The sequence below is a fragment of the Streptomyces sp. A012304 genome, assembly GCF_026008495.1.
Lineage (GTDB): Bacteria > Actinomycetota > Actinomycetes > Streptomycetales > Streptomycetaceae > Streptomyces.
The window spans coordinates 249,676-306,199 of the sequence record NZ_BQUN01000188.1 but is presented as its reverse complement, the minus strand read 5'-3'; the positions used below and the strand labels follow the sequence as shown (position 1 = coordinate 306,199).

52 protein-coding genes and 1 pseudogene (1 of these 53 cut by a window edge) are annotated in these 56,524 nt (G+C 71.8%); 19 read left to right on the top strand and 34 right to left on the bottom strand.

Features of this window, described 5'->3' with window-relative positions; all coding sequences use genetic code 11:
* Both ALMP_RS39395 and sigE read right to left on the bottom strand, forming a co-directional pair.
* Nucleotides 1-685, bottom strand: the 5' portion of a protein-coding gene (locus ALMP_RS39395; RefSeq protein WP_264936788.1) for an anti-sigma factor. It extends 245 nt beyond the left edge of the window; the window shows 685 of its 930 coding nt (coding positions 1-685); the start codon lies at nt 683-685; its stop codon lies beyond the left edge, outside the window.
* Nucleotides 682-1,392, bottom strand: a complete 711-nt coding sequence (gene sigE / locus ALMP_RS39390; protein WP_264936832.1) for an RNA polymerase sigma factor SigE — start codon at nt 1,390-1,392, stop codon at nt 682-684. The genes ALMP_RS39395 and sigE overlap by 4 nt, the downstream gene beginning before the upstream one ends.
* Before the next feature lie 235 nt (nt 1,393-1,627).
* Here sigE and ALMP_RS39385 point away from each other — a divergent pair, with 235 nt between their 5' ends.
* A complete protein-coding gene (locus tag ALMP_RS39385) occupies nt 1,628-2,326 on the top strand; it encodes an O-methyltransferase (RefSeq protein ID WP_309299605.1) in 699 nt (232 codons plus the stop codon).
* Between the two features lie 112 nt (nt 2,327-2,438).
* Here the strand turns inward: ALMP_RS39385 and ALMP_RS39380 are convergent, their stop codons facing one another.
* Nucleotides 2,439-2,606, bottom strand: coding sequence for a DUF3117 domain-containing protein (locus ALMP_RS39380; RefSeq protein WP_003966491.1), 168 nt, complete (start codon nt 2,604-2,606; stop codon nt 2,439-2,441).
* A 358-nt stretch (nt 2,607-2,964) separates the two neighbouring features.
* Between ALMP_RS39380 and ALMP_RS39375 the strand changes: the two genes are divergently transcribed.
* Nucleotides 2,965-3,768 carry an enoyl-CoA hydratase/isomerase family protein gene (locus tag ALMP_RS39375; RefSeq protein WP_264936787.1) on the top strand — a complete coding sequence of 268 codons (804 nt, stop codon included), beginning with the start codon at nt 2,965-2,967 and terminating at the stop codon, nt 3,766-3,768.
* 19 nt (nt 3,769-3,787) lie between these two features.
* Here the strand turns inward: ALMP_RS39375 and ALMP_RS39370 are convergent, their stop codons facing one another.
* A complete protein-coding gene (locus ALMP_RS39370; protein WP_309299604.1) occupies nt 3,788-4,372 on the bottom strand; it encodes a DNA-3-methyladenine glycosylase I in 585 nt (194 codons plus the stop codon).
* Nucleotides 4,369-4,725: a DivIVA domain-containing protein gene (locus ALMP_RS39365; RefSeq protein ID WP_264936829.1), complete on the bottom strand. Its 357-nt coding sequence runs from the start codon at nt 4,723-4,725 to the stop codon at nt 4,369-4,371. The genes ALMP_RS39370 and ALMP_RS39365 overlap by 4 nt, the downstream gene beginning before the upstream one ends.
* A gap of 130 nt (nt 4,726-4,855) precedes the next feature.
* Between ALMP_RS39365 and folP the strand changes: the two genes are divergently transcribed.
* The gene (gene folP / locus ALMP_RS39360) at nt 4,856-5,716 is read left to right on the top strand and encodes a dihydropteroate synthase (RefSeq protein ID WP_264936786.1); all 861 of its coding nucleotides are present in this window, start codon (nt 4,856-4,858) and stop codon (nt 5,714-5,716) included.
* A gap of 83 nt (nt 5,717-5,799) precedes the next feature.
* Here folP and ALMP_RS39355 read toward each other — a convergent pair whose 3' ends face one another.
* Together ALMP_RS39355 and dapE are read right to left on the bottom strand one after the other, a co-directional pair.
* Nucleotides 5,800-6,558, bottom strand: a complete 759-nt coding sequence (locus tag ALMP_RS39355) for a TIGR00730 family Rossman fold protein (protein WP_264936785.1) — start codon at nt 6,556-6,558, stop codon at nt 5,800-5,802.
* 107 nt (nt 6,559-6,665) lie between these two features.
* Entirely contained in the window at nt 6,666-7,745 is a 1,080-nt protein-coding gene (dapE, locus tag ALMP_RS39350) for a succinyl-diaminopimelate desuccinylase (RefSeq protein WP_264936784.1), read from the bottom strand.
* A 94-nt stretch (nt 7,746-7,839) separates the two neighbouring features.
* On the opposite strand from dapE, the gene ALMP_RS39345 reads away from it, so the two are divergent.
* Both ALMP_RS39345 and ALMP_RS39340 read left to right on the top strand, forming a co-directional pair.
* Nucleotides 7,840-8,841, top strand: coding sequence for a heavy metal transporter (locus ALMP_RS39345; protein ID WP_264936783.1), 1,002 nt, complete (start codon nt 7,840-7,842; stop codon nt 8,839-8,841).
* A gap of 289 nt (nt 8,842-9,130) precedes the next feature.
* Nucleotides 9,131-9,565, top strand: a complete 435-nt coding sequence (locus ALMP_RS39340) for an ATP-binding protein (protein WP_264936782.1) — start codon at nt 9,131-9,133, stop codon at nt 9,563-9,565.
* A 185-nt stretch (nt 9,566-9,750) separates the two neighbouring features.
* On the opposite strand, the gene ALMP_RS39335 is transcribed toward ALMP_RS39340, so the two are convergent.
* Together ALMP_RS39335 and fdxA are read right to left on the bottom strand one after the other, a co-directional pair.
* Nucleotides 9,751-10,842 carry a bifunctional succinyldiaminopimelate transaminase/glutamate-prephenate aminotransferase gene (locus ALMP_RS39335; protein WP_264936781.1) on the bottom strand — a complete coding sequence of 364 codons (1,092 nt, stop codon included), beginning with the start codon at nt 10,840-10,842 and terminating at the stop codon, nt 9,751-9,753.
* Between the two features lie 134 nt (nt 10,843-10,976).
* Nucleotides 10,977-11,297, bottom strand: a complete 321-nt coding sequence (gene fdxA, locus ALMP_RS39330) for a ferredoxin (protein ID WP_003998156.1) — start codon at nt 11,295-11,297, stop codon at nt 10,977-10,979.
* 141 nt (nt 11,298-11,438) lie between these two features.
* Between fdxA and ALMP_RS39325 the strand changes: the two genes are divergently transcribed.
* Together ALMP_RS39325 and ALMP_RS39320 are read left to right on the top strand one after the other, a co-directional pair.
* Nucleotides 11,439-12,467 (top strand): GNAT family N-acetyltransferase, encoded by a 1,029-nt coding sequence (locus ALMP_RS39325; protein WP_264936780.1) that lies wholly within the window; start codon nt 11,439-11,441, stop codon nt 12,465-12,467.
* A complete protein-coding gene (locus ALMP_RS39320; protein ID WP_264936779.1) occupies nt 12,464-13,297 on the top strand; it encodes a transglutaminase-like domain-containing protein in 834 nt (277 codons plus the stop codon). Before ALMP_RS39325 ends, ALMP_RS39320 begins: the two co-directional genes overlap by 4 nt.
* Nucleotides 13,298-13,304: 7 nt before the next feature.
* On the opposite strand, the gene ALMP_RS39315 is transcribed toward ALMP_RS39320, so the two are convergent.
* The 8 genes from ALMP_RS39315 to ALMP_RS39280 all read right to left on the bottom strand — a co-directional run bounded on the left by ALMP_RS39315 (nt 13,305) and on the right by ALMP_RS39280 (nt 20,991).
* Nucleotides 13,305-13,919: a response regulator transcription factor gene (locus ALMP_RS39315; RefSeq protein ID WP_264936778.1), complete on the bottom strand. Its 615-nt coding sequence runs from the start codon at nt 13,917-13,919 to the stop codon at nt 13,305-13,307.
* Nucleotides 13,916-15,067, bottom strand: coding sequence for a sensor histidine kinase (locus ALMP_RS39310; RefSeq protein WP_264936777.1), 1,152 nt, complete (start codon nt 15,065-15,067; stop codon nt 13,916-13,918). Before ALMP_RS39310 ends, ALMP_RS39315 begins: the two co-directional genes overlap by 4 nt.
* Nucleotides 15,064-15,804 (bottom strand): ABC transporter permease, encoded by a 741-nt coding sequence (locus tag ALMP_RS39305; RefSeq protein WP_264936776.1) that lies wholly within the window; start codon nt 15,802-15,804, stop codon nt 15,064-15,066. Before ALMP_RS39305 ends, ALMP_RS39310 begins: the two co-directional genes overlap by 4 nt.
* Entirely contained in the window at nt 15,801-16,712 is a 912-nt protein-coding gene (locus ALMP_RS39300; RefSeq protein WP_264936775.1) for an ABC transporter ATP-binding protein, read from the bottom strand. The genes ALMP_RS39305 and ALMP_RS39300 overlap by 4 nt, the downstream gene beginning before the upstream one ends.
* Before the next feature lie 181 nt (nt 16,713-16,893).
* Entirely contained in the window at nt 16,894-19,296 is a 2,403-nt protein-coding gene (locus ALMP_RS39295; RefSeq protein ID WP_264936774.1) for a hypothetical protein, read from the bottom strand.
* 154 nt (nt 19,297-19,450) lie between these two features.
* Entirely contained in the window at nt 19,451-19,864 is a 414-nt protein-coding gene (locus ALMP_RS39290) for a DUF6113 family protein (protein ID WP_264936773.1), read from the bottom strand.
* Nucleotides 19,864-20,730 (bottom strand): N-acetyl-1-D-myo-inositol-2-amino-2-deoxy-alpha-D-glucopyranoside deacetylase, encoded by an 867-nt coding sequence (gene mshB / locus ALMP_RS39285; protein WP_264936772.1) that lies wholly within the window; start codon nt 20,728-20,730, stop codon nt 19,864-19,866. Before mshB ends, ALMP_RS39290 begins: the two co-directional genes overlap by 1 nt.
* Nucleotides 20,731-20,796: 66 nt before the next feature.
* Nucleotides 20,797-20,991: a hypothetical protein gene (locus tag ALMP_RS39280; RefSeq protein WP_073498771.1), complete on the bottom strand. Its 195-nt coding sequence runs from the start codon at nt 20,989-20,991 to the stop codon at nt 20,797-20,799.
* A gap of 176 nt (nt 20,992-21,167) precedes the next feature.
* Between ALMP_RS39280 and ALMP_RS39275 the strand changes: the two genes are divergently transcribed.
* The gene (locus tag ALMP_RS39275) at nt 21,168-23,285 is read left to right on the top strand and encodes a prolyl oligopeptidase family serine peptidase (RefSeq protein ID WP_264936771.1); all 2,118 of its coding nucleotides are present in this window, start codon (nt 21,168-21,170) and stop codon (nt 23,283-23,285) included.
* Between the two features lie 152 nt (nt 23,286-23,437).
* On the opposite strand, the gene ALMP_RS39270 is transcribed toward ALMP_RS39275, so the two are convergent.
* The 5 genes from ALMP_RS39270 to ALMP_RS39250 are packed head-to-tail and all read right to left on the bottom strand — an operon-like array spanning nt 23,438 to nt 29,020.
* Entirely contained in the window at nt 23,438-24,508 is a 1,071-nt protein-coding gene (locus ALMP_RS39270; protein WP_264936770.1) for an ABC transporter ATP-binding protein, read from the bottom strand.
* A complete protein-coding gene (locus ALMP_RS39265) occupies nt 24,492-25,475 on the bottom strand; it encodes an ABC transporter ATP-binding protein (protein WP_264936769.1) in 984 nt (327 codons plus the stop codon). Before ALMP_RS39265 ends, ALMP_RS39270 begins: the two co-directional genes overlap by 17 nt.
* Nucleotides 25,476-25,482: 7 nt before the next feature.
* The gene (locus ALMP_RS39260; RefSeq protein WP_264936768.1) at nt 25,483-26,469 is read right to left on the bottom strand and encodes an ABC transporter permease; all 987 of its coding nucleotides are present in this window, start codon (nt 26,467-26,469) and stop codon (nt 25,483-25,485) included.
* Nucleotides 26,462-27,385 (bottom strand): ABC transporter permease, encoded by a 924-nt coding sequence (locus ALMP_RS39255; RefSeq protein WP_264936767.1) that lies wholly within the window; start codon nt 27,383-27,385, stop codon nt 26,462-26,464. The genes ALMP_RS39260 and ALMP_RS39255 overlap by 8 nt, the downstream gene beginning before the upstream one ends.
* Before the next feature lie 6 nt (nt 27,386-27,391).
* Nucleotides 27,392-29,020 carry an ABC transporter substrate-binding protein gene (locus tag ALMP_RS39250; protein WP_264936766.1) on the bottom strand — a complete coding sequence of 543 codons (1,629 nt, stop codon included), beginning with the start codon at nt 29,018-29,020 and terminating at the stop codon, nt 27,392-27,394.
* Nucleotides 29,021-29,600: 580 nt separating this feature from the next.
* Here ALMP_RS39250 and ALMP_RS39245 point away from each other — a divergent pair.
* The 5 genes from ALMP_RS39245 to ALMP_RS39225 all read left to right on the top strand — a co-directional run bounded on the left by ALMP_RS39245 (nt 29,601) and on the right by ALMP_RS39225 (nt 35,718).
* The gene (locus ALMP_RS39245; protein ID WP_264936765.1) at nt 29,601-30,590 is read left to right on the top strand and encodes an ABC transporter permease; all 990 of its coding nucleotides are present in this window, start codon (nt 29,601-29,603) and stop codon (nt 30,588-30,590) included.
* Between the two features lie 83 nt (nt 30,591-30,673).
* On the top strand, nt 30,674-32,440 hold the full coding sequence (locus tag ALMP_RS39240; RefSeq protein ID WP_264936764.1) for an ABC transporter substrate-binding protein: 1,767 nt from the start codon (nt 30,674-30,676) through the stop codon (nt 32,438-32,440).
* A 124-nt stretch (nt 32,441-32,564) separates the two neighbouring features.
* A complete protein-coding gene (locus ALMP_RS39235; RefSeq protein WP_264936763.1) occupies nt 32,565-33,545 on the top strand; it encodes an ABC transporter permease in 981 nt (326 codons plus the stop codon).
* Nucleotides 33,546-33,601: 56 nt separating this feature from the next.
* On the top strand, nt 33,602-34,639 hold the full coding sequence (locus tag ALMP_RS39230) for an ABC transporter ATP-binding protein (protein ID WP_264936762.1): 1,038 nt from the start codon (nt 33,602-33,604) through the stop codon (nt 34,637-34,639).
* 26 nt (nt 34,640-34,665) lie between these two features.
* On the top strand, nt 34,666-35,718 hold the full coding sequence (locus tag ALMP_RS39225; RefSeq protein ID WP_264936761.1) for an ABC transporter ATP-binding protein: 1,053 nt from the start codon (nt 34,666-34,668) through the stop codon (nt 35,716-35,718).
* A gap of 85 nt (nt 35,719-35,803) precedes the next feature.
* Here the strand turns inward: ALMP_RS39225 and ALMP_RS39220 are convergent, their stop codons facing one another.
* Complete coding sequence (locus ALMP_RS39220) at nt 35,804-36,316, bottom strand: DinB family protein (protein ID WP_264936760.1); 513 nt, start codon at nt 36,314-36,316, stop codon at nt 35,804-35,806.
* 100 nt (nt 36,317-36,416) lie between these two features.
* On the opposite strand from ALMP_RS39220, the gene ALMP_RS39215 reads away from it, so the two are divergent.
* Nucleotides 36,417-37,154, top strand: coding sequence for a trans-aconitate 2-methyltransferase (locus tag ALMP_RS39215; RefSeq protein WP_264936759.1), 738 nt, complete (start codon nt 36,417-36,419; stop codon nt 37,152-37,154).
* A 239-nt stretch (nt 37,155-37,393) separates the two neighbouring features.
* On the opposite strand, the gene typA is transcribed toward ALMP_RS39215, so the two are convergent.
* Together typA and ALMP_RS39205 are read right to left on the bottom strand one after the other, a co-directional pair.
* Nucleotides 37,394-39,310, bottom strand: a complete 1,917-nt coding sequence (gene typA / locus ALMP_RS39210) for a translational GTPase TypA (RefSeq protein ID WP_264936758.1) — start codon at nt 39,308-39,310, stop codon at nt 37,394-37,396.
* A gap of 183 nt (nt 39,311-39,493) precedes the next feature.
* Nucleotides 39,494-41,551, bottom strand: a complete 2,058-nt coding sequence (locus ALMP_RS39205) for an ABC transporter family substrate-binding protein (RefSeq protein ID WP_264936757.1) — start codon at nt 41,549-41,551, stop codon at nt 39,494-39,496.
* Between the two features lie 286 nt (nt 41,552-41,837).
* Here ALMP_RS39205 and ALMP_RS39200 point away from each other — a divergent pair, with 286 nt between their 5' ends.
* Genes ALMP_RS39200 through ALMP_RS39185 form a run of 4 tightly spaced genes read left to right on the top strand, consistent with a single transcriptional unit; the run spans nt 41,838 to nt 45,686 of the window.
* Nucleotides 41,838-42,128 (top strand): hypothetical protein, encoded by a 291-nt coding sequence (locus ALMP_RS39200; RefSeq protein ID WP_264936756.1) that lies wholly within the window; start codon nt 41,838-41,840, stop codon nt 42,126-42,128.
* 17 nt (nt 42,129-42,145) lie between these two features.
* Nucleotides 42,146-42,964: a hypothetical protein gene (locus ALMP_RS39195; protein WP_264936755.1), complete on the top strand. Its 819-nt coding sequence runs from the start codon at nt 42,146-42,148 to the stop codon at nt 42,962-42,964.
* 17 nt (nt 42,965-42,981) lie between these two features.
* On the top strand, nt 42,982-44,919 hold the full coding sequence (locus ALMP_RS39190) for a fumarate reductase/succinate dehydrogenase flavoprotein subunit (protein ID WP_264936754.1): 1,938 nt from the start codon (nt 42,982-42,984) through the stop codon (nt 44,917-44,919).
* The gene (locus ALMP_RS39185; protein WP_264936753.1) at nt 44,916-45,686 is read left to right on the top strand and encodes a succinate dehydrogenase/fumarate reductase iron-sulfur subunit; all 771 of its coding nucleotides are present in this window, start codon (nt 44,916-44,918) and stop codon (nt 45,684-45,686) included. The genes ALMP_RS39190 and ALMP_RS39185 overlap by 4 nt, the downstream gene beginning before the upstream one ends.
* A gap of 12 nt (nt 45,687-45,698) precedes the next feature.
* Here ALMP_RS39185 and ALMP_RS39180 read toward each other — a convergent pair whose 3' ends face one another.
* The 3 genes and pseudogenes from ALMP_RS39180 to ALMP_RS39170 all read right to left on the bottom strand — a co-directional run bounded on the left by ALMP_RS39180 (nt 45,699) and on the right by ALMP_RS39170 (nt 48,244).
* Complete coding sequence (locus tag ALMP_RS39180; RefSeq protein ID WP_264936752.1) at nt 45,699-46,028, bottom strand: hypothetical protein; 330 nt, start codon at nt 46,026-46,028, stop codon at nt 45,699-45,701.
* Nucleotides 46,025-47,014: a phosphotransferase family protein gene (locus ALMP_RS39175; protein ID WP_264936751.1), complete on the bottom strand. Its 990-nt coding sequence runs from the start codon at nt 47,012-47,014 to the stop codon at nt 46,025-46,027. Before ALMP_RS39175 ends, ALMP_RS39180 begins: the two co-directional genes overlap by 4 nt.
* Nucleotides 47,002-48,244 (bottom strand): annotated as a pseudogene (locus ALMP_RS39170) (hypothetical protein). The gene ALMP_RS39175 and the pseudogene ALMP_RS39170 overlap by 13 nt, the downstream one beginning before the upstream one ends.
* Nucleotides 48,245-48,346: 102 nt before the next feature.
* Between ALMP_RS39170 and ALMP_RS39165 the strand changes: the two are divergent.
* A complete protein-coding gene (locus ALMP_RS39165) occupies nt 48,347-49,918 on the top strand; it encodes a hypothetical protein (RefSeq protein ID WP_309299601.1) in 1,572 nt (523 codons plus the stop codon).
* A 58-nt stretch (nt 49,919-49,976) separates the two neighbouring features.
* Here ALMP_RS39165 and ALMP_RS39160 read toward each other — a convergent pair whose 3' ends face one another.
* The 6 genes from ALMP_RS39160 to ALMP_RS39135 form a co-directional block, all read right to left on the bottom strand.
* Nucleotides 49,977-52,613 carry a SpoIIE family protein phosphatase gene (locus tag ALMP_RS39160; RefSeq protein ID WP_264936750.1) on the bottom strand — a complete coding sequence of 879 codons (2,637 nt, stop codon included), beginning with the start codon at nt 52,611-52,613 and terminating at the stop codon, nt 49,977-49,979.
* 222 nt (nt 52,614-52,835) lie between these two features.
* Entirely contained in the window at nt 52,836-53,264 is a 429-nt protein-coding gene (locus ALMP_RS39155; RefSeq protein ID WP_264936749.1) for an ATP-binding protein, read from the bottom strand.
* A 215-nt stretch (nt 53,265-53,479) separates the two neighbouring features.
* Complete coding sequence (locus tag ALMP_RS39150) at nt 53,480-53,896, bottom strand: (deoxy)nucleoside triphosphate pyrophosphohydrolase (protein WP_264936748.1); 417 nt, start codon at nt 53,894-53,896, stop codon at nt 53,480-53,482.
* 74 nt (nt 53,897-53,970) lie between these two features.
* Nucleotides 53,971-54,162, bottom strand: coding sequence for an SPOR domain-containing protein (locus ALMP_RS39145; RefSeq protein ID WP_264936747.1), 192 nt, complete (start codon nt 54,160-54,162; stop codon nt 53,971-53,973).
* Between the two features lie 353 nt (nt 54,163-54,515).
* On the bottom strand, nt 54,516-55,268 hold the full coding sequence (locus ALMP_RS39140) for a GntR family transcriptional regulator (RefSeq protein WP_264936746.1): 753 nt from the start codon (nt 55,266-55,268) through the stop codon (nt 54,516-54,518).
* A 147-nt stretch (nt 55,269-55,415) separates the two neighbouring features.
* Nucleotides 55,416-56,524, bottom strand: a 1,109-nt coding sequence (locus ALMP_RS39135) for a DUF4190 domain-containing protein (protein ID WP_264936745.1), incomplete at its 5' end; no start/stop codon positions are given.

Sequence of the window (56,524 nt, the reverse complement as noted above, 5' to 3'; positions counted from 1 at the left end):
TGGGGGCCGCCGGTGTCTCGCCGAGCATCTGGCCGCCCTCGCTGAGCAGGGGCCCGACCGCCCTTCGGCGCTGGTTGTCGGGGACCGTGGCGGAACCGGTGCTCGGGGTGCGGGCCGGAGTCACATTGCTGCCGGAGCCACCGCGGGCGTCCGTGTCGGTCGGCATGCCGGTGTTCACGCCGCCCAGGGCGATCGCGGCCAGCGACACCGCTCCGGCGGCGACGAAGGCGAACCGCAGCCCGCGCGGGCGCTCGCTGTCGCGGCCGAGGGCATGGATACGGAAACCGCGTGGCGAGGAGGGCGTGAGGACGGAGCCGTGCTCGCGGGCGGGGACGTAACCGAACTCGAAGGGTTCGTCGCGCTTCACTCCGAAGATCCCGGACGAGGCCCCGGGTCTCGCGCCGAATCCTCCCCCGAGCGGCGGCATGCCGCCGCTGTCCGGGTCACCTCCCCCGGGCAGCCCCTGGAGTCGGGCCAGGAAACTCTCGGAGGGGGCGGGTGGGGCCACTTCCGCGAAGACGTTCTTCAGCCGGCGCTGCGCGTCGACCTCCGCCTTGCACTTGGAGCAGGTCGCCACATGCGCGAGGACGCGCTCGCGGGTGTCATGACCGAGTTCGCCGTCCACGAGGGCGGAGAGCCGGTCGCCTAGGTGCTGTTCGGCCGGGGTGGGGCGGGATCCACTCACGCGGTTGCGCTCCCTCCCCCCAGAGCGGGCACGCGGGCCACGAAGGAGCGTCGCTCGGCGCGCGCCTCGGGCGAGCGGTGGGCGAGCGCCTTGCGCAGCTGCGAGCGGCCGCGGTGGATGCGCGAGCGGACCGTGCCGAGCTTGACGCCGAGGGTCGCGGCGATCTCCTCGTAGGACAGCCCCTCGATGTCGCACAGGACGACCGCGGCGCGGAACTCGGGCGCGAGGGTGTCGAGGGCCTGCTGAACGTCCGCGTCGAAGTGGGCGTCGTTGAAGACCTGCTGCGGGGTGGGTTCCTTGCTGGCCAGCCGCTCGGCGGCGTCCTCGCCGAGCGCGTCGAAGCGGATGCGCTGCTTGCGGCGGACCATGTCCAGGAAGAGGTTGGTGGTGATGCGGTGCAGCCAGCCCTCAAAGGTGCCCGGCGTGTACGTCGACAGGGAGCGGAAGACACGGACGAAGACCTCCTGCGTGAGGTCCTCCGCGTCGTGCTGGTTGCCGGTGAGGCGGTAGGCGAGCCGGTAGACCCGGCCGCTGTGCATGCTGACGATCTCCTCCCAGGTGGGCGGAGTCCACGCCTGCCCGTCCGCGTCGGTGGAGAAGGTCGCGGTCTGGGTCCGGCCGGCGGTGAGGCCGGCGGCGTGGCTGTGGTCAGCAGTGTCGTTCACGGATTTCGGCCTGCCCGCCGATCCGAGGAAGCGCCGCAGCACTCCTCCGCGATCCACAGGCGCAGCCGCACCTCCCCTGTCGGCTCTGGTGGTGTCCAGTGGAGCCCCTACCATAGCCACCTCGCCCGTTAGCTCCGGATAAGCGGTTTTACGAGAATTTGATCTGTGCTGATACGGCTCATACGGCTGCGTCAGCACTTGCTCGACGCCCCGCCCCTCATCGTGATCCAACTGTGTCCCCCCGTCGTCGTTCCCACCCCTTCAAACGCCCGGTCCCATCTGCGGGTTCCCGTCGGCAACGGATACAGTCACGCCCAGGCAACCATGGGGACAGGAGAGGGTCATTACCGGCAACCGGCAGGCAAGCTGGGCGTTCGCCGACGCCTATGCCGCCGAGGACGACGCGCTGCGCTGGGCCCGCGACCGGGCCCGTGAGGCTGGGCTGCGCTCGGTGTCGCCCAGCACGGGCGCAGCGCTGCGGTTGCTCGCCGCCACCGTGGACGCGAAGGCGGTCGCGGAGATCGGCACCGGAACCGGTGTCTCCGGGATCCACCTGCTGCACGGTATGCGCCCGGACGGTGTCCTGACGACCGTCGACCCGGAGCCGGAGCACCAGCAGTTCGCCCGGCAGGCGTTCCGGGCGTGCGGTTTCGCCAGCAACCGGGCCCGCTTCATCCCGGGCCGCGCGCTCGACGTACTGCCCCGCCTCGCCGACGCGGGGTACGACCTGGTCTTCTGCGACGGTGACCGGCTGGAGTTCCTGGACTATCTCGCTGAATCGTTGCGCCTGCTGCGGCCCGGCGGGCTCGTGGTCTTCGAGGGCGTCTTCGCCAACGGCCGCACCGTGGACTCCGGCCCCCAGCCCACCGAGGTCATAAGGATCCGCGAGCTGCTGCGCGCCGTGCGCGAGAGCCAGGAGCTGGTGCCGTCACTGCTGCCGGTGGGTGACGGGCTGCTCTGCGCGGTGAAGCGGTGACAGGGGTGACAGGGGTGACGTACCGGATGTGAAACGTCCGCAGGCGGTGAAACAGCGGCCCCGGCACCCAAGGGGATGCCGGGGCCGCTGAAAGAGTATGGTCGCTTGCGCGTCAGCCGACGACCTTCTTGAGGGCGTCGCCGAGCGCGTCGGCCTCGTCAGGGGTCAGCTCGACGACGAGTCGACCGCCGCCTTCGAGCGGAACGCGCATGACGATGCCCCGCCCCTCCTTGGTCACCTCGAGCGGGCCATCACCCGTCCGCGGCTTCATGGCCGCCATGCTCGTTCCCCTTCCTGAAACCAGCTCATCGTCAAAGCCGACGGCCCCGCGAGGGCACGCGCGGTCCAGCGTGGGACACGCGACACCGGCATCGAACACATTGCTTCCAGGCCATTATCCCGCATCTCAGGACCCGATGACCAACATCGGTCGGCATCGCTTGGGCAACGCGCGCGAGCAAAACCACTCAATTCGGGGATGTGGCTGCGATACTGCGCATCCGCACGGACTTCCGCCGGCCGGACGGCATGCCGAATTCTTTGACGCAGGTCACACGTCCGGTCAGGTCCGTCGCCGCTGATCTCCGCCATGCTGTCCTTCGGACAACGGCGTACTGACCAGTAGTGAGGGGACCACCATGGCCGACACCGTGCTCTACGAGGTGAGCGACGGTCTCGCGACGATCACCCTGAACCGCCCCGAGGCGATGAACGCGCTGAACATCGCGACCAAGGTCGCCCTGCGGGAGGCGGTGCGCTCGGCGGCGGACGACGGCGCGGTCCGCGCGGTCCTGCTCACCGCCGCCGGGGACCGGGCGTTCTGCGTGGGCCAGGACCTCAAGGAGCACATCGGGCTGCTGGCGAGCGACCGGGAGACCGGCACGGGCCACACCATGAGCACCGTGCGGGAGCACTACAACCCGATCGTGCGGGCCCTGACCGAGATGCCGAAGCCGGTCGTCGCCGGGGTGAACGGCGTGGCCGCCGGCGCCGGTTTCGGGTTCGCGCTGGCCGCCGACTACCGGGTCGTCGCGGACACGGCGGCGTTCAACACCTCGTTCGCCGGGGTGGCGCTGACCGCCGACTCGGGCGTCTCCTGGACCCTGCCGCGCGTGGTGGGCCCCGGCCGGGCCACCGACCTGCTGCTCTTCCCCCGCAGCCTCAAGGCCCAGGAGGCCTACGAGCTGGGCATCGCCAACCGGGTCGTCCCGGCGGACGCGCTGCGCGAGGAGGCCACGAAGGTGGCGCGGGCCCTGGCCGAGGGGCCGACGGTGGCGTACGCGGCGATCAAGGAGGCCGTCGCCTACGGGTTCTCGCACTCCCTCGCCGAGGCGCTGCACAAGGAGGACGAGCTGCAGACCCGGGCGGGGCGGTCGGAGGACCACGCGATCGCGGTCCAGGCCTTCGTGAACAAGGAGAAGCCCAAGTACCTGGGACGGTGACCGCCGGCCGAGGCGGGGCTCAGCCCCGCCTCGCCACACAGCCCTCCAGGTGGTCGTCGACCAGTCCGCACGCCTGCATCAGCGCGTAGGCCGTCGTCGGGCCGACGAAGCGCAGGCCCCGCTTCTTCAGCGCCTTCGACAGGGCCGTCGACTCCGGGGTGACCGCCGGGACGTCGGCGAGGGTCTTCGGGGCGGGACGGCCGACCGGGTCGGGGGCGTGCGACCAGATCAGTTCGTCCAGCTCGCCCGGCGTCCACCCGGCCAGCACGCGCGCGTTGGCGAGGGTCGCGTCGATCTTGGCGCGGTTGCGGATGATGCCGGCGTCGGCGAGGAGTCGTACCCGGTCCTCGTCGGTGAAGTCGGCGACCGCGGCGATCTTGAAGTCGGCGAAGGCGGCACGGAAGCCGGGGCGGCGGCGCAGGATGGTGATCCAGGACAGGCCGGACTGGAAGGCCTCCAGGCTGAGGCGTTCGAACAGGGCGTCGTCGCCGTGGACCGGGCGGCCCCACTCCTCGTCGTGGTACGTCACGTAGTCCGGCGTGGACAGGGCCCAGGGGCAGCGCGGCGCGCCGTCCGGGCCGGCCAGGGCCGTGCCGTCGCTCACTGCTGCTCCCCCGGTGCGGGCTTGTCCATGGAGACCTGCGATCCGGACCCGGGCATCCGGGCGACGGACAGGGCGGACTCCAGTTCCGCGATGCGGGAGTCACGTTCGGCCAGTTCGGCGGCGAGGCGGTTGAGGGCGTCGTCCACGTCGGCCATGCGGTAGCCGCGGGCGGCGAGCGGGAAGCGCAGGTGGTCGATGTCGGACCTGGTCAGGGGGCGGTCCGGGGGCAGGGGGTCGTGCAGCCGCTCGGGGGTGACCTCCGGCAGGGGGCCGGTGCTCTCGCCGCCGCCCACCACGGCGAGTGTCACCGCGGCGACCACGACGGCGAGCGCGACGACCAGGAACAAGAACATAACCATCGGGGGTCCCCACGCTCGCTGTGCTCGGTGTCGGATGTCTCAGGATCCGATCGTGCCATGCGGGTCTGACGGTTAGTGTCGCAGGCGGCGGTTCCCAAGGTCGCTCCGAGAGAGGTCACAGACGATGCTCAGGCTCGGCAGGCATGAGTTCGGTCCCGACGAGACGGTCGTCATGGCGATCGTGAACCGGACGCCGGACTCCTTCTACGACCAGGGCGCGACCTTCCACGACGAGCCGGCCCTCGCGCGCGTGGAGGCGGCGGTGGCCGAGGGCGCCGCGATCGTCGACATCGGCGGGGTCAAGGCCGGGCCGGGCGTGGAGGTCACCGCCGAGGAGGAGGCGCGGCGCACGGTGGGCTTCGTGGCCGAGGTGCGGCGCCGATTACCCGATGTCGTCATCAGCGTGGACACCTGGCGGGCGGAGGTCGGCGAGGCGGTCTGCGAGTCGGGCGCGGACCTGCTGAACGACGCCTGGGGCGGTGTCGACCCCCGGCTGGCGGAGGTCGCCGCGCGGTACGGGGTGGGGCTGGTGTGCACACACGCCGGGGGCGCGCGGCCGCGGACCCGGCCGCACCGGGTGACGTACGACGACGTCATGGCGGACATCCTGCGGGTGACCGTGGGACTGGCCGAGCGGGCCGCGGCGCTGGGCGTGCCGAGGGAGTCGATCCTGATCGACCCGGGGCACGACTTCGGCAAGAACACCCGGCACAGCCTGGAGGCGACACGACGGCTCGGGGAGATGGTCGAGACGGGGTGGCCGGTGCTGGTGTCCCTGTCCAACAAGGACTTCGTCGGGGAGACGCTGAACCGGCCGGTGAAGGAGCGGGTGCTCGGGACGCTGGCGGCGACCGCCGTGTCGGCGTGGCTGGGCGCCCAGGTCTACCGGGTGCACGAGGTCGCGGAGACCCGGCAGACCCTGGACATGGTGGCGTCGATCGCCGGCCGCCGGCCGCCGGCGGTGGCCCGACGGGGGCTCGCCTGACCACCGAGGCCGTACGCCGTGGCACGAGCGAGCGCCTGACCGCCCGCGGCCGTACGGCCGTCGTCAGCCGCCGCCGTCGGGCGTCAGCGGCCCGCCTCCTTCGACACCAGGGCCACGGCCTCCTCCACGTCGTCCGTGACATGGAAGAGCAGCAGGTCGTGTTCCGCGGCCTTGCCCTGGGCCACCAGGGTGTTCTTCAGCCAGTCGACCAGACCGCCCCAGTACTCGGTGCCGAAGAGGACGATGGGGAAGCGGGTGACCTTCTGGGTCTGGACGAGGGTGAGGGCCTCGAAGAGTTCGTCCAGGGTGCCGAGTCCGCCGGGCAGGACGACGAAGCCCTGCGCGTACTTCACGAACATCATCTTGCGGACGAAGAAGTAGCGGAAGTTCAGGCCGATGTCGACGTAGGGGTTGAGACCCTGCTCGAAGGGGAGCTCGATGCCGAGGCCGACGGAGATGCCGCCCGCCTCGCAGGCGCCCTTGTTGGCGGCCTCCATCGCTCCCGGTCCGCCGCCCGTGATCACGGCCCAGCCGGCCCCGACCAGGGCGCTGCCCAGCCGCACGCCCGCCTCGTACTCGGGCGAGTCCACCGGGGTCCGCGCCGAGCCGAAGACGCTGATGGCGGGCGGGAGTTCGGCGAGGGTGCCGAAGCCCTCGATGAACTCCGACTGGATGCGCAGGACCCTCCAGGGGTCCGTGTGGACCCAGTCGGAGGGGCCGCCCGCGTCCAGCAGACGCTGGTCGGTCGTGGACGCCGTGACCTGGTTGCGCCTCCGGAGGACCGGTCCCAGGCGCTGTTCCTCCGGTGGCTGCTTCTTGCCCTCGGGGTTGCCTGTAGCCATATGAGCTCCCTCCGCTTGCCGTTGTTCCACTTCAGCGTAGATCTACGCGGGTTACGGGCGGGGGACGTCGGCGTGTCCGCCGTGAAGCGCCGAGCCGCCGCGCCGTCTCACGCGGTGAGCCAGGCCCGCAGCCGCTCCTCCCCCGCCAGGATCTTCGCGGTCTCCACGCGCTCGTCCCGCTTGTGCGCCAAGTGCGGGTTGCCCGGGCCGTAGTTGACCGCGGGGACGCCGAGCGCCGAGAAGCGGGAGACGTCCGTCCAGCCGTACTTGGGCTGCGGGGTGCCGCCGACCGCCTCGATGAAGGCCGCGGCGGCCGGGTGGGACAGGCCGGGCAGGGCTCCGGGGCTGTGGTCGTCGACCACGAACTCGGCCACTCCGCAGTCGGCGAAGACCTCCTCGACGTGGGCGATGGCCTCCTCGGGCGTGCGGTCCGGGGCGTAGCGGAAGTTGACGGTGACCACGCACTCGTCGGGGATGACGTTGCCGGCGACACCGCCGGAGACGCCGACGGCGTTGAGGCCCTCGCGGTACTCCAGCCCGTCGATGACCGGCCACCGCGGCTCGTAGGAGGCGAGGCGGGCGAGGATCGGAGCCGCGGCGTGGATCGCGTTGGAGCCCATCCAGCCGCGCGCGGAGTGGGCGCGCTCACCCTTGGTCTTGAGCAGGACCCGCAGGGTGCCCTGGCAGCCGCCCTCCACCTGGCCGTCGGACGGCTCCAGGAGGACCGCGAAGTCGCCCTTGAGCCAGTCCGGGTGGAGTTCCGCGACGTGCTTGAGGCCGTTGAGGTCGGCGGCGACCTCCTCGTTGTCGTAGAAGACGAAGGTGAGGTCGCGGTTGGGGGCCGGGACGGTGGCGGCGACACGCAGCTGGACCGCGACGCCCGCCTTCATGTCGCAGGTGCCGCAGCCCCACAGAACGCCGTCCTCGTCCAGCCGGGAGGGGACGTTGCCGGCGATCGGGACGGTGTCGATGTGACCGGCGAGGATCACCCGCTCGGGGCGGCCCAGGTCGGTGCGGGCGATCACGTTGTTGCCGTGGCGGTCCACCGTCAGGTGCGGCAGCGCGCGCAGGGCGGCCTCGATCGCGTCGGCGAGCGGCTTCTCGCTGCCGCTGACGGACGGGAAGTCGACGAGCCGCGCGGTCAGGGATGCGGCGTCCAGCGTGAGGTCAAGGGGGGTCTCGGCCATGCCGTCGACCCTAACGCGCCGACCGCCCGTCCCGCCGGGCCTCGCCTGTCGCAGTCACCTCCCCGGCCTCCCTACTCTCCAGTACCTTGTACGCGTGCCAGAGCCGACACCCTCTTCCAAGCGCCGCGGTCGCCTGTTCCGTTTCGGAGCGGCCTGCGCGGTCCTGTCCGCCGTCGCGGGTTATGTCGTGGTCCAGTACGTCAGCGGCGGCGCGGGCGATCCGGGATGCAAGGTGGTCGCCGCGTCGGGGCGATCCGCCGGCGCGGGGACGACGTACGAGTTCACGCCGGAGCAGGCGGTGAACGCGGCCACGATCGCCGTCGTCGGCACCAACCGGGGCATGCCGGAGAGGGCCGTGACGATAGCGCTCGCGACGGCCCTCCAGGAGTCGGCGCTGCGTAACCTCGACCACGGCGACCGGGACTCGCTCGGCCTGTTCCAGCAGCGGCCCTCGCAGGGCTGGGGCACCCCGCAGGAGGTCACGGACCCGGCCTACGCGGCGAACGTGTTCTACGAGCACCTCGCCAAGGTGCCCGGCTACACCGACCTCCCGCTCACCGTCGCGGCGCAGCGCGTGCAGCGCAGCGGCTACCCGGACGCGTACGCCAAGCACGAGCCGGACGCCACCCTGCTCGCCGCCGCCCTGACCGGGTCCTCGGCGGCCACGCTGACCTGCGAGGGGCGGCCGGGCACCACGACGACCCGGGGTCCGGACGCGGTGCGCGCGGCGCTCGTGAGGGACTTCGGCCGGGAGACGCTCCAGCAGGCCGGGGCGGAGGTGGGCGCCGAGGACGCGAGGCCCGCCGCCGGGGTGCCGGCCGCCGAGACGAGCGGGCGGACCGTGACGCTGCCGGTGTCCGACGACGCGGCCGCCGGGCGCAGTGTGAGCGAGCGGGGCTGGCAGCTGGCCCACTGGGCGGTGGCCAACGCCTCGGCGCTGCACATCGAGCGCGTCCAGTACGCCGGCCGGGAGTGGGTCGCCGGGAACACCGACAGCCGGTGGCGGGCGACGGCGGGCGGGACGGAGGCGGCGGGCGCCGCGGGCACGGGGGTCGGCTCCGGCGCGAACGCGGTGCGGATCGTCACCGCGCAGTAGTACGGGTCCTCACCCGCACGGGTCGTGTACGGCGGCCTCGGGGCCCGGGTGGTCAGGTTTCCGCGCCCTCACCCCCGCGTCCGCCGGAACCCTTGGGAGCAAAGGGCTGGGAGGGTTTGGCGGACTTTCACATCGGGCGCTTTTTGCCCGTCTTTATCCGCAGCCGATAATGCGACGCATTGCCAACTCTTTACGTCGGCCGTCCGCAACCTTCGTGGGCCTCGAGCGGTAGTCACTGCGTCCGAGTCCGGACGATCATCAGCTCGTTTCCTCCCGTCGAAGGAGCATCATGTCCCTCCCCCTGACCCGCAGGATCGCCCGTGCCGCGCTGCTCGTCGCTGCGGGAGCGGCCGCCGGGGTCGGTGCGGCCGGCTCCGCCAGCGCGGCCCCCGACCTGCCCGGCACCCCGAACCTCGGCGGTGTGACCGCGCTGGACGGGGCGAACGTCGGCAACACGGTCGACAGCGCGACGCAGAACGTCACCGGGGCCGCGGGTGAGACCGGCGGCAAGGCGGTCAAGCAGGCGGTGCCGGTCGCGGGCAAGGCCGGTGGCCAGGCCGTGAAGAAGGCGACGCCGGCGGCGCAGAAGGCGGCCGGTGAGGCGGCGGGGTCCGCCGGGGACGTCGTCGGTGACACGGCGTCCACCGCGACGAAGGGTGGGCTGCCGACGGACTCGCTGGCCAAGGGTGGGCTGCCGGGGGCGGGGCAGCTCCCGGTCGGCTGAGCGCCGCGTCCGAACGGTGATGGGGTCCAGGGGGTTCCCCTGGACCCCGTCGGCCTGTCCGCCTCACGTCGGCAGGGGCCGGGCCGTGTCATCCGGCCCGGCACTGCCGACTGTGCCCACCCGTTCCGCCCTGCGCAACGCCTGCCCACAGCGGTGGGGTGCCGGGTGTCGCCGTGGTGGTGGGGTCAGAGCCGTTGTACGGCTGCGCGGACGCGGTCGTCCGCGGCTGTCAGGGCCACGCGGACGAAGTTCTCGCCCGCCGTGCCGTAGAAGTCGCCGGGGGCGACGAGGATGCCACGGGCGGCGAGGTGGGCGACCGTGTCCCAGCAGGACTCGTCCCTGGTGGCCCAGAGGTAGAGGCTGGCCTCGCTGTGCTCGATGCGGAAGCCGTGATTCAGGAGGGCGTCGCGCAGGAGCGTGCGGCGGGCGGCGTACCGGTCGCGCTGCTCGCGGACGTGCGCGTCGTCGGACAGGGCCGCCACCACGGCCGCCTGGGTGGGCGCCGACGTCATCATGCCGCCGTGCTTGCGGATCTCCAGCAGGGGCGCGAGGACGGCGGGGTCGCCGGCGAGGAAGGCCGCGCGGTAGCCCGCCAGGTTCGAGCGCTTGGACAGCGAGTGGACCGAGACGATGCCCTCGTACGAGCCGCCGTTGACGTCGGGGTGCAGGACCGAGACCGGGTCGGCCTCCCAGCCCAGCTCGATGTAGCACTCGTCGGAGAAGAGCAGGACGCCGTGTTCGCGGGCCCAGGCGACGATCCGGGTCAGCTCGGCCTTCGACAGCACCCGGCCGGTGGGGTTGGACGGGGAGTTCAGCCAGAGGAGCTTCAGCCCGGTCGGGTCCAGCTCGGTCGGGTCGTCGTAGACCTCGTACTCGGCGCGGGCCAGGCGGGCGCCGACCTCGTAGGTCGGGTAGGCCAGGCGCGGGTGGGCGACCTTGTCGCCGGGGCCGAGGCCCAGCTGGGTGGGGAGCCAGGCGACGAGTTCCTTGGAGCCGACGATCGGCAGGACGTGCCGGTGGGTGACCCCACGCGCGCCCAGACGGCGCTCCAGCCAGCCGGTGATCGCGTCACGCAGCGCGGGCGTGCCCCAGACCGTCGGATAGCCCGGGGAGTCCGCCGCGGCGATCAGGGCCTTCTGGATCAGGTCGGGGACCGGGTCGACCGGGGTGCCCACGGAGAGGTCGACGATGCCGTCCGGGTGCGCGGCGGCCGTCTTCTTGAACGGCTCCAGCTTGTCCCAGGGGAAGGTGGGCAGGCGGTCGGAGACTGCGGACACGGGTCTGGCTCACTTTCGTCGGTGCGGCGCGTACGACACGCGCACGGCAAACGCCTCGGTCCCGTGCAGCCGTGATCAACACGATCAGGCCGTACGGGACCGAGGCGGCACGGGGTGCGGGCCGCTGGTGCGGGTTACTCGGCCTGCGGCGGCAGTGCGGCGACGAAGGGGTGGTCGCGCTCGATCAGCCCCAGCTTGCTGGCACCGCCGGGCGAGCCGAGCTCGTCGAAGAACTCGACGTTCGCCTTGTAGTAGTCCTTCCACTCCTCCGGGACGTCGTCCTCGTAGAAGATCGCCTCGACCGGGCAGACCGGCTCGCAGGCACCACAGTCGACGCATTCGTCCGGGTGGATGTACAAGGACCGGGAGCCCTCGTAGATGCAGTCGACCGGGCACTCCTCGATGCACGCCTTGTCTTTGACGTCGACACAAGGCTGCGCGATGACGTAGGTCACGCTGTCGTTCCTCCTCGATAGGGCGCTGGCGGGCCTCCCACAGGCTCCGCCGCCTGGCGCGCGGGAGCGCGGCGTCGTCGATGCCCGCCCCTAGTATCTCCGTTCTTGGGCACGAACCGAACAGGAGGGGTGAACCGACCCGTGGAAATCTCGGCCACCGGACGCCTCGAGGTCCGCATCACTGCTGCTGACGTGGGCAAACGCGTCTCTGTGCGGCGCTTGAGCGGCGGCGGAGTCACGGAGGGGAAATTCACCGACACGGTGGGTGTTCTCACATCATGGGACGGCGGTGTGCTGGTCATCACACAGAAGAACGGGGTGAGCACCCCGATCCAGGAGGCCACTCTGGTCGCCGGGAAGATCGTTCCGGCGGCTCCGGCCCGCCGTCGGGGGCCGGCCGCCTCCTACCCGGAGCTGGCCCGGGTCTCCGCGCGCGCCTGGCGGCCGGTGGAGAGCGAGCGGCTCGGCGAGTGGGAGCTGCGGGCGGCCGCAGGGTTCACCCGCCGCGCCAACTCCGTCCTCCCGCTCGGCGACCCCGGCCTCCCGCTCGACGGCGCGCTGGACGCCGTACGGCGCTGGTACGGCGAGCGCGGGCTGCCCGCCTACCTGCAGACCGCGACCGGGGCCGAGGGCACCCAGGAGCTGCTGTGCGCGGAGCTGGAGCGGCGCGGGTGGGTGCGGGAGGTGACCGCCGAGCTGTGGATCGGAGCGCTGGCGCCGGTCGCCGACCGGGCGGAGGCTGAGGGGGTGACGCTGGCCCGGGAGGCCGACGAGGCGTGGCTGGCGCGATATCAGCGCAAGGGGATGAGCGAGGTGGCCCTGAAGGTGCTGGCATGCGGGTCCCCCAGCTCCAGTGGAGCAGGGCCCTCGGTGTGGTTCGCGACAGTTCCCGGGGAGGGCGGTGTGCCCGCCGCCATCGGGCGGTGCGTGGTGGACGGGCGATGGGCCGGGTTCGCGGCCGTGGAGGTCGCTCCTGAGCTGCGGCGGCGGGGCCTGGCGACGGTCGTGATGTCCGCCCTGGCGCGGCGGGCCCTGGCGGAGGGCGCCTCGGCCGCGTGGTTGCAGGTGGAGGAGGGGAACGCGGGCGCGCGGGCGCTGTACGACGGGCTGGGGTTCGCCGCGCACCACGCGTACCACCACTACCGGGAGCCGGAGGCGGGTGCGCCGTGAGCGGGATCGAGCCCGCCGAGCTGCGGCGGCGGTTCGCCGAGGAGGCGCGGGCCGAGCGGCCCGACCTCTCGGTGCTGTGCCTGCTGGTGGCGGCGGTCGCGGACCGGACGCTGGACGAGGCCGGCATGGACGCCGCGCAGGTCGAGCTGGACCAGCTGGCGGGCCAGGTGCCGTTCCGGCCCGGCGCGCCGCGGGCCTGGGCGGTGGCGCTGCGGGACCTGCTCGGTGAGCGGTACGGGTTCCGTGGCTCGGCGGCGGACTACGAGCGACTGGAGTCGTCGCTGCTGCACGAGGTGCTGCGGCGGCGGCGCGGGCTGCCGATCCTGCTGTCCGTGGTGTGGATCGAGGTCGCGCGCAGGGCGGGCGCGCCGGTGCACGGCGTGGCCCTGCCGGGACACTTCGTGGTGGGGTTCGGCCCACGGCGGGAGCAGGTGCTCGTCGATCCGTTCGACGGGGGCCGGGTGCTGACCGGGCGGGACGCGGAGCTGCTGGTGGCGGGGGCGACAGGCGCCCCGCTCGACGAGTCGATGCTGGTGCCGGCCGAGCCGTCGGACGTGGTGCTGCGGATCCTGAACAACGTCCGGGCGTGGGCCACGGCCCGGCCGGAGCGGTCGGACGTGGCGTTGTGGGCGGTGGAGCTGTCGCTGCTGGTGCCTCACCATCCGGCTCGGCTGCGGTACGAGCGGGGGCAGTTGCTGGTGCAGCGGGGGGACTTCGTCGGCGGTGCGGCCGAGCTGGAGGAGTACGCGGGGCTGGTGGAGGTGGTCGACGCGGCCCTGGCCGAACGGGTGCGGGAGGAGGCGCTCGCCGCCCGGGCCCTGATGAACTGACGGCCGGTCACAGCCAGCCCTTCTCCCGCGCGACCCGTACCGCCTCCGCCCGGTTGCGGACCGCCAGTTTCTGGATGGCCGTCGACAGGTAGTTGCGGACCGTGCCCTGGGACAGGTGCAGGGCCGCGGCCAGCTCCGCGTTGGTCGAGCCGTCGGCCGCCGCGCGCAGGACCTCCCGTTCGCGTTCCGTCAGCGGGTTGGCGCCCTCCGCCAGGGCCGCCGCCGCGAGGGTGGGGTCGATGACCCGTTCGCCCGTCAGGACCGTGCGGATCGCCTCGGCCAGCCGGGCGGCGGGGGCGTCCTTGACGAGGAAGGCGTCGGCGCCGGCCTCCATGGCGCTGCGCAGGTAGCCGGGGCGGCCGAAGGTGGTCAGGACGACCAGCTTCACCTCGGGGAGGTGGGCGTGCAGCCGGGCCGCCGCCTCGATGCCCGTCGCGCCCGGCATCTCGATGTCGAGGAGCGCGACGTCCACGGCGTGGGCGCGGGCCGCGGCCAGCACCTCGTCGCCGCGTGCCACCTGCGCGACCACCTCGATGTCGTCCTCCAGGCCGAGCAGCGCGGCGAGTGCCTCGCGGACCATCGACTGGTCCTCGGCCAGCAGCACCTTGATCGTGCGGGTCATGCGCCGGATCCTACGTCGGTGGCCGGGACGCGGGCGGTGAGCAGGAAACCGGCGGGGGTGCGGCCCGCTTCGAGGGCGCCGCCCGCCTTCTGCAGGCGTTCGGCCAGGCCCGTGAGGCCGTTGCCGGGGCCGTTGTCCGGGCCGCCGGAGCCGTTGTCCTCGACGGAGAGCTCCAGGGCGGGACCGTCGAGGGTCTGGCGGCGCAGCAGCTCCACCGTGCAGCGGCGGGCGCCGCTGTGCCGTACGACGTTGGTGATCGCCTCGCGCAGGGCCCAGGCGAGGGCGGTCTCGCTGTCCTCGGGGACGCCCTCCAGGTCCAGGTCGGCGGGGATCTCGGCGGTGATGCCGGCCGCGGTCAGCGCGACGCGGGCGCCGGCGAGTTCGGCGGGCAGGCGGGGGCGGCGGTAGCCGGTGACGGCCTCCCGGACGTCGGCCAGGGCCTGGCGGCTGACCTGTTCGATGTCGGCGATCTGCTGGGCCGCCCGGTCGGGGTGGTCGGGGAGCATCCGGCCGGCGAGCTCGCTCTTCAGGGTGATCAGGGAGAGGGAGTGGCCGAGCAGGTCGTGCAGGTCACGGGCGAGGCGCAGCCGCTCCTGGTTGGCGGCGAGCTGGGCGACGGTGGCGCGGGCCTCGCGCAGCTGGACGGTCGTACGGATCAGTTCGCGCACGCCGGTCAGGGAGAAGCCGCCGAGGAGGGCGGGCAGCAGCAGTCCGGCGAGGAACGCCTCGCCGCCGGGGACGGCCAGGGCGACGGCCGTGAGCAGCGCGGACACCGCCGGGATGGTCCAGCGGGCGAGGCGCAGCGGCAGGGCCGCGCCGGAGGCGACGCTCACGTACACGAACAGCACCAGCCACTCCCGGCCGAGGGTGAGGGCGAGGACCGTGGACTGGGTGGCCAGGACGGCCAGCGAGCCGAGCACCGGCCCGGTGGCCTCGGCCCGTCCGGTGCGGAAGACCAGGGCGAAGTACCAGGCGACGAACGCGGCCAGGCCGATCCAGCCGAGGACGCGCACGCCGTCGCTGTGGCCGCCGTGCAGCAGGTCGCCCACGGGGGCGCTCAGATAGGCCAGCCAGATGCCGGTCCACAGGAGCTTCAGCAGTCGCTGTCCGCGGGTGCGCGGGCGCTGCCCGATGCCGATGCCGCTCACGCCTTCAGGGTGTCCTTCCGGTAGAGCCAGGCCGCGGCACCGGTGAACAGCGCGAAGAAGACGGCGAGGAGGGCGATGTCCTGGGCGCGCGGGGCGTGGCTCTGCTCGATCGCCTGCCCGAGCGCGGCGTACGCGTGCGTGGGCACCCACTTCGCGATGTCCTGGAGCCAGGTCGGGAAGGTCGTCGTCGGCATCCACAGGCCGCCCAGGATCGACAGGCCGAAGTAGGTGATCATCGTGATGGGGCGGACCGCGTCCCCGGTCGCCAGGTAGCCGATCGCGACGCCCAGGGCCGCGAAGACCAGGCTGCCGGCCCAGATCGCGGCGGTGAGCGCGAGCCACTGCCAGGCCTCCAGCCGTACGTCCTTCACGGCGGCGGCGACCACGAGGACGACGACGATCGACGGCAGGCTCACGACGGCGGCGCTCGCGGTCTTGGCGAGGACGTAGCCGCGCCCCGGCAGCGGGGTCAGCCGCAGCTGCCGCACCCAGCCGCTCGCGCGTTCCTTGGCGATGCGCTCGCTGTTGCCCATCAGGACGGCGGTGAGGGCGCCGAAGGAGGCCATGGAGACCATCATGTAGGTGGGCAGGGTCAGGTCGGTGCCGTCGACCTTCGTGGTGCTGTCGGCGCTGCCCGCGATCAGCAGGAACAGCACCGACGGGTAGATCACCGAGAAGAACAGGAACTTGCGGTTGCGCAGGGCGCGGGTGAGTTCGAGCCGGATCAGGCCGTTCATGACGTGCGCGCCTCCTCGTCGGCGGTGAGGGTGACGAAGGCCTGTTCCAGGCCGAGCCCGGAGACCTCCAGGTTGCGGGGGAAGAGGCCGAGGGCGTAGAGGGCGTGGACGGTGGCGTCGGCGTCGGCGGACTGGATGCGGACGGTGGGGCCGGAGACGGTGAGGCCGGTCAGGAAGGGCAGGGCGCGCAGGGCGGCCTCGTCGATCGCGCCGTCCAGGTCGAAGGAGATCCGGCGGGCCCCGGCCCGTGCCTTGATCTCGGCGGCCGTGCCGTCGGCGAGCAGCCGGCCGCGGTGCAGGACCAGGACGCGGTCCGCGATCGCGTCGGCCTCCTCCAGGTAGTGGGTGGCGAAGAGGACCGTGCGGCCCTGGCCGGCCTGTTCGCGCATGGTGGCCCAGAACGCCCGGCGGGTGGTGACGTCCATGCCGGTGGTGGGCTCGTCCAGGACGATCAGGTCGCTGTCGCCGGCGGTGGCGAGCGCGAAGCGGACCCGCTGGGCCTGGCCGCCGGAGAGCCGGTCGACCTTGCGGTCGGCGATCTGGGTGACGCCCGCGCGGGCCAGCACGTCGGCGGGCCGGTAGGGCCGGGGGTGCAGGCCGCAGGCGAGCGCGACCAGCTCCGCGACCGTGACCTCGTCCATCAGACCGCCGCTCTGCAGCATGGCCCCCACCCGCCCGGCGACGATCGCCTCGCGCGGGCTGGTGCCGAACAGGCGGACCGTGCCGCTGTCGGCGTGCTTCAGGCCGAGGAGGAGGTCGAGGGCGGTCGACTTGCCGGCCCCGTTGGGCCCGAGCAGCGCCACGGTCTCCCCGGGGTGCAGGGCCAGGCTGAGCCCGTCCACCGCCCGTACGTCTCCGAATGCCTTGCTCACCTGGTCGAAGGCGACCACCGGTGTTGTCGTCGTCATGACGGCCATCGTCGTCCCGGGGGCGGGGCGGGCGGCAGTGTCGGCCGTCCGGAGTGCCGGATGACAGATGTCATGGGCGGTGTCGTCCGGGGAGGACAGCAAGGCCGGGAACGGGAGGACGGCGGGCCCGGGAACGCGAGGAGGGCACCCGGTGGGTGCCCTCCTCAGGGTGCGCCGCGGATCAGCTGGGGTCCGTCTCGATGATTCCGACGCGGTCGGTCCTGCTCTTCAGCGCCGGACGCAGGGCGCTGATCACGTCCTGGACGGTGACCGGCGTCTTCTGACCGGTGCCCCGCGTGATCAGGACGTCGTCGAAGGCGCCGCCGTACAGCTCCTTCAGGGCGGCCTCGTCGTAGGTCTCCACGAGCTTGCCGTCGACGGCCTTGACGCCGAGGAACCTCCACAGGGAGTTCTGCGGGCTCAGCGGCACGGAGTGTGCCGGGTCGGTCTCGACCGTGACCCTGGCGGACATCGCCGGCTCGGCGAACTCCTTCATCATCCGGTCGACCTCGGCGTTGGACACCGTCGGCTGCTTGGTGGTCGTGGGGACCTTCAGCGGGGAGACCGAGCCGGTCTCCACCAGCGTGCGGTACGCCGCCACGACGTCCGTCTCGGCCTTCGCCACGTCGATGCCCTTGCCCGGCTTGCCGTAGACGGCGATGGCCTTGCCGGGCTCGAACTTGATCGTGCCGTCGGTGGCCGTGCCGGAGCCGCCCGCGGCGGTCTCCAGGGCGGCCCGCAGCTTCTCCTCGTCGACCGGGAGGACCGGCTCGACCTCGCGGTGCTCGCCGAACAGCGAGCCGATCACGGAGACCGGGTTGTAGTCGCTCTTGGCGGCGGCGTCGACCGTGGCCTGCATGTCGAACTGGAGGCCGGCCTGGTCCGGCTTGAGGGTGAGGGTCTTGCCGTCGACGGACAGCTTCAGCGCCTGGTTCACCCGGTCGTCGAAGGCCTCGTCGAGCTTCTTGACGGCGTCGTCGCGGGTGCCGCCGCCGATGTCCACGCCGAAGACGGTGGTGCCCTTGGGCACGTCGGAGTGGTTCATCAGCAGCCCGGCCCCGTAGGCGCCGGCCGCGCCGACGACGACCAGGCCGCCGAGCAGGACCAGTTTGCTGCGGCCCTTCTTCTTTTTCTTCTTCGAACCGGCGGCGGAGGCGTTGTTCTGCGGGGCCGGTTCGGACCGCTTCGGCGGGGTGGGCGCCGACGGCGCGTCGGTGGCCGTGCCCGGCGCGAACGGCCCGCCGGAGCCGGTGTGCTGGCCGGGCGGGGGCACCACCGGAATGCCACTGGTGACGGTCTGTCCGGAGACGTTGTCGTGACGGCCGTAGCCGCCGCCCGCGCCGGGCTCGGGGGCCGGCTTCTGCGGGGTGAGGATCGCGGTGTCGTCGCTGAGACCGCCGCCGGGCAGCCGGCCGGTGCCGGGCCCGCCGGGACCGCCCTGGACACCGGGACCGCCGGGGCCGGCGGGCGCGTACGGCGCGCTCACCGCGCCGCCGGCCGCCGTGGCCGCTCCGGGCGCGCCGCCGTTGGCCGGCGGCACCATCGGGCCGTCGCCGGTGACCGGGCCGCCGGTCGGGCCGGCGGGGCCCTGCGGGCCGCCGGGGAGGTCCGGGCCGGTGAAGTCGTGGGGTCCGCCGGGGCCGGGGACACCGGGCTGTCCGGCGCCGTTCGTCCCGGCGAAGCCGTTCAGGCCCTGACCGCCGGCGTGCTGACCGGTGCCGTTCGGGCCGGCGCCCTGGTGGCCGTTCTCGGTGAAGTACGGCAGGTCGTCGCGGCGGGGTTCGGTGGTTCCGCCGGCCTGCGCCGGACGCGTCGTGCCACCGCCCAGCGGGCCCGCGGCCAGCGCCTCGGTGACGTCGAAGGAGCCGGTGCCGCCGCCGTGTCCCGGAGCCACGGGACCGCCGGTGGCGCCGCCGGGCAGCCCGGCGCCGTTGGTCCCGCCGGAGCGGGGGCCGCCGGGCACGCTCATGGAGCCGACCACACCGCCGGGCCGTCCGCCCGTCGGCCGGCCGCCGGCCGCACCGGATCCGGCAGGACGCGGGGAGCCGCCCGCGGGGGACCCCGCGGCGGCCGTCGAGCCGGTCGCCGAACCGGCCGTCGTACCGGCCCCGTTGGTGGAGCCGCCGCCCTGACCGCCCTTGCCCGGTGAGGACTTGCGGGGCGCGAACCAGTCGCTGGTCTTCTCCTCGCCCCCGGGCCCCAGTTCGGCGGGCGCCTCGGCGGCGGGGGCGGTGGCCGGCGCGGAACTCACGCCACGGGCGGGCGCGGACGTGGTCGCGGTGCCCGCCGGGGCGGAGCCCGTCGTCTGCGCGTCGGCGCCGGTGTCGTCACCCGTGGTCTCCGCGTCCGCGACGGGCTTGCGCACGACGACCGGCGGAATGGGCCTGGACCCGGGGATGTTGATCCGGATCCGGGTGGTCAGCGTGGTCTCGGTCTTGCGTTCTTCCGGCTGCGCGGCCGAACGGCCCGCGTCCGCACCGCCGTCGGACACCATCGGGGTGCCGTAGGGCGGGGTGCCCGAGGGGTATGCGGCTCCGCCGCGCCCGTTGGGCCCGGAGGACGGACTGTCAGTTTCACGACTCAAGGCAGGTTCTCCAGGTTGGCTCCGCCGCCCGCCACGACCTCACGGGCAGCTCGGCGGCGCGCACCACCATACTGGCCACTTCTGGCCCGTATCCCACGACCGCCGGGGAAACCCGCACCGGACTCGCACGGCCACGTCAGGGAGAAGTGGTACGTCACTTGCCAAGTCGGACGTCGTCGTCGACCGGTTGCCGCCCGGGCGCAAGGGTGGCGCAGATCACAGCCAGGGCCATACCACCGAGGAGGAAGAGATAGGAGCCGCTTCCCGCGCCGAACAGGAAGTCGCCCTCGGGGCGGCTCGTGGTGAGCAGGATGACGGTGACCATCCAGCCGGCGGCGGGCGCGGCGGCCCCGGCCCGGCTGCCGAGGGCACGTGCCCCGCCGAGGAAGAGGCCGGCGGCGCCGGCGAGCGCGAGGAGCAGTCCGCCGGGGAACCAGCCGGGCTGGACGAGGGCTCCGGCGAGACCGGTGGCCGCGCCGAGCACGAAGAGCCCGAGGCAGGCGGCGATCCGGGCGGCGGAGGGCCGCTGGAGGGGCTGGGCGAGTATCGAGCCGCGCTGGTGGGCCATCACGCCACTCCTTCCACACCGGCGAACAGATCGCTCTCCCGCCCGCCCGGCGCGCGGTCGCCGCGCACCAGCTCGTAGTACTCGGTGGTGAACAGGGGCTGGGCGAGTTCGTTGGAGAGCGCGAAGGACCGCCCGTCGGGGGCGACCTCGATCTGGGTGGCGTGGGCGCGCATCGCGGCGGCCTTGGCGGCGGCGTGCGCGGTGCCGTCGATCTCGGTGGTGATCCGCTCGTCGTCGACCACGCCGGGCACGTCGGTGACGGCGGCGACGCGGGTGAAGGGCAGCCCGGGCAGCTCCTCCCGGAGCCGGGCGAAGGCGGCCTCGGCGACGGAGCGCGGGACGCGGTTCCAGTACACCTTGGGGACGCTCCAGCCGGCGTCCGCGGCGAGCTCCACGGCGCGCATGGCGACGCGGTGGGCCTGGATGTGGTCGGGGTGCCCGTAGCCGCCGTCGTCGTCGTAGGTGACGAGGACCTGCGGGCGCAGCGCGAGGATCGTCTCGACGAGGGGTGCGGCGGCGGTGTCGACGTCGGCCTGCCAGAAGCAGTCGGGGTCGTCGTTGTCGGGGAGGCCCATCATCCCGGAGTCGGTGTGCCGTCCGACGCCGCCGAGCAGCCGGACGTCCGTGACGCCGAGGTCCGCCATCGCGGCCGTGAGCTCGCGCAGGCGGTACTCGCCCAGGGCGGCGCCGGTGAGGTGCCGCAGCTCCGGCGGGATGACCTCGCCGCGCTCGCCGAGGGTGCAGGTGACCAGGGCCACATGGGCACCCTCGGCCGCGTACCTGGCCATGGTCGCGCCGTTGTTGATCGACTCGTCGTCCGGGTGCGCGTGCACCAGGAGCAGACGCCGAGCGGGCAGTTCCGTCATGGGGCCAACCCTACGAGGCAGGACTACATCCCCCGCGCGGGGGCAGACGCAGGGTCGGGCACCGGATCAGAACTTGATACTGCCGATCATGCTCGCCACGCTCGTCGTCAGGTCGCTGATCGTGGGCGCGATCGTCGAGGAGGCGAGATAGAAGCCGAGCAGAATGCAGACGACCGCGTGACCACCCTTCAGTCCTGACTTCTTGATCAGCAAGAAGACGATGATCGCCAGCAGCACCACCGCCGAAATCGAGAGTGCCACGGCGGCTCACCTCCAAGAACCCGGGTACGTGGGGAAACAGAGCGAGGGAACTTGTAAATCCATACAACTGCCAGCAGGTTCATACCCACACAGCGCTAGTGATCATAACTATGAGTGCGCGCGCATCTGTCGGCGCACAGCCGCACAAGGGGGCGCATGGCCAATATGGTCGGGGCATGACGACCGAGTCCGACTCCTTCCCCCGCAGGCAGGCACGCACGCAGCGGTTCACGCTCGGCGCGCCGCGTTCGTTCACGGTGGCGCCCGACGGCTCCCGTGTCGTGTTCCTGCGCTCCTCCTCCGGCACGGACCGGGCGAACGCGCTGTGGGTCCTCGACCCGGTGGACGGCGCCGAGCGCCTGGCCGCCGACCCGGGCGCGCTCCTCGGCGGCGCCTCGGAGGACCTCTCGCCCGAGGAGCGAGCGCGCCGCGAACGCAGTCGGGAGGGCGGGGCCGGCATCGTCGGCTACGCCACCGACGAGGCGGTCGAGTTGGCGTCTTTCGCCTTGTCAGGGCGGCTTTTCACGGCAGAGCTGCGAGCCGGTACGGCACGTGAACTGTCCGTGCCCGGGCCGGTGATCGACCCCCGTCCGTCGCCCGACGGACGGCTCGTGGCGTATGTCGCACGGGGCGCGCTGCGGGTCGTGGAGGCCGAGGGAGGGGGCGACCGGGCGCTGGCCGAGCCGGAGTCCGCGTCGGTTTCCTATGGATTGGCCGAGTTCATCGCGGCCGAGGAAATGGGGCGTTCGCGGGGGTTCTGGTGGGCTCCGGAGTCGGACCAGCTGCTGGTGGCGCGGGTGGACGACACGCCGGTGGAGCGGTGGTGGATCTCCGATCCGGCGCAGCCGAAACGTGACCCACAACACGTGCCGTATCCGGCTGCCGGGACGGCCAACGCGGAGGTGCGGCTGTTCCTTCTCGGCCTGGACGGGGTGCGCACGGAGGTCGCCTGGGACCGGGCGCGTTATCCGTATCTGGCGCGAGTGCACTGGTCAGCGGCGGGTGCGCCGCTGCTGCTCGTACAGGCGCGCGATCAGCGCAGCCAGCTGTTTCTGGCCGTGGACCCCGACTCCGGGGTCACCCGGATGGTGCACGCCGACGAAGATCTGATTTGGCTGGATCTTTTCCCTGGGGTGCCGTGCTGGAGCCCCTCCGGACAGCTGGTGCGGATCGCCGACGAGGGCGGGGCCCGGGTGCTCGCGGTCGGCGAACGGCCACTGACGGGAGCGCAGCTACAGGTGCGGGCGGTGCTGGACGTCACGGCCGACGACGTGCTGGTCTCGGCGTCGGCCGGGCTGGAGGCGGAGCGGCCGGAGACCGGCGAGGTGCATGTCTACCGGGTCAACGAGCTGGGCGTCGAACGACTTTCGGGGGAACCGGGGGTGCACTCGGCGGTGCGCGCCGGGGGCGTGACCGTGCTGGTGTCGGCGGTGCCGGACCGGCCGGGGAGCCAGGCGCGGGTGCTGCGGGAGGGGAAGCCGACGGCGACTGTCCGGTCGTACGCGGAAGATCCCGGTCTGTCCCCCCGCGTGCTGTTCACTCAGGGGGGCGCACGGCGTATCCCGTGCGCCGTGCTTATGCCTACGGACTACCCCGGTGACACCTCGCTCCCGGTTCTCCTCGACCCCTACGGCGGTCCGCACGGGCCCCGGGTGCTCGCCGCGCACAACGCCCATCTGACCTCGCAGTGGTTCGCCGACCAGGGCTTCGCGGTGGTCGTCGCGGACGGCCGGGGCACGCCGGGCCGCTCGCCGGCCTGGGAGAAGGCGGTCCACCAGGACTTCACCGTCGCGCTCGACGACCAGATCGAGGCGCTCCAGGATCTGGCGCGAACCCACCCCCTGGACCTGTCCCGGGTGGCGATCCGCGGCTGGTCCTTCGGCGGCTATCTGGCCGCCCTGGCGGTGCTGCGCCGCCCGGACGTCTTCCACGCGGGCATCGCGGGCGCCCCGGTGACCGACTGGCGGCTCTACGACACCCACTACACCGAGCGCTACCTCGGTGATCCGAGGACGGCCGCGGCGACGTACGCGAGGAACTCGCTCGTCACGGACGAGGGGCTCTCCTCCCCCGCCGAGCCGCACCGTCCGCTGATGATCGTGCACGGTCTGGCCGACGACAACGTGGTCGTCGCCCACGCACTGCGGCTGTCCTCGGCCCTGCTGTCCGCCGGCCGCCCGCACGAGGTGCTGCCGCTGTCCGGCGTCACGCACATGACCCCGCAGGAGCAGGTCGCGGAGAACCTGCTGCTGCTTCAGGTGGACTTCCTGAAGCGTTCGCTGGGCCTGGCGTAGCGGGACGGCAACGGACCGGGGTGACATGGCGCACCCCGGTCCGTTTACGGCACCCGCACGGCCGTACGCTGTTCAGCCTGACGCGTCCGTATATCGGAATCGGGTCGGCCAAGTTGCCTGCGTGTTAACGCGGTTGTCGCACAAATGTACCGCTATGTGCCGCCGTCGGCGTGATCCACCCGGACCTCCTCGGCCGGGACGACGTGCATCTCCTCCGCGAAATGGCAGGCGGAGCGGTGTGCCGCGGGGCCGCCGAGGGGGCGGAGCTCCGCGGGGACGGCGAGGGCCGGCGCCTCCAGCGCGCAGCGCTCGCGGGCCTTCCAGCAGCGGGTGCGGAAGCGGCAGCCGGAGGGGACGTTCGCCGGGGAGGGCACGTCGCCGGAGAGGATGATCCGCTCCCGGTGCCCACGGGCCTCGGGATCGGGGACGGGCACCGCCGACAGCAGCGCCTGGGTGTAGGGGTGCGTGGGGTGGTCGTAGATCTCGGTGTCGGTGCCGGTCTCCACGATCCGTCCGAGGTACATCACCCCGACCCGGTCCGAGATGTGCCGCACGATCGACAGGTCGTGCGCGATGAACAGGTACGACAGCTCGAACTCGCTCTGAAGGCGGTCCAGGAGGTTGATCACCTGGGCCTGCACCGAGACGTCCAGGGCGGACACCGGCTCGTCGGCGACGATCACCTCGGGGCGCAGCGCCAGGCCGCGCGCGATGCCGATGCGCTGGCGCTGGCCGCCGGAGAACTGGTGCGGATAGCGGTTGACGTACTCGGGGTTGAGGCCGACGACGTCCAGCAGCTCCCGCACCCGGCGGCGCCGGTCGCCCTTGGGGGCGGCCTCCGGGTGGATCTCGTACGGCTCCCCGATGATGTCGCCGACCGTCATCCGGGGGTTGAGCGAGGTGTACGGGTCCTGGAACACCATCTGGATGTTGCGGCGGACGGTCTTGAGCGCCTTGCCGGACAGGCGGGTGATGTCCTCGCCCCGGTAGCGGATCCGTCCGGCCGTCGGCCGCTCCAGGCCGACCAGCATCCTGGCGACGGTGGACTTGCCGCAGCCGGACTCCCCGACGACACCGAGGGTTTCGCCCCGGCCGAGCGTGAGGTCGACGCCGTCGACGGCCTTCACCGCGCCGGTCTGCTTCCTGAAGAGGACGCCCCGGGTGAGCGGGTAGTGCTTGACGAGGCCGCTGACCTCCAGGATCGGTTCAGCCGTCGTGGCCATACAGGCACTCCCTCCAGAAGTGGCAGGCGCTGCCCCTGTCCTCGTCCACCTCGTGCAGCGGCGGCACGTCCGTGCGGCAGACGTCCTGGACCATCGGGCAGCGCGGGTGGAAGGGGCAGCCGGACGGGATGTCCATCAGGTTGGGCGGCAGGCCCTGGACGGCGTGCAGTCCCCGGCCCTTGTGGTCCAGGCGCGGGACGGACTCCAGCAGCCCGCGCGTGTAGGGGTGGGCGGGGGCCTTGTAGAGGTCGTGGACGGGGGCCGACTCGACGATCCGGCCCGCGTACATCACCGCGATGCGGTCGGCGACGTCGGCGACCACGCCGAGGTCGTGGGTGATGAGGATCAGGGCCATGCGGTACTCGCGCCGCAACTCCGCGAGCAGGTCCATGACCTGGGCCTGGACGGTGACGTCCAGGGCGGTGGTCGGCTCGTCGGCGATGATCAGGGCAGGTTCCAGGGCCAGCGCCATCGCGATCATGACGCGTTGGCGCATGCCGCCGGAGAACTGGTGCGGGTACTGCCTCACCCGCTCCTTCGCGGCCGGGATACGCACCCGGTCCATCAGTTCGACGGCCCGGGCCCGCGCGTCCCTCCTGGACATGCCCCGGTGGACGACGAACATCTCGCCGAGCTGGTCGCCCACCGTCAGCACGGGGTTGAGGGAGGACAGCGCGTCCTGGAAGATCATCGCCATCTCGGCGCCCCTGACCTTGCGGCGTTCCTCCTCCTTGAGCTTCAGCAGGTCCCGGCCCCGGAAGAGGATCTCGCCGCCGGTGATCCGCCCGGGCGGCATGTCCAGGATGCCCATGATCGCCTGCGCGGTCACGGACTTCCCGGACCCGGACTCCCCGAGCACGGCGAGCGTCTCCCCCGCCGCCACGCCGTAGGTGACCCCGTTGACGGCCTTGGCGATCCCGTCCCGGGTCCCGAACTCGACGTGCAGGTCACGTACTTCCAGCAGCATCGACACCTCACCTCAGCTTCGGATCGAGGGCGTCGCGTACGGCGTCGCCGAGCATGATGAAGGCCAGGACCGTGAGGGCGAGGGCGCCGGAGGGCCACAGCAGGGCGTGGGGGGCGTTGCGGATGTAGGGGGAGGCGGCGGAGATGTCGATGCCCCAGGAGACGGTCGGGGGCTTCAGACCGACGCCGAGGTAGGACAGCGTCGCCTCCAGGGCGATGTACGTGCCGAGCGCGATGGTCGCCACGACGATCACGGGGGCGACGGCGTTGGGCGCGATGTGCCGCAGCAGGATGCGGGTGTGGGAGGCGCCGAGGGCGCGGGCGGCCTGTACGTAGTCGTTCTGCCGGGCGGTGACGACGGCGCCGCGGGCGATGCGGGAGATCTGCGGCCAGCCGAGCAGCACCATGAACCCGATGACCGGCCAGAGCGTGTCGCCGGTCACCACGGAGAGGAGGACCAGGCCGCCGAGGACGACCGGGATCGCGAAGAAGACGTCGGTGGTCCGGGACAGGATCGCGTCCCACGCCCCGCCGAAGAAGCCGGCGAGCCCGCCCAGGACCGAGCCGAGGACCGCCACCCCGAGCGTGGCCAGGAAGCCGACCGTGACGGACGTACGGGCGCCGTGGACGGTGCGGGTGTAGACGTCGCAGCCCTGGCCGTCGTAGCCGAAGGGGTGGCCGGGCTGGGAGCCTTCCTGGGCCTTGGCGAGGTCGCACGCGAGGGGGGAGCCGGAGGCGAGCAGCGAGGGCCACAGGGAGATGACGACCAGGAAGAGGATGACCAGCCCGGAGACCAGGAAGACCGGGTTGCGGCGCAGGTCGCGCCAGGCGTCCGACCACAGGGAGCGGGGCCTGCCGGCCGGGTCGGGTCCGTCGGGGGCGTCGGGGCCGTCGGGATCCTGCTCCAGCGTCGTCGCCTCGCTCGTGGCGAGGTCCATCGCGCCGCCCATGCCGGTCGCGGCGACGGCCCCCTCCGGTTCCTGCGGTTCAGGCATAGCGGATCCTCGGGTCGAGTACGGCGTACAGGAGGTCGACGAGCAGGTTGGCCACCAGGAAGACCAGGACGAGGACGGTCACGAAGCCGACGACGGTCTGGGTGTTCTGGCGCAGGATCCCCTGGTAGAGCTGGAAGCCCACGCCGTGGATGTTGAAGATCCGCTCGGTCACGATCGCGCCGCCCATCAGGGCGCCGATGTCGGTGCCGATGAAGGTGACGACGGGGATCAGGGAGTTGCGCAGCAGGTGCCGGGTGACGACCCGGCGCCTGGGCAGGCCCTTGGCGATCGCGGTGCGCACGTAGTCGGAGCGCTTGTTCTCGGCGATCGAGGTGCGGGTCAGGCGGGTGACGTAGGCGAGGGAGACGGACGCGAGCACCAGGCCGGGCACGATCAGCTCGTCGAAGCCGGCCGCCGAGGAGACCGACGGCTTGATCCACCCCCACTCGACCCCCAGCAGCAGCTGGAGCAGCAGGCCGGTGACGAAGGTGGGGACGGAGATCACCACGAGGGTGGCGAGGAGGACGCCGGTGTCGACGGGCCGGCCCCGGCGCATGCCCGTGACGACGCCCAGGGTGACGCCGATGACGATCTCGAAGAGGATCGCGACGATCGTCAGCCGGATGGTGACGGGGAACGCCGTCGACATCAGCTCGGTGACCGGCCGGCCGTTGAACGCCGTCCCGAAGTCGCCGGTGAGGACGTTGCCCATGTAGGTCAGGTACTGCTGCCAGACCGGCTGCTCCAGGCCGAACTCCTGCCTGAGCCGGGCGGCGGTGGCCGGATCGCACTCCCGGTCGCCGCACAGCCCCGCGACGGGGTCGCCCATCACGTTCACCATCAGGAAGATCAGCAGCGTGGCGCCGACGAACACCGGGACCATCTGGAGCAGGCGCCGGATCACGTACCGCCCCATGGCGGGTCAGCCGACCTTGATCTCGTCGTAGACCGGGACGGAGAACGGGTTGAGCCGGACGTTCGACAGGCGCGGCGAGTAGCCGGCGCTGCCGTTCTGGTACCAGAGGGGGATGGCGGCCATGGTGTCCCGCAGGACCTCCTCGGCCTGCTGGAACTTCCGTACGGCCGTGGCGGGGTCGGTCTCGGCGTTGGCCTCGTCGACGAGCCTGTCGAACTCCCCGTTGGACCACTTGCCGTCGTTGGAGGAGGCGTCGGTGTAGTAGAGCGGCTGGAGGAAGTTCTGGATGAGGGGGTAGTCCATCTGCCAGCCGGCGCGGAAGGGGCCCGTCATCTTTCTGCCGGTGATCCGGTTGCGGTAGTCGGCGAAGGTGCCGACGGGGTTGCCGACGCAGGCCTTGTCGTCGCCGAGGGCGTTGTTGATGGAGTGGCAGACGGCGTCGACCCACTGCCCGTGGGAGCCGGTGTCCGCGTTGTAGGTGATCTTGACCTGGCCGCCGGGGAGGCCGCCGCCCTCCTGGATGAGCCTCTTCGCCGCCACGGGGTCGTAGTCGCAGGCCTCGCCGCACAGGCCCGCCTTGTTGCCGCCCTTCACGCCGAGGACCGGGGAGGTCCAGTCGGTGGCGGGGGTGCGGGTGTTCTGGAAGATGGTCCTGGTGATCTGCGCGCGGTCGATCGCGCGGGACAGGCCCGTGCGGACCTTGTCCGAGCCGCTCCTGTTCCAGTTCTTGTCGTAGTAGGGGAAGGCGAGGGTCTGGATGATGCCGGCGGGGGTGTTGAGGTAGCGGTCGCCCAGGTCGTTCCGGACGTTCTTCAACTGTGCGGCGGGCACGTCGTCGACCAGGTCGAGGTTGCCGGCCATCAGGTCGGTGTAGGCGGTGTTGTTGTCGGTGTAGACCTTCAGGGTCACCCCGCCGTTGCGCGCCTTGTCCGGGCCGGGGTAGTCCTCCCACTTCCGCAGCTCCATCTGGGCACCCCTGGCATAGGACTCGATCATGTAGGGACCGTTTCCGACCGGTTTCCTCAGCCAGCCGGCGTGGTCGGTGAAGAAGGCCCGGGGCAGCGGGGCGTACGCGGGGTAGCCGAGGGTGTCGGGGAAGGTGGAGAACTTCTGCTTGAGCCGGACCGTGAAGGTCCGCTCGTCGACCACCTTCAGGCCGGAGAGGGTGTCGGCGCTCTGGGCGCCGCCGTCGGCGGGGTGGGTCTTGTTGTACCCCTCGATGTACTCGAAGAAGTACGCGTTGCGCTGGTTGTTCCTGAGGCTCGCGCCGTAGTTCCAGGCGTCGACGAAGGACCGGGCCGTCACCTTCTCGCCGTTGCTGAAGGTCCAGCCGTCCTTGACGGTGATGGTGAAGTTCCGCGAGTCCGTGGTCTCGATCTTCTCGGCGAGCATGTCCTCGGCCGCGCCGGTCTCCGGGTCGTAGCACTTGAGGTTCCGGAAGATCATGTCGAGGACCTTGCCGCCCTGCACCTCGTTGGTGTTGGCGGGTTCCAGCGGGTTCGGCGGGTCTCCCCAGGAGGAGCTGAGCACCGCGCCGGTGTCCCCGCCGCTGTCGCTCCCGCCCCCGCAGGCCGTCGCCGCGAGCGCTGCCGCCGCCGCGCACGCGGCCCACCTGGCATGCGTGGCTCCACGCATCACTGCCTCCTCTTACTCGCGCTTTACCCGAGCGCTGTGCCGGCCGGCGGATCCAACGACCCGTTACCGGACAATATCCGGGCATAAGGGGCATCTCGCACACGCGCCGCACCCTTCCGGAGGCCATTGGAGGGACAGGAAGAAGTCATGACAGCCGGGTTGCAACTTCCTGCTGGGGGGTCGAAAAGGATCTTCCGCACAGGTCACAATGGATCTTCGATGCGGGATGCAACGGATCACCGGCATCCGATGCCGAACCGTTGGAATGCGACCCCAGGATGTACGCATTTCGACATTGAGGTATCCGGATATCGAACTCGTTGCCCGTTTCGCCCGATTGGCCCGATGTCAGACACGGAACGATTACGGCGCGCTACACGCGTAGCTACGGAACGGTCAAGAAAAGGTAAAGAAGGCAAAGAGAAGACCAAGGCGGACCAGAATTTATTGACCCTGAACGAATTGCGTTGAAAAAGTCCCGCGTAGCCCGTAGGGGAGTGCCCTGCGGAGTCATCAGACCCTCCCTTGGGCCAGGAGCACCATGACCCCCCCAACTCCATCAGCGGCTGCCCCGCTTGAGGTGACCGACGAGAGCGTCGAGAAGTCGACCACTTCTGACGCCCCGAAGGCCAACGAGAGCCGGTCTCCCGGGCAGCTCGCCTGGCGCCGGTTCAAACGCGACCGCACGGGCGTCATATCCGCGTACGTCGTGATCTTCTTCTTCGTGGTCGCGCTGTGCGCGCCGCTGATCGCGAAGCTGTACGGCAAGGACCCGTACACGACGTACGGCATCAACACGCCCGGCCTGCTCGGCGACAACGGCTTCCCGGTGGGGCCCAACGGCGGCATCAGCGGTGAGTTCTGGTTCGGCATCGACCCGCAGCTCGGCCGCGACGTCTTCACCTTCCTGCTGTACGCGATGCGCAACTCGCTGCTGATCGCCACCGGCATCACCGCCCTCGTCGTCATCATCGGCGTCGTGATCGGCGTGACCGCCGGCTACGTCGGCGGCAAGACGGACTGGTTGTTGGGCCGGGCGATCGACATCCTGCTGGCCTTCCCGTCCCAGCTGTTCTTCGTGGCCTTCACCCCGGTGGTGCTCGCGCTGTTCGTCTCCCCCGAGGAGAACACCCCGGTCTGGCTGACGGTCAGCTGCATGATCGGCCTGCTCACCGCCTTCGGCTGGGCCTCCATCGCCCGTCTGCTGCGCGGCCAGGTGCTGGCCCTGCGCGAGCGGGAGTTCGTCGAGGCCGCCAAGGTCACCGGCGCCTCCCCGGCACGCATCATCTTCAAGGAGCTGCTGCCGAACCTGTGGACCCCGATCCTCATCCAGGCGACCCTCAACCTCCCGCTGATGGTCACCACGGAAGCGGGTCTGGCCTACCTCGGCGTCGGCCTCCAGGACCCGACCCCCGACTGGGGCGCCATGATCGGGTACGCCGCCAAGTTCTACCAGGACGACATCACCTTCCTGCTCTTCCCGGGTCTGGCCATGGTGATCTTCGTACTGGCGTTCAACCTGCTCGGTGACTCGGTACGCGACGCGCTCGACCCGAAGACCAAGCGCTGACTCCGGCCCTTTTCAGGACCACGGCAAAGGTGCCGGGGTGCCGGATCCTCCTCTCTCATCAACTCACTCCAAGGCAGGATGCGATGTCCTTTTCGCGCAGAAACTTCCTGATAGCCACCGGCGTCGCCGCCGCGTCGGGCTCCGTGCTGACCGCGTGCAGCAGCGGTGACTCGACCAAGAACACCGGCACCGGCGGCAAGCAGGATGCCGCCAAGGCCAACGCCACGACGGTCAAGATCGGCACCGCGGAGGACTCGAAGGGCCCGGCTCCGGAGGTCTCCGGCGCCAAGAAGGGCGGCAAGGTCTACCTGCTGAACGACGACGACTTCTCGCACCTCGACCCGCAGCGCATCTACTACGCCTGGAACTCGCTGGCCTCGGTCGTCATCTCCCGCACCCTGACCGGCTACAAGGTCGCCGACGACGGCTCCATGACCCTGGTCGGCGACCTCGCCACCGACACGGGCACCATGAAGGACGGCGGCAAGACCTGGTCCTTCACCTTGAAGGACGGCGTCAAGTGGGAGGACGGCACCGACGTCACCGTCGAGGACGTCCGCCACGGCTTCGAGCGCGGCTTCGCCAACTTCGTCACCGAGGGCGCCAACTACGTCCAGCAGTGGCTGACCGGCAGCGCCGAGTACCGCAAGAGCTACCCGGGCCCCTACACCGGCAAGCACCTGAAGTCGATCGAGACCAGCGGCAAGACCATCACCTTCCGCCTGTCCGAGGCGCGCCCCGACTTCAACTACGTCGTCGCGATGCACTCCTACGCGCCGACCCCGGTGAAGAAGGACACCAAGCAGAACTACGACAAGAAGCCGGTGTCCAACGGCCCGTACATGATCAAGAGCCACGTCACCGACAAGTCGATGGTCCTGGTCCGCAACCCGCACTGGGACCCGAACACCGACTCGATCCGCAACGCCTACCCGGACGAGTTCGACTTCACGTTCGGCATCGAGCAGCTGACCGCGATCGACCGTCTGCTCGCCGACGCCGGCAACGACCAGTTCGCCGTCTCGTGGCGCACCATCCCGCAGGAGCGCATCCAGAAGGCCACCACCGAGGCGAAGGACCGCGTCTTCGAGGCCCTCGGCAACGGTGTGAGCGTCTACTGGATCAACACCTCCCGCGTCACCGACAAGGCCGTCCGCGAGGCGCTGATCAAGGCCTGGCCGACCGCCGCGATCCGTCAGCTGATGGGTGGCACCCACCGCGGTGACTACGCGACCGGCATCATGAGCCCGCTCGTCGCCGGCTACAAGTCGCAGGACGTCTGGGGCAAGCTGAAGAACCCGGCGGGCGACCCGGCGGCGGCGAAGAAGATCCTGGAGAAGGCCGGCAAGACCGGTGCCAAGATCGTCTACGCGTACCAGCAGGACGAGACCCAGGCGAAGATCAAGGTCGTCGTGGAGAACGCCCTCAAGGCGGCCGGCTTCGAGGTCGTCACCAAGGGTGTCGACTCCACCACCTGGTACGACCAGGTCGGCAAGCTGGACAACGGCTTCGACGTGTACTGGGGTGGCTGGTCCTCCGACTGGCCGACCGGTTACTCCGTCTTCGACCCGCTGTTCCACAGCAAGAACGTCGTCGACCAGGGCCAGAACTACTCGCACCTGAAGGACCCGGCGGTCGACGCGGCGATCGCGGCCGCCACCGCCGAGGTCGACCAGAACAAGGCCAACGAGATGTGGGCCGCCCTGGACAAGCAGGTCACGGAGACCGGCGCCTTCATCCCCGACGTGTACATGAAGCGCATCTACATGCACGGCTCCAAGCTCGGCAACGTCAAGATGGACCCGAACTTCGACGGCTGCATGCTCTACAAGATGTACGTCAAGGCCTGATCCATCCCTGAGCGGTGGGGGCGGCTGCCGGCCGCCCCCATCCTCGGCTCTCGTCCTCCGGGCCTCCGGTCACCCCGGCCCGGCCCGTTCCGCACGACGGCCCTCCCAGGAAAGCCACTCCCCCATGCTTCGCTTCCTCGCCCGCCGCCTCCTCGGCGCCGTGATCACGCTGCTGATCATCAGCGCGGTCACGTTCATGCTCTTCTACGCGGTGCCGCGCGACCCCGCACGGATCGCCTGCGGCAAGCTCTGCACGCCGGAGACGCTCGAGGTGATCCGCCACAACATGGGGATCTCGGATCCGCTGCCGGTGCAGTACTGGCACTGGCTGGCGGGGATCTTCGTGGGCCGTGACTACCCGGGCTTCGGCAACTGCGACGCGCCCTGCCTCGGCTACTCGTTCGTCAACCGCGAGCCCGTCCTCGCCACGGTCCTCGACCGCTTCCCGACGACCTTCTCGCTGACCCTCGGCGCCTCCGTGGTCTTCGTCGTCTTCGGTGTCGGTATGGGCATGCTCGCCGCCCTGAAGCAGGGCAAGGCCCTCGACAAGATCGCCAGCAGCGCCTCGCTGGTCGCCTCCTCGATGCAGATCTACTTCGTCGGCACGCTGGCGATGTTCTTCTTCGTCTACCAGTGGCAGATCATGGACCAGCCGTCCTACACCCCGTTCACCGAGGACCCCGGCGCCTGGTTCGGCGGGCTGCTGCTGCCCTGGCTGGTGCTCGCACTGATCTTCACCGCGAACTACACCCGTATGACCCGCTCCCAGATGGTCGAGCAGCTCAACGAGGACTACGTGCGCACGGCCCGGGCCAAGGGCCTCACCCGCCGCAACGTCTTCTTCCGCTTCGCCTGGCGTGGCGCGATGGGTCCGATCGTCACCATCTTCGGCATCGACCTCGGCGTCCTCCTCGGCGGCGCCATGATCACCGAGAAGACCTTCAGCATCCAGGGCATCGGCATGCTCGCCGTGAAGTCGGTGTCCACCAACGACCTGCCCATGCTGCTCGGTGTCATGGTCCTCACCGCGTCCTTCGTGGTGGTCGCCAACATCGTCGTGGACGCCTGCTACGCGCTGATCGACCCGCGTATCCGGCTCGCCTGACCCCCGCCCGCCCCCGCCAGCACCCCCTCGCATCACCCCCCCTCTGGAGCGTCCCCGTGACGAGCACCGATCAGCAGCCCTTCCTGTCCATCAAGGACCTGAAGGTGCACTTCTCGACCGAGGACGGCGTCGTCAAGGCCGTCGACGGTCTCTCCTTCGACGTCGAACGCGGCAAGACGCTGGGCATCGTCGGTGAGTCGGGATCCGGCAAGTCGGTCACCAACCTGACCATCCTCGGCCTGCACAACCCGGACAGCACCACCGTCGAGGGCTCCATCGTCCTCGACGGCGAGGAGCTGAACGGCGCTCCGGAGAAGACCCTGGAGAAGCTGCGCGGCAACAAGATGGCGATGATCTTCCAGGACGCGCTGACCTCCCTGTCGCCGTACCACACGGTGGGCGCGCAGATCGCGGAGACGTACCGCAAGCACACGGGTTGCTCCAAGAAGGACGCCCGGGCGCGTGCCATCGAGATGCTGACCCGCGTCGGCATCCCGCAGCCGGACGTGCGGGTGGACGACTACCCGCACCAGTTCTCCGGCGGTATGCGCCAGCGCGCGATGATCGCGATGGCGCTGGTGTGCGACCCGGAGCTGCTGATCGCCGACGAGCCGACCACGGCCCTGGACGTGACCGTGCAGGCGCAGATCATGGACCTGCTCAAGGACCTCCAGCGTGAGTTCGGCACCTCGATCATCTTCATCACGCACGACCTGGGCGTGATCGCGGACATCGCCGACGACGTGCTGGTGATGTACGGCGGCCGGTGCGTGGAGCGCGGCACGAAGAAGGAGGTACTGCGCGACCCGCAGCACCCCTACACCTGGGGTCTGCTGGGCTCGATGCCGAGCCTGGACCACCCGGTGGACGTGCCGCTCACCCCGATCCCCGGTTCGCCGCCCTCGCTGCTGAACCCGCCGTCGGGCTGCCGCTTCCACCCGCGCTGCGCCTTCGCCGAGAGGGTCGAGGGGGGCCTGTGCTCCTCGGAGCGGCCGCTCCTGGAGATCGTGGACGGACGCGGATCCGCCTGCCACCTGACCGCCGACCAGCGCCGCGAGTTCTTCGGCGACCTCGCCGGCAGCTCGGCCAACTGACGTACAAGAGACGGGATTTCACCACCATGAGCAGCACCACTCCCCTCCTGGACGTCTCCGGGCTCACCAAGCACTTCCCGATCAAGGGCGGCTTCCCGATCCGGCGCACGGTCGGTGCCGTGCAGGCGGTCGACGGGCTGGACTTCCAGGTCAACGAGGGCGAGAGCCTGGGCCTGGTCGGCGAGTCCGGCTGTGGCAAGTCGACGACCGGCCGGCTGATCACGCGGCTGCTGGAGCCGTCGGGCGGGACGATCTCGTACCAGGGGAAGGACATCACCCACGCCAACCGCAAGCAGCTGGCGCCGATCCGGTCCGAGATCCAGATGATCTTCCAGGACCCGTACGCCTCGCTGAACCCGCGGCAGACCGTCGGAAAGATCATCTCCGGGCCGATGGAGATCAACGACATCAACCCGGCCGGCGGGCGCGAGAAGCGCGTGCGGGAGCTGCTGGAGATCGTCGGTCTCAACCCCGAGCACTACAACCGCTTCCCGCACGAGTTCTCCGGCGGTCAGCGCCAGCGCATCGGCGTGGCACGGGCGTTGGCGCTGGAGCCGAAGCTGATCGTGGCCGACGAGCCGGTGTCGGCGCTCGACGTGTCGATCCAGGCGCAGGTCGTCAACCTGCTCCAGCAGGTGCAGAAGGACCTCGGCATCGCGTTCGTCTTCATCGCCCACGACCTCGCCGTCGTACGGCACTTCTCGCAGCGTGTGGCGGTCATGTACCTCGGCAAGATCGTGGAGATCGCCGACCGCGACGACCTCTACGGCAACCCGCGTCACCCGTACACCCGGGCGCTGCTGTCCGCCGTGCCCGAGGCATCCGTCGAGGACGAGGGCGCCCCGGCCCGTGAGCGCATCCGCCTGACCGGTGACGTGCCCTCCCCGATCAACCCGCCGTCGGGCTGCCGTTTCCGTACGCGCTGCTGGAAGGCGACGGACAAGTGCGCGAGCGAGGCTCCGCCGCTGGTCCGGGTCGAGGGCAACCGGCCCGGGCACCTCACGGCCTGCCACTACCCCGAGACGGCGGACGCGGTTCCGGCCCCGCGTCTGTCCAAGGACCCCGAGGCGGCGGCCTGACATCCCCGACGAAGTGAAGGCCCGTGCCACCCGGCGCGGGCCTTCACTCATGTCCCGGCACCTGGACGGCGGCGGCCCGCGCCCGTCAGACGCCCGTCCGGCCGTCGAGGAGTTCGCGGAGGATGTCGAGGTGGCCGTTGTGGCGGGCGGTCTCCTCGGTGAGGTGCAGGAGGATCCAGCGGAGGTCGATGGTGACCCCGTTCCGGATCTGGCCGACGGCCTTGGTGTCGAGGTCGTGGGCGGCGACCAGCTTGCGGTAGCGGTCGGCCTGTTCGGCGTACTCGTCGAGGAGCTGGGCGAGCGGGAAGTCGACCGCGATGCGCATCTCCCGGTCGGGGTCCTCGTCCGTCCAGGGGCCCTCGTCCTCCTCGCCGAGGAACACCACCTGGAACCAGTAGTACTCCACCCAGCGCAGGTGGTTGATCAGCCCGCTCATGGTCATCAGCGGCGAGCTCGGCAGCGGTGCCCGGCGGGCGTCGGCGTCGGAGAGGCCCTCGCATTTCACACGGACCGTGTCGCGTGTGTAGTCGAGGAAGGTGGTGAGCTGGGCGCGCTCGTCCCACGCGGAGGGCAGGTCGTCGATTCTGGTCTTCGTCATCGTGAGGAGCATGTACGGCGCGTGACGCGGTTGTCGACCGAAAATCGAATATGCCGCCGATCTTCTCCTGCGGCCCACACGCATATGACAGACTGCCGCGGTGGCCGATCACTCGTTCGCCGACCTCACGCTCGCCGCGCTGTACGACGGCATCCACCCGTGGGGGCCGGACGACGACTTCTACCTGGACCTGGTGAGGTCCGCCGACGCCGTCCTGGACGTCGGCTGCGGCACCGGCCGGCTCCTCGCCCGCGCGGCCGACGAAGGGCACCCCGGGCGGCTCGTGGGCCTGGACCCGGCGGCCGCGATGCTCGTCCAGGCCCGCCGCCGCGCAGCCGGCGTCCAGTGGCTGCTGGGCGATCTGCGCACCCACCGGTGGCAGGGGGATTTCGACCTGGTCGTCATGACGGGGCACGCCTTCCAGGTGCTGCTCGGCGACGAGGAGCTGCGCACCGCCCTGCGGGCGATCCGCGCGGCGCTCGCCGAGGGCGGACGGTTCGTCTTCGAGACGCGCAACCCTGCCGTCCGCGCCTGGGAGACCTGGACCCCGGACCGGGGCCGCGAGGTCACCGACGCCGACGGCCGTGCCGTACGGGTGTGGCACGAGGTCGAGGACGAGCCGGCCGGGGACCGGGTGACGTTCACCGAGAACTTCGACTGCCCCGCCTGGGACCACCGCCGGACCAGCCGCACGACCCTCCGCTTCCTCGCCCCCGGCCCCCTGTCCGCCTTCCTGTCCGAGGCGGGGCTGAGGGTGACGGAGCAGTACGGCGACTGGGAGCGGGGCCCGTTGACGCCCGAGAGCGCCGAGATCATCACGGTGGCGGGACCGGCGTAGCCCGCGTGGAGGGGCCACCGGACGCCGAACAGCAGGCCGCGTGAGCGCCCGTCAGACACCCGAGCCCGCCCGCTCGCACGGGCCGCCGGGCCCGGCGAACGGGCCGACGGACGCCAGTGCCGACCACCGTCCTCGAAACGGACACCGAGGGGTGTGGTGCGCCGGAGTAGGGGTCGCGAAAGGCCCGGGCACCCCCACGACGGGGGCACCCGGGCCCGATGCTGTGTACCGCCCCCGGATCAGCCGTGCTTGGCGCGGCTCGCGGCGCGGGCGCGCTCGCGGGCGTCCAGGTTCACCTTGCGGATGCGAACGGCCTCCGGGGTCACCTCGACGCACTCGTCGTCCCGGCAGAACTCCAGCGACTGCTCCAGCGACAGCTTGCGCGGCGGCACGATCGACTCGGCCACGTCGGCCGTCGAGGACCGCATGTTGGTGAGCTTCTTCTCCTTGGTGATGTTGACGTCCATGTCGTCGGAGCGGGAGTTCTCGCCGACGATCATGCCCTCGTACACCTCGGTGCCGGGCTCCACGAACAGCACGCCGCGCTCCTGGAGGTTCGTCATCGCGAACGCGGTGACGGCGCCGGAGCGGTCGGCCACCAGGGAGCCGTTGTTACGGGTCTGGAGGGCGCCGAACCAGGGCTCGTGGCCCTCGTGGATGGAGTGGGCGATGCCGGTGCCGCGGGTCTGGGTCAGGAACTCGGTGCGGAAGCCGATCAGACCGCGGGAGGGCACCACGAACTCCATGCGCACCCAGCCGGAGCCGTGGTTGGACATGTTGTCCATCCGGCCCTTGCGGACGCCCATGAGCTGCGTGACCGCGCCCATGTGCTCCTCGGGCACGTCGATCGTCATGCGCTCGACCGGCTCGTAGACCTTGCCGTCGACGTCCTTGGTGACGACCTGGGGCTTGCCGACGGTCAGCTCGTAGCCCTCGCGGCGCATGGTCTCGACGAGGATCGCCAGCGCTAGCTCGCCGCGGCCCTGGACCTCCCAGGCGTCGGGGCGGTCGGTCTCCAGGACGCGCAGCGAGACGTTACCGATCAGCTCGCGGTCCAGGCGGTCCTTGACCTGGCGGGCGGTGACCTTGCGGTCCTTCACGGCCGCCTTGTTGTCGGCGCCCTTGCCGCTGCCGCCACGGCCGACCAGCGGGGAGGTGTTGGTGCCGATGGTCATCGAGATCGCGGGCTCGTCGACCGTGATCAGCGGCAGCGGGACCGGGTTCTCGGTGTCCGCGAGGGTCTCGCCGATCATGATGTCGGGGATGCCGGCGACGGCGCAGATGTCACCGGGGCCCGCCTTCTCGGCCGGCTTGCGGGTGAGCGCCTCGGTCATCATCAGCTCGGAGATGCGGACGTTGGAGACCGACCCGTCGCGCTTGAGCCAGGCCACGGTCTGGCCCTTCTTCAGCTCGCCCTGGTGGACGCGGAGCAGCGCGATACGGCCGAGGAAGTTGTCGGCGTCCAGGTTGGTGACGTGGGCCTGGAGCGGGGCCTCCGCGTCGTAGACGGGGGCCGGGATGTGCTCCAGGATCGTGGAGAAGAACGGCTCCAGGCTGGTGGAGTCGGCCGGGACCGTGCCGTCCTCCGGCTTGGTCAGGGACGCGATGCCGTCGCGGCCGCAGGCGTAGACGATCGGGAACTCGATCTGCTCCTCGTCCGCGTCCAGGTCCAGGAAGAGGTCGTAGGTCTCGTTGACGACCTCGTCGATCCGGGAGTCCGGCCGGTCCGTCTTGTTGATGCACAGGATGATCGGCAGCCGCTGCTGGAGCGCCTTGCGCAGCACGAAGCGGGTCTGCGGCAGCGGGCCCTCGGAGGCGTCCACGAGCAGCACCACGCCGTCGACCATCGACAGACCGCGCTCGACCTCACCGCCGAAGTCGGCGTGGCCGGGGGTGTCGATGATGTTGATGGTGATCGGGTCCCCGCCGTCCTTCGGGTGGTACTTCACCGCGGTGTTCTTGGCGAGGATCGTGATGCCCTTCTCACGCTCCAGGTCGTTCGAGTCCATCATGCGGTCGTCGACCGAGTCGAGCTGGTGGGCGGCGAAGGCACCGGCCTGCTTCAGCATGCCGTCGACGATGGTCGTCTTGCCGTGGTCGACGTGGGCGACGATGGCTACGTTGCGAATGTCGTGACGTGTTGTGGACACGGCCATAAAGCGGCGTTCTCCCGGAGTGTGAGGACCGGCCCTGCTGCGTACGTCTGTGTTACGCGGGCCCTGCCGGGCTTGACACGCCACGGCCTCACCCCATGGTACGTGGCCCGGCGGAGCAAGGTTCCCGCAGGGCCACGAGGCTCACGTCACGTCACTGCGTCCGGGACGCCGCCACCGGGAGTTTCACGCCTTCTTCAGGTATCCCATGTCCTCGAAGACGGGGGTCTGGAAGCCGAAGGCGCCCGCGTTGGCGAGGTTCTTGCGGGCTGCGACGAGCTGGGGGCGCTGGTAGAGCGGGATCGAGCCGGCCGCCGCCCAGATCCGGGCGTCGGCCTTGCGGATCAGGGACCGCGCCTCCTCCTCGTCCAGGGTGGACACCGCCTGATCGAACAGCTGGTCGACCTGGTCGGTGCCGACCCGGGTGTAGTTCTGTTCGACGCTGAGCGACCCGTCCGCGGCCGGCACCGGCTTGGCGTAGATCGGCCGGGCGTCGGTGGCCGGGAAGGCGGAGGCGGGCCAGGAGTACAGCGCGAGGTCGTACTGGCCGGAGGCGATGTGGTCCTTGAAGTAGCTGTCGTCGGCGACCTTGGTCACCTCGGTGCGGATGCCGACCTTGTCCAGCATGCGGGAGATCCGCCCGGCAACCGTGTGCAGCGGCTCCGCCCCGGGGCCCGACGGCAGGACGAACCGCAGGGTGAGCGCCTTGCCGTTCTTGGCCAGCACCTCGCGCGTGGCGCCGGCCGGTGCGGCGGTGCCCTGCGGGGCGTAGGCGCCGGGGGCGCCGTGCCGGTCGACGTAGTGCTTGCCGTCCTGGGCGAGCCGGGTGTCGCGCTCCTCGCCCGGTGTGCCGTGCCCCTCCTGGTCCCGGCCCGGCTTGTCGTCCCGGCCGACGATGTAGGTGCCGTCGTCACCGCCGGCCGACCGGCCCTCCTCGCCGCTCGCCCCGCCGCCCTTCCCGGTCGCGGCCCCGGTCGCCCCGCGGCTCTCCCGCGCCTCGGCGCCGGCCGCCTTCTCGCCCTTCTTCCGTTCGGTCACCGGACCGCCGGGAACCCATCCGGCGTCCGCGAGCAGCGCCTGCGCCTCGGCGGTGTCCTGTCCGCCGAGCGCCCCGCTGCCGTCGGCGTACGCCTCCTGCCCGGACAGCGCGAGGTGGCTGCCGACCGGGACCGCGGGCAGGCCCAGCGGCTTGAGCACCGCCTTCGCCAGGTCCTCGCGGTCCAGTGCCCGGGCCACCGCCCGCCGCACCCGCTCGTCGGCGAGCGGACCGTCGGCGCCGTTCAGGGCCAGCTGGGTGTAGGCCGGTTCCAGCGACTTGCGCAGCTCGTGGGCGCGCGGAGCTCTCGCCGCGGGTCCGGCGGCGCCCCGGGCCGCGCCGTCGAGGCCGCGGGCGGTGGCCGGGTCGATCTCGGCCAGGTCGACCGTCCCGGCGGCCAGCGCCGCGGTCCGCTTCTCGCGCCCGACGGCGGTCAGCACGATCTCGTCGAGCTTGGCGGTCCGACCCCACCAGCGCGGATTGCGGGTGAGCCGGATCTGGGCCTTCTTGCGGTCGACCTGCTTCACGGCGAACGGCCCGGCGGTGACGCCGAGCTTGCGCCGCGCCCCGTCGTTGAACGCGTCGGGCGTGCCCATGACGTCCTTCGGGTACAGCGGGGAGAACAGCGACCGCCAGTCGGCGTAGGGGCGGCTGAAGGTGACCTTCACCTCCAGGTCGTTGGCGCCGCGCTCGATCCGCTCGATGCGGTCGTAGCCGGCGTTGCGGGCGGTCCAGTAGGCGCTGTCCCGGCCGGACAGGGCGCGCCACTGGGCGGCGAAGTCGGCGGCGCCGATCTCCCGGCCGTCGCTCCACACGGCCCGCTGGTCGAGCTTGTAGAGCACGACCTGCCGGGGCTCGGTGTCGACGACCTTCGCGGACTCCAGGTAGTCGGCGTTGCGCACGGCCCGCCCGCTCGCGTCCATCCGGTACATCGACGGCAGGACGGCCTGGGCGATCCGGGCGGTGGTGGCGTCGGCGTCGGCCTGGAAGGTGTTGAAGGTGTCCGGTACGGCGTCCACCGCCCAGCGCAGGGTGCCGCCGTCGGCCACCTGGGCGCGGGCGGCCGGGGCGATGTCCTGGGCGGCCAGCGGCTCGCCGGCCTGGTCCTCGCCGCCGCAGCCGGTCAGCGCGGGGACCGCGAGCGCGCCCGCGGTGAGGAAGGCGACCGAGCGCATGACCGCGCGCAGTCCGACGCCGTCGTGGGACATCTCAGGTACCTCCAGGGAGCCGCGGGCGTTATGATCACTTTTGGCGGTATATGGAGCTGATCACATGTATGCGGCCACTGAAGAGGAAAGGGTTCAGCAACCCGGGGAGACACGACGACCCGGGGCGGCAAGGCCACCCGTGCGGCCCAACGCGCCCGGGACGCACCGCAGCACATCGGCCAATCGGTGCACATCCCTTCACACCGACTGGTGTGACGCGCAACACTCTCAGGCGCATGAACGTCGCCACCCACGGCCGCACGGCCGACGGAAGTGAGGTCACGTCATGACCGTTGACGACGAACTGAGGTCAGTCCAGCGCTGCCTCGACGACCTGTACCGGTCGGTCGGGCGCCTGGAGAAGCAGATCGGTGGCGGCGGCCTGGAGATGCGCCGCGTCCGCGCCGACACCAACCACCTGCGCGAGAGCGTGGCGCTGCTGCGCGAGGCGGCCGCCACCCGTCCCGCCACCCAGCGGCCCGAACTCGTCACCATCCCCGACACGCCGTACGACGACTCGCTGTGGACGGACTCGGACGACGAGGGACTCGGAGCCCGCGACCGGCACGCCCCCTGACCCGACCGGAGCTCTCCTTGGCCACTGGTACGGAACCCCGTCCCCCGGGCGGTGTGCGCGCCGCCACGCGCGCCGCCATCGCCGCGCCCCACCTGCGCACCGACCGGTGGTGGCTGGCCCCCGCGGCCACCGCCGCCGGTCTGCTGGCCTTCGTCGTCTACTCGACGTGGCGGGCCTTCGCGAACGCCGACTACTACGCGGCGCCGTACGTCTCGCCGTTCTACTCGCCGTGCCTGGCGGAGAACTGCGAGCCGATGCGCGCGGGACCGAACTGGGAGATCTTCGGCAGCTGGTGGGGCGTCTCCCCCGCGATCATCATCCTGATCTTCCCGCTCGGCTTCCGGCTGACCTGCTACTACTACCGCAAGGCCTACTACCGGGGGTTCTGGGCGTCCCCGCCGGCCTGCGCGGTGGCCGAGCCGCACCGGAAGTACACCGGCGAGACCCGCTTCCCGCTGGTCCTGCAGAACATCCACCGGTACTTCTTCTACGCGGCGATCCCCGTCGCCGGCATCCTCACCTACGACACCGTGCTCGCCTTCCGCGACGAGCACTACGACTGGGGCCACATGGGCCTCGGCACCCTGGTCTTCCTGATCAACATCGTGCTGATCTGGGCGTACACGCTCTCCTGCCACTCCTGCCGGCACATCGTCGGCGGCAAGCTCAAGCACTTCTCCCGGCACCCGGTGCGCTACCGGATGTGGCAGTGGGTGGGGAAGCTCAACGCCCGGCACATGCAGCTCGCCTGGGCGTCGCTGCTGAGCGTGGCGCTCGCCGACTTCTACGTCTACCTCGTCGCGTCCGGTGTCTTCGACGATCCGCGCTTCTTCTAGATGAGTGGGGCCTTCGCATGTCCGTGGTCGACCGGCAGCAGTGGGACGTCGTCGTGGTCGGGGCCGGCGGCGCCGGCCTCAGGGCCGCCATCGAGGCGCGCGAGCGCGGCGCCCGGACGGCCGTGATCTGCAAGTCGCTGTTCGGCAAGGCGCACACCGTGATGGCCGAGGGCGGCATCGCGGCGGCGATGGCCAATGTCAACGAGCACGACAACTGGCAGGTCCACTTCCGTGACACCCTGCGCGGCGGCAAGTTCCTCAACCAGTGGCGGATGGCCGAGCTGCACGCCCAGGAGGCCCCGGACCGGGTGTGGGAGCTGGAGACCTGGGGCGCGCTGTTCGACCGTACGAAGGACGGCCGGATCTCCCAGCGCAACTTCGGCGGCCACGAGTACCCGCGCCTGGCCCACGTCGGCGACCGCACCGGCCTGGAGCTGATCCGCACCCTCCAGCAGAAGATCGTCGCGCTCCAGCAGGAGGACCACCGCGAGACCGGCGACTACGAGTCCCGGCTGAAGGTCTTCCAGGAGTGCACGGTCACCCGGGTCCTCAAGGACGGCGACCGGGTCTCGGGCATCTTCGCCTACGAACGCGAGTCCGGCCGGTTCTTCGTCCTGGAGGCGCCCGCCGTGGTGATCGCGACCGGCGGCATCGGCAAGTCCTTCAAGGTGACGTCGAACTCGTGGGAGTACACCGGCGACGGCCACGCGCTGGCCCTGCTCGCCGGGGCGCCGCTGCTGAACATGGAGTTCGTGCAGTTCCACCCGACGGGCATGGTCTGGCCGCCGTCGGTGAAGGGCATCCTGGTCACCGAGTCGGTGCGCGGCGACGGCGGGGTGCTGAGGAACTCCGAGGGCAAGCGGTTCATGTTCGACTACATCCCGGACGTCTTCAAGGAGAAGTACGCCGAGTCCGAGGACGAGGCCGACCGCTGGTACGACGACCCCGACGCCAACCGGCGGCCACCGGAGCTGCTGCCGCGCGACGAGGTCGCCCGCGCGATCAACGCCGAGGTGAAGGCGGGCCGCGGCTCCCCGCACGGCGGTGTCTTCCTCGACGTGTCCACACGGATGCCGGCCGAGGTCATCAAGCGGCGGCTGCCGTCCATGTACCACCAGTTCAAGGAGCTGGCGGACGTCGACATCACCGCGGAGGCGATGGAGGTCGGGCCGACCTGCCACTACGTGATGGGCGGCATCGCCGTCGACTCCGACACCGCCGCCGCGCGCGGAGTGCCGGGGCTGTACGCGGCCGGGGAGGTGGCCGGCGGTATGCACGGCTCGAACCGGCTCGGCGGCAACTCCCTCTCCGACCTGCTGGTCTTCGGCCGCCGGGCGGGGCTGCACGCGGCCGAGTACGCGGCGCTCCTGGCCGGGGCGCGCCCTCCGGTCGACGACACGCAGATCGACGCCGCCGCCGCGGAGGCCCTGCGGCCCTTCTCCGCGGAGGGCTCCGCCGACGAGCCGGGACGCCCGCCGGAGAACCCGTACACCCTCCACCAGGAACTCCAGCAGACCATGAACGACCTGGTGGGGATCATCCGCCGGCAGGGCGAGATGGAGCAGGCCCTGCACAAGCTGTCCGAGCTGCGGGTACGGGCCCGGCGGGCCGGAGTGGAGGGCCACCGCCAGTTCAACCCGGGCTGGCACCTCGCGCTCGACCTGCGCAACATGCTGCTGGTCAGCGAGTGCGTGGCCCGGGCCGCGCTGGAGCGCACGGAGTCGCGCGGCGGCCACACCCGTGAGGACCACCCGGCGATGGAGCGGTCCTGGCGCCGGATCAACCTGCTGTGCCGGCTGGCCGACCCCACGGGCGGGTCGGCGGCCGCCGACCCGGTGCGCGGGCAGATCGCCCTCACCCGTGAGTCCACCGACCCCATCCGCCCCGACCTGCTCGCCCTCTTCCAGAAGGAGGAGCTGGTCAAGTACCTCGCCGAAGAGGAGCTGTACGAATGAGCGGCTACCAGGCCCGGTTCAAGGTGTGGCGGGGCGACGCGTCGGGCGGTGGCCTGGAGGACTTCCAGGTCGAGGTCAACGACGGCGAGGTGGTCCTCGACATCGTCCACCGCCTCCAGGCCACCCAGGCCCCCGACCTCGCCGTCCGCTGGAACTGCAAGGCCGGCAAGTGCGGTTCGTGCTCGGCGGAGGTCAACGGGCGGCCCCGGCTGCTGTGCATGACCCGGATGTCGGTGTTCGACCGCGACGAGACGATCACGGTGACACCGCTGCGGGCCTTCCCGGTCGTCCGCGACCTCGTCACGGACGTCGGCTACAACTACCGCAAGGCCAGGGAGGTCCCGGCGTTCGTGCCGCCGGCCGGGCTCGGCCCGGGCGAGTACCGGATGACGCAGGAGGACGTGGACCGCCCGCAGGAGTTCCGCAAGTGCATCGAGTGCTTCCTGTGCCAGGACACCTGCCATGTGGTGCGTGACCACGAGGAGAACAAGACGGCGTTCGCGGGCCCGCGTTTCCTGATGCGGATCGCCGAACTGGACATGCACCCGCTGGACGCGGCCGAGGAGACGGGCCTGGACCGCAAGCGCACGGCCCAGGACGAGCACGGCCTCGGCTACTGCAACATCACCAAGTGCTGCACGGAGGTCTGCCCCGAGGGCATCAAGATCACCGACAACGCGCTGATCCCGCTGAAGGAACGGGCCGTCGACCGCAGGTACGACCCGCTGGTGTGGCTGGGATCGCGGATCCGGCGCCGGCGGCCCTAGACGTCCTGTGCCCTAGCGAGCCGGGTCCCGCTGGTGGCTGCGGGGGCGGGGCGGGTCCGTGGCGACGATCTGCATGATCAGGCCGACCAGGAACATGCCGAGGCCGAGCGTGGCCCACGGGAGGTACGAGAAGGGGTGCGGGCTCACCGGGCCGAGCAGGGTGAACCCGGCCCATCCGGCCGCGGCCACGAGGGTGCCGTAGCCCCACAGCGTGGGCCGCAGGATCTTCCGCCGGCCCCAGCGCGGCACCCAGCCCCTGGCGACGGCGGCGATCCCCATGGCCAGACCGGCGGTCACGGCGGCGCAGCTCACGCCGAGCGTGATCCAGTACGCATCGGTCATGACGCCACCAGCTCCAGAACGCGCCGCAGGTTCGACTCCGCGATGGCCCGCATCGGTTCCGGGGCGGGGAAGTCGCCGTCCAGCAGTCGCAGCGGGCCCGCGACGAGCGAGAGGTGCATGGCCAGACGGTAGAACGCCATGCGGTCAGGGTCGAGACCGGGGGTGCGCAGCCGGTCGTACCAGGGGCCGAACCGCAGGGCGAGGAAGACGTGTTCCTCCTCGACGTCGCCGTAGACGAGGCCCTCGATGTCGATGAGGACCGGGGCGCCGTCGGGGGTCACCAGGACGTGGTCCGGACCGAGTTCACCGTGCAGCAGGCGGTGCCGGGAGCGGGGCCCGACGGCCGCGGCGAGGGCCCGCACCCGCTCGTCGACAGCCGTGTGCGCGGCGGCGGCGCGCGGGTCCCGGCGGGCGGCCTTGGCGGCGTCGCGCAGGGCGGCCTCCCGGGCCCTGTCGACGCGGGAGCCGCCGGGCGTGCCGCCGCCCGCGTCGACGACGGCGACCTCGCCGGGCCGGGGGCCCTCGCAGGCGTGCAGCGCCGCCAGTTCGCCGGCCAGCCGGTCCAGGACCGGCGCCGCCTCGTCCGGGTCCCGGGCCAGGGCCTCCTCCAGGCTGCCGCCCCGGACGTCCTCGACCACCGCCGCCTCCGCCGCGAGGTGCCGGCCCGTGCCGTCGGCGAACAGCAGCCGGGGCGTGCGCACGCCGGCGGCGGCCAGTCGCTCGTGGGCGGCGGTGAACGGGCCGAGCCCGGGGGCGGCGGCCCGGGCGGGCGCCCCTGAGTGGTTCCAGTAGTCCTCGTCCGGGGCCCACACGTACGCGACCGCCGTCACGCCGTCGTCCAGGACCAGCCGGTAGACGCCCTTGCTGGTGCCGCCGCGCAGCCGGGTGGCGCCGACGAGCGTGCGGTGGCCGCCCAGGGCCGCGCGGGCGAGGGGGGCCAGGTCGGTGGGGGTGAGGTGCTGTCGTGGTCGGCTCACCGGACCCATCCTTTCCGGTACGCGGTCCAGTCGTCCTCGGTCGCGGCGAAGTCCACGTACAGCGCGACACCGAAGTTCGCCCGGCCGGCGTCGGTGCGGGACAGGCCCAGGCGGACGCCCCGGACGGCCGCCGGGACCGTCTCGGCGTGCGCCCAGTGGCCGAAGCGGTTCTCGTGGAAGAAGGGCAGGCCCATCAGCAGGTCGGTGGTGGGCGGGGTGACCTCCAGGGCGAGGGCGGTCTGCTGGGCGACGTACCCGCCGTAGGTGCCCTCCAGCGGCTGCATGGTGTCGTACGACATGACGGCGATCTGGTCGACGCGGCGGGCGACCTGCCCGAAGAACTCCTGCGACCACCACTTGGGGTGCCCGGTGGTCGCGCCCCAGAAGGAGTGGAAGCCGGGCAGCGGGTCGATCTGGTGGGCGGCGACGGAGAGCGGGGCGCGCTGTGCGGCGGTGACACGGCGCAGGGCGTCCAGGAGCGTGAGGTAGTTCCGGTCGTCGGAGTGCAGGGGCTCCAGGTCGAAGTGGGCGCCCTGGAAGCCGGCGGCGAGGATCTCGCGGGTGGACCGCACGACGGCCGCGCGGGTCGCCGCCCGCTCCAGCCGCATGCCGTCGGGGCCCTCGCCGGCGAGGACGTCCCCCAGCCAGGCCTGGACGCGGATGCCGGGCATCTCCCGGTGGACGGCGGCGATGAACCAGCCGGCTTCGGCGTAGCGCGTCCTGGGCAGCGTGCCGTCGTGCTCCAGGGGGCCGGCGTGGACGTACAGGTCGTGGATGCCGGTGTCCTTCAGCCGGCCGGCGAGCGCCCTGACGTCGGCGTCCTTCTTCCGCCCGTCGACCCAGGCGTGCCCGAGCCAGATGGCGTCCTTACCGCGTGTGTACGTGCCCTCGGCCGGGTCGCCCATGTAGTTCACGCGCAGGGCGGTGAGAGCGGCGAGCAGGGGCAGCAATCAGCAGCGCGAGACCGGCCACGACACGGCGGGCCAGGCGAAGCCGCCGCCTTCTCCGGGAGGCGGGAGGCCGTTCCTCGGCGGCCGTCTCTTCCCCGGGGGCGGCGGGCCGTCCCTCGGCATCCCGCCGGTCGGGCCGGCCCTCGGCAGCCGCCGCTTCGTCGCGCGAACCGGCACCGGCACCGGCACCGGCGCTGACGTCGGAACCGGCCTCGGCACCGGCAGACTGCTCCTCCGTGTCACCCGCCTCGGCGTCCGTGTGTGCGGCCGTGTCCTTCGGTCGGTTCATGCCGGGCCCCTCCCGTGTCGCCCCGTGCCGCGGTGCCGCTCCGGTCCTCCGGGGGACGCGCCCCGGTCGCGTGCCCGCAGGTGCGGTCATACGCTCCACCATGTGACGTCGCCCGTGTTCCGAGGCCGGCCGCGGCGCGCCGGATCGCACCTGTCGGTGCGGGTGGCGCACGCCGTGGTGGGCGGTGCGGCCGGGGTGGTGTGGCTGGTGTTGCCGGGGATGACGACGGGAACGGACACGCCGGTTGCGATCACTCGTTCGACGTCCGTCGTCGCGGCGCCGCCGCAGGACCCCACCGACACCGCCGATCTGGTGCTGCCGCTGCTGGCGGTCGGCGCGGCGGGCGCGCTCGCGGGGTACGGCTACCTGCGCCGCGTCCGGCGTGCCCGAGACCGGACCACGCCCGGCGGGACGGCCGGTGTCCCGCCCCCCGCGGGTTCCGTGCCGCCCTCCGCCGAGCTGGACGAACGGGCCGGAGCGGCCCTGGTCGCGGCCGACGACCGCATACGGTCCGCGCGCACCGAACTCGACTTCACCCGGGCCCGGTTCGGCGAGGAGGCCGTGGCGCCGTTCGCCCGGGCGCTGGAGGACGCCGAGGCGGAGGCCGCGGCGGCGTTCCGGATGCGGCAGCGCTACGACGAGGGCATACCGGAGGAGCCGGCGGCCCGGCGGCACGCGCTCGCCGGGATCATCGGGCGGTGCGAGGAGGCCGGGCGGCGGCTGGACGCGGTGGCCGGGGACTTCGGGCGGCTGCGGGGGCTGGAGGAGGGTGTGGGTGAGGCGCTGGTGGTGGCGGAGGGGCGGTTCCGTGAGCTGACGGGCCGTACCGCCGCGGCCCAGTCGCTCCTGGCCGGCCTGCGGGCGCGATACGCGGCCACCGCGAGCGCCGCCGTCGCCGGGAACGTCGAACAGGCCAAGGACCGGCTGGTGTTCGCCACCGACCGCCTCAACCGGGCCCGCCAGGAGGACGACTCGGGCCGGCTCGCTGCGGCGGCCCGGCATCTGCGGGCCGCCGAGGGTGCCATCGCCCAGGCGGCCGTCCTCGTCGAGGGCGTCGAACGGCTCGCCGCCGAGCTGCGGGAGGCCGAGGCGATGATTCCGGCGGTGCTCACCGGGGCGGAGGCGGAGCTGGCGTCGGCGCGCGGCCCCGCCGGGTCGGAGGGCGAGGCGTTCTCCCGGCTGCCGCACGCCGACGCCGTCCTGGCCTCCGTACGCCACGAACTGACCGAGGGCCGCCCCCACGACCCGGTCGGCGTGCTGCGCCGGATCGTCCGGGCGACCGTGCCGCCGGCCTCGGCCCGCACCGGTGTGGTGGCCACCGCCGCCCACCTCGTCGCCCGCAGCGCCACCGCCGCCACGGCGGACTTCGTCACCACCCACCGTGCCGCCGTCGACGCCCCGGCCCGCACCCGCCTGGTGGAGGCCCGCCGGCTCCTCGCCGGCGACGCGCCCCGCGCCGACACCCTGGCCCTGGAGGCGCGAGAACTGGCCGAACAGGACGTACGGGTGCGGGGCAACCCGTTCACCGCGGCGGGCTCCGGCGCCCTGGGGACCGGGCCGACCGCCGGAACCGCCGGCGCCGTCCTGGGCGGCCTGCTCCCGCCCGACGACCCCGAGGACGGCGCCCCCACGGGCTTCGCCGCCCCGACGGCCCCTCCGGCCGACCCCGAGTAGCCACCGACACCGGGCCCTCGCAGGGGCAGCCACCGACGCCGGGCTCTCGCAGGGGCCGTCAGAACAGGCTGAGGAGCGCCTCCGCCGGATCCGTCAGTGCCGTCTCGCCGTCCGGCAGGGGCAGTTCGAACCACACCGTCTTCCCCCGGCCGGTGCGGCGGGAGCCCCAGGCCGCCGAGAGCAGGCCGACCAGTTGCAGGCCGCGGCCGCCCTCGTCCGTGTCGCGGGCGCGCCGGCGGCGGGGCTGGACCAGGCCCGCGTCCCAGACCTCGCAGACCAGGGTCCGGTCGAGGAGCAGCCGAAGCCTGATCTCGCCCTCGCCGTACCGCAGCGCGTTCGTCACCAGCTCGCTGACCAGCAGTTCCGTCGTGTCGACGAGCGGCTCGAGGCCCCAGCTGAGGAGCTGGCCGCGGGCGTACTCACGGGCGCGGCCCACGCTGCGCGGCTCGCGCGGCAGCGTCCAGTCGCCGACGGACTCGGCGGGCAGCCCCTGTACACGTGCCATCAGCAAGGCGATGTCGTCCTCGCCGTGATGGGTGTCGAGCGTGTTGAGGACGTGGTCGCAGACGTCCTCCAGGGGCAGGTTGGCGTCCGCGAGCGCGCTGACGAAGGCCTGGAGCCCCTCGTCCAGCGGGTGGTCGCGGGACTCCACCAGGCCGTCGGTGTACAGCGCGAGCAGCGCGCCCTCGGGGAGTTCGACCTCGACCTCCTCGAACGGCTCCCCGCCGACACCGAGCGGCATGCCCGGCGGCACGTCGAGCATCAGGGCCGACTCGCCGGGCTCGACCAGGACGGGCGGCAGATGGCCCGCGTTGGCGAAGGTGCACCGGCGCGTGACGGAGTCGTACACCGCGTACACGCACGTCGCGAGGTACACCTCGGACAGGTCCGCCTCACGGGGCCGGCGGGCGGCGCGGGTGGCCTGCTGGACACCGCCGGGCGTGCCGAGGCCGCGGGCGATCTCGTCCAACGCCGACAGCACCTCCGCCGGTTCGAGATCCAGCAGGGCCAAGGTCCTGACCGCCGTACGGAGTTCGCCCATGGCCACCGCCGCGCGCAGGCCGCGGCCCATCACGTCGCCCACCACCAGCGCCGTGCGGTGGCCGGGCAGTTCGATGACGTCGAACCAGTCGCCGCCGACCTCGCTGGGCCGGCCGGTGGAGGCGTTGCCGGGCAGATAGCGGCAGGCGATGTCCAGGCCGGAGGCGACCGGGTCGCCCGGCGGCAGCAGCGACCGTTGCAGTATCAGCGCGCGCTCGTGCTCCCGCCGGTACAGCCGGGCGTTGTCGATGCAGACGGCCGCGCGCGCCGCCAGCTCCACCGCCAGATCACGGTCCCGTTCCCCGAACGGCTCGCTGCCCTTGGTCCGCGAGAACTGCGCGAGGCCGACGACCGTGTCGTGGGCGACCATCGGAACGGCGAGGGTGGACTGCACGAGGCCGCCCTCGCCGGGGACGGACTGCGGGCGCGCGGTGCGCAGCGCGTCCGCGCAGGGCGAGTTGAACGGGAAGTGGTGGACGGCGCCGACCGCGACGGGCGCCCCGGTGCCGATGAAGGGGGCGTCGGAGACCGCGGAGGAGAACGCGACGCGGCGCAACTCCGCACTGCCGTCGGCCAGTCCGGGCGGGGTCTCGTCGCCGGCCAGGAGGCCCTGGTAGAGGTCGACGGTGGCGAGGTCGCAGAAGCCGGGCACGACGACGTCGAGGAGTTCGCGCGCGGTCGTCTCCAGGTCGAGGGAGTTCCCTATGCGGGCGCCCGCCTCGTTCAGCAGGGCGAGGTTGCGCCGTGCGGCGGCGGCCTCGCGGGCGGCGGCCCGGCGGGCGGTGATGTCGGTGCCGAGCCAGGCGATGCCGATGGGGCGGCCGCTGCCGCTGCGCACCCGGTAGAGGTTGATGGACCAGTGGCGACGCTCGTCGTTGCCCGGCACGAACCCCGTGATGTGCATGTCCGTGATGGCGTCACCGGTCTGGAACACCCGGCGCAGGATCGCGGTGACCCGCTCGGCCTCGGGGCGGGGCAGATAGTCGTGCACGCCGTTGCCGCGGTGGTCGTCGGGGGTGCCGCCGAAGACCGAGGCGAACCGGTGGTTGACGCGACGGACCCGCAGATCGGGGTCGATCAGCACGAAACCGAACGGGGATTGACCGAAAATAGCCTGCGAGGCGGCGAGATCGGTCTCGATGCTGCGCAGGGTGCGCACGTCGACGACGATGCACACGGCGGCCCTCTCGCCGTCCTGAGTGCGCGTCGGCATCACGTACACCTCGGCGAGGCCCTCCTCGCCGCGCCGGCCGTCCGCCATGTCCGGCATCCGGAAGGGGACGACACCGGTCCACTCCCGGCCGTCGAGGATCTCGGCCATCTTGCGCTGGCCGATGTCACGCAGGTCAGGGTCGACGAACGCGTCGATGGGGTCGATGCCGACGGCCCGCTCGGCCGGGATCCCGAGGATCTGCTCGGCGCGCAGGCTCCACTGGTCGACGAGTCCGTCGGGGCCGATCGAGAACGACGCGACCTTGATGTAGTCGTAGATGGAGCCGGGCGGACTGCTCTGCCACAGGGCCTCGCCGTCGGCGAGGGCGCCCTCGCCGACGAGACCGTGCCCGGTATCGGCTGCGCGCGCACCCGCGGCCTCAGCCCTCGCGCCGTCCGACGGGTCCTCGGACTCCGTGGCCCTCGCTGGTATCTCGCTCACGCGAACCGTCCCCTCCAGCTCACCGCGCCCGGCACCGGTCACCGATGGCGGCTGCCCGCAGTATCCAGCACTACGGCGCCGCGCGGCACGGTGTTCACGATCACAGCACGGTCCAGGCATTTTTCGGACCGTGCCGCGACAACACTGCCAGTCTTCTAACCAGCGGACACGTCGTCGAATCACACCTTGGAGCACGGGTCTGCGGGAGTCCTGACGCGCGGGTCACGCGCGGATGTCCCGCCCCCGTTCCGGCACGGTCAGTTCGAACCAGACCGTCTTCCCCGCGCTTCCCGGCCGACTGCCCCAGCGGCGCGAGGAGGCGGCCACGAGTTGCAGCCCGCGGCCGCTCTCGTCGTCGGGCCGGGCGACACGCTCGTGGGGCGGGTCGGGCAGCGGGTCGGAGACCTCCACCAGCAGCACGCCGTCCAGGCCGGCCGGGCGGACCAGACGCACCCCGATGGGGCCGGTGGCGTGCCGCATCGCGTTCGTCACCAGCTCGCTGACCAGCAGGGCGGCGACGTCCCCGACGCTGTCGAGCCCCCAACCGCGCAACTGCCCGCGCACCGCGCCACGGGCCGTGCGCACCGCGCCCGGGTCAGCGGGGAACGTCCACTCGGCGCAGTCGCCTTCGGTGTCGCTCACGCCGATCACTTCCCAGGCCAGCGAGGTCTATCGGTGTCCGGTTTCGCAGGGTTAATTGGCCCATACCCGATATGACCTACCGATTACCGCCCGAGGGGCGCACTGTGGCACCGAGGGCGTACGGGGTGCGCACTGTGGCACCGAGGGCGTACAGGGCGCGGAGCGGGCGCCGCGAAAGCCTCGTGGGTGCCACCCAGAGCCCTGCGGGCGCCGGGGAAAGGGGTTCAGCGCGCGCGGCTGCCGAGCCGGGTGACCACCTCGCGGACGGCCGGGACGTCCTGGTCGAGCCAGGCGACGTCCCAGATCTCGGCCGGGGTGAGCCAGCGCAGGGCGTCGTGGTCCTCCAGGGCGGCGGGGGCGGGAGAGGCGGGGCGCAGACGCGCCGTCCACACCTGGAGGACGTAGGGCGGCCTCAGGGGCCACTCCCCCGGGACGCGCTCGACGGCCTCGCACTCGACGCCGAGTTCCTCGCGCAGTTCGCGTACCAGGGCCGCCTCGGGCCGCTCGCCGGGCTCGACCTTGCCGCCGGGCAGCTCCCAGCGGCCGGCGAGTTCCGGGGGCGCGCTGCGGCGCGCGGCGAGCAGGCGATCGCCGTCGAGCAGGGCGGCGGCGACCACCACGGTCGGTTCGCGTTGCGTCATGCGCCGGAGCCTACGGGACGCCCGCGGGGGGCCGGCGGGACGTCCGGGGGATGACTGCGGGACGTCCGCCCGGGTCAGTTCCGCACACTGTCCCCGTTCTGGCCGACGCGTTCGACCGAGTAGAGCTGCTTGTGTCCGCGGGCGTCGAGACTGTCGGCGATCTTCTGGGCCTCGGCACGGGTCGCGTACCGGCCGACGCGGTAGCGATTGCCGTTGTCGTCCTGACGTACGACGAGCCAGGGCAGAGCGATGGTGCTGTCGTTCATCGCGCCCCTCCGCTTCCTGTCCGCGACCCGCCCCGCGCCTCGCCCTTTGAGGAAACCGCACTCCGCATATGCCCGAGCGTACGCCTTACCTTTACGCACCGAACACGGCTTTACACAAAGAGGTACGCAACCAGCCAGAACGCAGGGGGCGCACGAGACCGAACGCGCCGTGCGCGCGCCGTGACGCCTCCGGTCGGCGGGTTGCCGGGCACCTGGGGGACGACCTGCGGGAACGACGGGAAACGACCGGATTCCGACGGCCCGTGAGAGGCGGGGCGTGCGGGGGTTTCCGGGGGCAACTGCCGCAAGGGTGTGCGCTGTTTCACCCCCCTCGCTCGCCCACCCGGGGCCGGCTACTTCACGGGCAGGTGGTACGCCACTCGGTACCGGTCGGCCGGGATCACCACGTCGGCCGTCTCGACCGGGCGGCCCGAGGCGTAGTACGTGCGCTGGATGACCAGCACCACATGGCCCGGGACACCGCCCAGGGCGAGGAGTTCCTCGGCGAGGCCGGGACGGGCGCCGACCTCCTCGGTGACGTTGTCCACGATGACGTCGATGGCGCGCATCCGCTCGACGACGCCCATGCCGCCGAGCGGCCCCTCCTCGGGCAGCATCACGGGCGTACGGCCGGTGAGGGCGAGGGGCTCCCAGGAGGTGGAGAGCATCATCGCCTCGCCGCCCTCCCGGAAGACGTACCTCGTGCACATCACGCGGTCGCCGGGCTGGATGCCGAGCCGCTCGGCGACGGCGCGGCTCGCCGCCGTCTGCTCACTGCTGGACTCCCAGGTCCCGCGCGCGTGGACCTCGGCCTGCTCCTGACGGAAGGGTGTGGCCCCGTTCGCCGGGCGGTAGCCGGAGCGGGCGATCCGGCGCGGCTCCGGCCGCTCGCGCACATACGTCCCGGACCCGGAGCGGCCCTCGACCAGGCCTTCGGCCATCAGCACCTTGCGCGCCTCCAGTGCGACGGTGTCGGAGACGCCGTACTCCTCGCGGATTCTGGCCTGGGAGGGGAGGCGGGTGTGCGGGGGCAGCGAGCCGTCGACGATCTTCTTGCGGAGATCACCCGCGACGCGCAGGTACGCCGGCTGCTCACCGAATGTCACTGGCCGCTCCCATCAGGTTGTACAGACAGCAACAGCGTGGCAACCGTGGGTTCGGCCATGCAAGCAAAGGCCAGGGAATCACTCGATGTGATGACTTATCCGTGGGAGAGGCTTTACGCAGGCACTTTCTCCCCGCTATGGACGTCATCACACCTTGAGGCCACCGTCGCTCCCGCCGCCGCCGGTGCCCCCGCTGCCGCCCTCGGAGTCCTCGTCGTAGACGGGCGGGGTGGTGGCCAGTCCCAGAGCTTCGCGGGCGGTGACGGTCGTGTCGCCGTCGACGAAGTCGTAGGCGCTGTCGTAGTGCTCGTAGAAGGTGTCCACGTCGGTGGCCTCGGCCGCGGCGGTCCACTCCTTGCTCGCCTCCCGCATGTCCTTCACCAGGTCGGCGAGGGCGCCGCTGGTGTCGGCGGACCAGGAGCGCGCGCCCAGCGCCTTCGCCTGCGCGGCGGTCACCGCGGCGACCTTGCCCGACCAGGTCTGGTTGCCCTCCAGATCCTCCTCCGCGTACTCCTCGGGCTCCTCGTAGAGCACCTCGTCGACGGCGGCCATCGCCTTCAGGAAGGCCAGCTGGTCGGCGTCGAGGGTGCTCTCGTCGGCGCGCAGCGAACCGGTGAGGGTGCCGCCCTCGTCGGTGTGGGCGAAGACGCAGGTGATCTCACGGTCGCCCCAGCTCCAGCTCTCGCGGGTGGGCGTGAGGTAGTAGATGTCGACCTCGTCGGTCAGGGCCCAGGGGTCCATCGCGTAACTCTCGTGGAGCTTCCAGCACTTGTCCTCGGCGACGTCGCTGACGCGGCTGTCGCCCGGGTAGGAGCTGCCGGACAGCGGGACCGTGCCGAACACCTCGGCTTCGTGCTCGCCGGAGCAGGGCACCTTGTCGACGTCGTAGACGTCCTCGTCGAAGGTCGCGCCCGGTACGTCGAAGCACTCGCCCTTGGCGAGCGAGAGGCTGTTGTTGCCGTTCGCGCCCTCCTTGAACCCCTCCCAGGCGGCGGAGACGCCACCGGTGGCCAGCGCCACCACCCACAGCGCGAGCCCCACCGAGGACAGCGCCGCACCCGCGATCGCCATGCCCTTGCCCCGGTCCCCGCGCTTCTTGATCTGCACCAGCGCGATGATGCCGAGGATCAGCCCCACGGCCGGCAGGAAGCACATCACCCCGAGCACGAGCGCGGCGATGGCGACGCCGTTGACGGGGGCCGGCCGGTTGAGCGGCACGTACCCCTGCCCCCAGCCGGGATACGGCGGACCCGCGT

Bases quoted from the DNA above. Each gene is read 5' to 3' on its own strand.
- ALMP_RS39380 (WP_003966491.1), bottom strand. From the start codon at position 2,606: ATGGCGGCCATGAAGCCGCGGACGGGTGATGGCCCGCTCGAGGTGACC.
- ALMP_RS39375 (WP_264936787.1), top strand. From the start codon at position 2,965: ATGGCCGACACCGTGCTCTACGAGGTGAGCGACGGTCTCGCGACGATC.
- ALMP_RS39365 (WP_264936829.1), bottom strand. From the start codon at position 4,725: ATGTTCTTGTTCCTGGTCGTCGCGCTCGCCGTCGTGGTCGCCGCGGTG.
- folP (WP_264936786.1), top strand. From the start codon at position 4,856: ATGCTCAGGCTCGGCAGGCATGAGTTCGGTCCCGACGAGACGGTCGTC.
- ALMP_RS39355 (WP_264936785.1), bottom strand. From the start codon at position 6,558: ATGGCTACAGGCAACCCCGAGGGCAAGAAGCAGCCACCGGAGGAACAG.
- dapE (WP_264936784.1), bottom strand. From the start codon at position 7,745: ATGGCCGAGACCCCCCTTGACCTCACGCTGGACGCCGCATCCCTGACC.
- ALMP_RS39340 (WP_264936782.1), top strand. From the start codon at position 9,131: ATGTCCCTCCCCCTGACCCGCAGGATCGCCCGTGCCGCGCTGCTCGTC.
- ALMP_RS39315 (WP_264936778.1), bottom strand. From the start codon at position 13,919: ATGACCCGCACGATCAAGGTGCTGCTGGCCGAGGACCAGTCGATGGTC.
- ALMP_RS39305 (WP_264936776.1), bottom strand. From the start codon at position 15,804: ATGAACGGCCTGATCCGGCTCGAACTCACCCGCGCCCTGCGCAACCGC.
- ALMP_RS39300 (WP_264936775.1), bottom strand. From the start codon at position 16,712: ATGACGACGACAACACCGGTGGTCGCCTTCGACCAGGTGAGCAAGGCA.
- ALMP_RS39290 (WP_264936773.1), bottom strand. From the start codon at position 19,864: ATGGCCCACCAGCGCGGCTCGATACTCGCCCAGCCCCTCCAGCGGCCC.
- mshB (WP_264936772.1), bottom strand. From the start codon at position 20,730: ATGACGGAACTGCCCGCTCGGCGTCTGCTCCTGGTGCACGCGCACCCG.
- ALMP_RS39275 (WP_264936771.1), top strand. From the start codon at position 21,168: ATGACGACCGAGTCCGACTCCTTCCCCCGCAGGCAGGCACGCACGCAG.
- ALMP_RS39270 (WP_264936770.1), bottom strand. From the start codon at position 24,508: ATGGCCACGACGGCTGAACCGATCCTGGAGGTCAGCGGCCTCGTCAAG.
- ALMP_RS39265 (WP_264936769.1), bottom strand. From the start codon at position 25,475: ATGCTGCTGGAAGTACGTGACCTGCACGTCGAGTTCGGGACCCGGGAC.
- ALMP_RS39260 (WP_264936768.1), bottom strand. From the start codon at position 26,469: ATGCCTGAACCGCAGGAACCGGAGGGGGCCGTCGCCGCGACCGGCATG.
- ALMP_RS39255 (WP_264936767.1), bottom strand. From the start codon at position 27,385: ATGGGGCGGTACGTGATCCGGCGCCTGCTCCAGATGGTCCCGGTGTTC.
- ALMP_RS39250 (WP_264936766.1), bottom strand. From the start codon at position 29,020: ATGCGTGGAGCCACGCATGCCAGGTGGGCCGCGTGCGCGGCGGCGGCA.
- ALMP_RS39240 (WP_264936764.1), top strand. From the start codon at position 30,674: ATGTCCTTTTCGCGCAGAAACTTCCTGATAGCCACCGGCGTCGCCGCC.
- ALMP_RS39235 (WP_264936763.1), top strand. From the start codon at position 32,565: ATGCTTCGCTTCCTCGCCCGCCGCCTCCTCGGCGCCGTGATCACGCTG.
- ALMP_RS39225 (WP_264936761.1), top strand. From the start codon at position 34,666: ATGAGCAGCACCACTCCCCTCCTGGACGTCTCCGGGCTCACCAAGCAC.
- ALMP_RS39220 (WP_264936760.1), bottom strand. From the start codon at position 36,316: ATGACGAAGACCAGAATCGACGACCTGCCCTCCGCGTGGGACGAGCGC.
- typA (WP_264936758.1), bottom strand. From the start codon at position 39,310: ATGGCCGTGTCCACAACACGTCACGACATTCGCAACGTAGCCATCGTC.
- ALMP_RS39205 (WP_264936757.1), bottom strand. From the start codon at position 41,551: ATGTCCCACGACGGCGTCGGACTGCGCGCGGTCATGCGCTCGGTCGCC.
- ALMP_RS39200 (WP_264936756.1), top strand. From the start codon at position 41,838: ATGACCGTTGACGACGAACTGAGGTCAGTCCAGCGCTGCCTCGACGAC.
- ALMP_RS39190 (WP_264936754.1), top strand. From the start codon at position 42,982: ATGTCCGTGGTCGACCGGCAGCAGTGGGACGTCGTCGTGGTCGGGGCC.
- ALMP_RS39185 (WP_264936753.1), top strand. From the start codon at position 44,916: ATGAGCGGCTACCAGGCCCGGTTCAAGGTGTGGCGGGGCGACGCGTCG.
- ALMP_RS39180 (WP_264936752.1), bottom strand. From the start codon at position 46,028: ATGACCGATGCGTACTGGATCACGCTCGGCGTGAGCTGCGCCGCCGTG.
- ALMP_RS39175 (WP_264936751.1), bottom strand. From the start codon at position 47,014: ATGGGTCCGGTGAGCCGACCACGACAGCACCTCACCCCCACCGACCTG.
- ALMP_RS39150 (WP_264936748.1), bottom strand. From the start codon at position 53,896: ATGACGCAACGCGAACCGACCGTGGTGGTCGCCGCCGCCCTGCTCGAC.
- ALMP_RS39145 (WP_264936747.1), bottom strand. From the start codon at position 54,162: ATGAACGACAGCACCATCGCTCTGCCCTGGCTCGTCGTACGTCAGGAC.